Annotated in this window: 47 protein-coding genes and 1 pseudogene (2 of these 48 cut by a window edge); 7 read left to right on the forward strand and 41 right to left on the reverse strand. The window is 42.1% G+C overall.

The genetic code is table 11. From position 1 onward, the window contains the following. The 3 genes from CLHUN_RS10770 to CLHUN_RS10780 form a co-directional block, all read right to left on the reverse strand. On the reverse strand, nt 1-85 hold the start of the coding sequence (locus CLHUN_RS10770) for an MFS transporter (RefSeq protein WP_080064599.1). The gene continues 1,190 nt to the left of window position 1, outside the view; 85 of the gene's 1,275 nt are visible here — the first part of the coding sequence; it begins with the start codon at nt 83-85; the stop codon falls past the left edge of the window. Nucleotides 86-172: 87 nt separating this feature from the next. After that, complete coding sequence (locus CLHUN_RS10775) at nt 173-466, reverse strand: carboxymuconolactone decarboxylase family protein (protein WP_080064600.1); 294 nt, start codon at nt 464-466, stop codon at nt 173-175. A 106-nt stretch (nt 467-572) separates the two neighbouring features. Then, the gene (locus tag CLHUN_RS10780) at nt 573-1,808 is read right to left on the reverse strand and encodes an ATP-grasp domain-containing protein (protein WP_165755725.1); all 1,236 of its coding nucleotides are present in this window, start codon (nt 1,806-1,808) and stop codon (nt 573-575) included. A 496-nt stretch (nt 1,809-2,304) separates the two neighbouring features. Between CLHUN_RS10780 and CLHUN_RS10785 the strand changes: the two genes are divergently transcribed. Together CLHUN_RS10785 and CLHUN_RS10790 are read left to right on the forward strand one after the other, a co-directional pair. Continuing rightward, complete coding sequence (locus CLHUN_RS10785; protein WP_080064602.1) at nt 2,305-3,033, forward strand: SDR family NAD(P)-dependent oxidoreductase; 729 nt, start codon at nt 2,305-2,307, stop codon at nt 3,031-3,033. Beyond that, complete coding sequence (locus tag CLHUN_RS10790; RefSeq protein WP_080064603.1) at nt 3,008-3,436, forward strand: putative zinc-binding protein; 429 nt, start codon at nt 3,008-3,010, stop codon at nt 3,434-3,436. The genes CLHUN_RS10785 and CLHUN_RS10790 overlap by 26 nt, the downstream gene beginning before the upstream one ends. Nucleotides 3,437-3,912: 476 nt before the next feature. Here the strand turns inward: CLHUN_RS10790 and arsL are convergent, their stop codons facing one another. The 11 genes and pseudogenes from arsL to CLHUN_RS10845 all read right to left on the reverse strand — a co-directional run bounded on the left by arsL (nt 3,913) and on the right by CLHUN_RS10845 (nt 15,578). Beyond that, the gene (arsL, locus tag CLHUN_RS10800) at nt 3,913-5,190 is read right to left on the reverse strand and encodes an arsinothricin biosynthesis radical SAM protein ArsL (protein ID WP_080064605.1); all 1,278 of its coding nucleotides are present in this window, start codon (nt 5,188-5,190) and stop codon (nt 3,913-3,915) included. A 149-nt stretch (nt 5,191-5,339) separates the two neighbouring features. Beyond that, a complete protein-coding gene (locus CLHUN_RS10805) occupies nt 5,340-6,023 on the reverse strand; it encodes an amino acid ABC transporter permease (RefSeq protein ID WP_080064606.1) in 684 nt (227 codons plus the stop codon). Next, nucleotides 6,013-6,762, reverse strand: coding sequence for an amino acid ABC transporter permease (locus CLHUN_RS10810; RefSeq protein ID WP_165755726.1), 750 nt, complete (start codon nt 6,760-6,762; stop codon nt 6,013-6,015). Before CLHUN_RS10810 ends, CLHUN_RS10805 begins: the two co-directional genes overlap by 11 nt. Before the next feature lie 2 nt (nt 6,763-6,764). Then, complete coding sequence (locus CLHUN_RS22530; RefSeq protein ID WP_340148333.1) at nt 6,765-7,544, reverse strand: transporter substrate-binding domain-containing protein; 780 nt, start codon at nt 7,542-7,544, stop codon at nt 6,765-6,767. Continuing rightward, nucleotides 7,524-8,249: pseudogene (locus CLHUN_RS22535) on the reverse strand (amino acid ABC transporter ATP-binding protein); the annotation flags it as partial. The pseudogene CLHUN_RS22535 and the gene CLHUN_RS22530, both read right to left, overlap by 21 nt. Before the next feature lie 10 nt (nt 8,250-8,259). After that, a complete protein-coding gene (locus CLHUN_RS10820) occupies nt 8,260-11,406 on the reverse strand; it encodes a molybdopterin-dependent oxidoreductase (protein WP_165755727.1) in 3,147 nt (1,048 codons plus the stop codon). A gap of 283 nt (nt 11,407-11,689) precedes the next feature. Next, nucleotides 11,690-12,562 (reverse strand): ABC transporter substrate-binding protein, encoded by an 873-nt coding sequence (locus tag CLHUN_RS10825; RefSeq protein ID WP_080064610.1) that lies wholly within the window; start codon nt 12,560-12,562, stop codon nt 11,690-11,692. A gap of 177 nt (nt 12,563-12,739) precedes the next feature. Continuing rightward, nucleotides 12,740-13,270, reverse strand: coding sequence for an antiterminator LoaP (gene loaP / locus CLHUN_RS10830; protein ID WP_080064611.1), 531 nt, complete (start codon nt 13,268-13,270; stop codon nt 12,740-12,742). A gap of 880 nt (nt 13,271-14,150) precedes the next feature. Beyond that, on the reverse strand, nt 14,151-14,381 hold the full coding sequence (locus CLHUN_RS22895) for a Fic family protein (protein WP_422785056.1): 231 nt from the start codon (nt 14,379-14,381) through the stop codon (nt 14,151-14,153). Between the two features lie 157 nt (nt 14,382-14,538). Next, nucleotides 14,539-14,907, reverse strand: coding sequence for a VOC family protein (locus tag CLHUN_RS10840; RefSeq protein WP_080064613.1), 369 nt, complete (start codon nt 14,905-14,907; stop codon nt 14,539-14,541). Between the two features lie 266 nt (nt 14,908-15,173). After that, a complete protein-coding gene (locus CLHUN_RS10845; RefSeq protein ID WP_080064614.1) occupies nt 15,174-15,578 on the reverse strand; it encodes a GNAT family N-acetyltransferase in 405 nt (134 codons plus the stop codon). A gap of 313 nt (nt 15,579-15,891) precedes the next feature. On the opposite strand from CLHUN_RS10845, the gene CLHUN_RS10855 reads away from it, so the two are divergent. Further along, on the forward strand, nt 15,892-16,809 hold the full coding sequence (locus CLHUN_RS10855; RefSeq protein ID WP_080064616.1) for an AraC family transcriptional regulator: 918 nt from the start codon (nt 15,892-15,894) through the stop codon (nt 16,807-16,809). Nucleotides 16,810-16,974: 165 nt separating this feature from the next. Here the strand turns inward: CLHUN_RS10855 and CLHUN_RS10860 are convergent, their stop codons facing one another. Together CLHUN_RS10860 and CLHUN_RS10865 are read right to left on the reverse strand one after the other, a co-directional pair. Further along, nucleotides 16,975-18,069 (reverse strand): aldo/keto reductase, encoded by a 1,095-nt coding sequence (locus CLHUN_RS10860; protein WP_080064617.1) that lies wholly within the window; start codon nt 18,067-18,069, stop codon nt 16,975-16,977. Between the two features lie 184 nt (nt 18,070-18,253). After that, the gene (locus CLHUN_RS10865) at nt 18,254-19,003 is read right to left on the reverse strand and encodes a M48 family metallopeptidase (RefSeq protein ID WP_165755728.1); all 750 of its coding nucleotides are present in this window, start codon (nt 19,001-19,003) and stop codon (nt 18,254-18,256) included. Nucleotides 19,004-19,227: 224 nt separating this feature from the next. Here CLHUN_RS10865 and CLHUN_RS10870 point away from each other — a divergent pair, with 224 nt between their 5' ends. Further along, the gene (locus CLHUN_RS10870) at nt 19,228-19,848 is read left to right on the forward strand and encodes a putative ABC transporter permease (protein ID WP_080064619.1); all 621 of its coding nucleotides are present in this window, start codon (nt 19,228-19,230) and stop codon (nt 19,846-19,848) included. Here CLHUN_RS10870 and CLHUN_RS10875 read toward each other — a convergent pair. The 4 genes from CLHUN_RS10875 to CLHUN_RS10890 form a co-directional block, all read right to left on the reverse strand. Beyond that, on the reverse strand, nt 19,804-20,454 hold the full coding sequence (locus CLHUN_RS10875) for a GyrI-like domain-containing protein (RefSeq protein ID WP_080064620.1): 651 nt from the start codon (nt 20,452-20,454) through the stop codon (nt 19,804-19,806). The two genes, CLHUN_RS10870 and CLHUN_RS10875, sit on opposite strands and share 45 nt — an antisense overlap. 126 nt (nt 20,455-20,580) lie before the next feature. After that, on the reverse strand, nt 20,581-20,916 hold the full coding sequence (locus CLHUN_RS10880; RefSeq protein ID WP_080064621.1) for an arsenate reductase family protein: 336 nt from the start codon (nt 20,914-20,916) through the stop codon (nt 20,581-20,583). After that, nucleotides 20,913-21,422: a GNAT family N-acetyltransferase gene (locus CLHUN_RS10885; protein ID WP_080064622.1), complete on the reverse strand. Its 510-nt coding sequence runs from the start codon at nt 21,420-21,422 to the stop codon at nt 20,913-20,915. Before CLHUN_RS10885 ends, CLHUN_RS10880 begins: the two co-directional genes overlap by 4 nt. Nucleotides 21,423-21,686: 264 nt before the next feature. Then, on the reverse strand, nt 21,687-22,328 hold the full coding sequence (locus CLHUN_RS10890; RefSeq protein WP_080064623.1) for a PilZ domain-containing protein: 642 nt from the start codon (nt 22,326-22,328) through the stop codon (nt 21,687-21,689). Nucleotides 22,329-22,621: 293 nt separating this feature from the next. Between CLHUN_RS10890 and CLHUN_RS10895 the strand changes: the two genes are divergently transcribed. Then, complete coding sequence (locus CLHUN_RS10895; RefSeq protein WP_242656496.1) at nt 22,622-23,356, forward strand: DUF8091 domain-containing protein; 735 nt, start codon at nt 22,622-22,624, stop codon at nt 23,354-23,356. Between the two features lie 27 nt (nt 23,357-23,383). Here CLHUN_RS10895 and CLHUN_RS10900 read toward each other — a convergent pair whose 3' ends face one another. From CLHUN_RS10900 to CLHUN_RS10920, 5 genes are all read right to left on the reverse strand, one after another. Continuing rightward, on the reverse strand, nt 23,384-23,845 hold the full coding sequence (locus CLHUN_RS10900) for a hypothetical protein (protein WP_080064625.1): 462 nt from the start codon (nt 23,843-23,845) through the stop codon (nt 23,384-23,386). Nucleotides 23,846-23,946: 101 nt separating this feature from the next. Continuing rightward, on the reverse strand, nt 23,947-24,741 hold the full coding sequence (locus CLHUN_RS10905) for an ABC transporter permease subunit (RefSeq protein WP_080064626.1): 795 nt from the start codon (nt 24,739-24,741) through the stop codon (nt 23,947-23,949). A gap of 22 nt (nt 24,742-24,763) precedes the next feature. Then, complete coding sequence (locus CLHUN_RS10910; RefSeq protein ID WP_080064627.1) at nt 24,764-25,558, reverse strand: ABC transporter permease subunit; 795 nt, start codon at nt 25,556-25,558, stop codon at nt 24,764-24,766. A 4-nt stretch (nt 25,559-25,562) separates the two neighbouring features. Continuing rightward, the gene (locus tag CLHUN_RS10915) at nt 25,563-26,447 is read right to left on the reverse strand and encodes an ABC transporter ATP-binding protein (RefSeq protein ID WP_080064628.1); all 885 of its coding nucleotides are present in this window, start codon (nt 26,445-26,447) and stop codon (nt 25,563-25,565) included. 1 nt (nt 26,448) lies between these two features. Continuing rightward, the gene (locus CLHUN_RS10920) at nt 26,449-27,114 is read right to left on the reverse strand and encodes a TetR/AcrR family transcriptional regulator (protein ID WP_080064629.1); all 666 of its coding nucleotides are present in this window, start codon (nt 27,112-27,114) and stop codon (nt 26,449-26,451) included. Between the two features lie 179 nt (nt 27,115-27,293). Between CLHUN_RS10920 and CLHUN_RS10925 the strand changes: the two genes are divergently transcribed. Further along, entirely contained in the window at nt 27,294-27,560 is a 267-nt protein-coding gene (locus tag CLHUN_RS10925) for a hypothetical protein (RefSeq protein WP_242656497.1), read from the forward strand. 182 nt (nt 27,561-27,742) lie between these two features. Here the strand turns inward: CLHUN_RS10925 and CLHUN_RS10930 are convergent, their stop codons facing one another. The 8 genes from CLHUN_RS10930 to CLHUN_RS10965 all read right to left on the reverse strand — a co-directional run bounded on the left by CLHUN_RS10930 (nt 27,743) and on the right by CLHUN_RS10965 (nt 41,577). Beyond that, entirely contained in the window at nt 27,743-28,045 is a 303-nt protein-coding gene (locus CLHUN_RS10930) for a hypothetical protein (protein ID WP_165755729.1), read from the reverse strand. A 70-nt stretch (nt 28,046-28,115) separates the two neighbouring features. Further along, nucleotides 28,116-28,505: an iron chaperone gene (locus CLHUN_RS10935; RefSeq protein WP_080064630.1), complete on the reverse strand. Its 390-nt coding sequence runs from the start codon at nt 28,503-28,505 to the stop codon at nt 28,116-28,118. A 331-nt stretch (nt 28,506-28,836) separates the two neighbouring features. Beyond that, on the reverse strand, nt 28,837-32,562 hold the full coding sequence (locus CLHUN_RS10940) for a S8 family serine peptidase (RefSeq protein WP_080064631.1): 3,726 nt from the start codon (nt 32,560-32,562) through the stop codon (nt 28,837-28,839). A gap of 214 nt (nt 32,563-32,776) precedes the next feature. After that, the gene (locus tag CLHUN_RS10945) at nt 32,777-33,232 is read right to left on the reverse strand and encodes a hypothetical protein (protein ID WP_080064632.1); all 456 of its coding nucleotides are present in this window, start codon (nt 33,230-33,232) and stop codon (nt 32,777-32,779) included. A 12-nt stretch (nt 33,233-33,244) separates the two neighbouring features. Beyond that, nucleotides 33,245-35,284 carry an endonuclease toxin domain-containing protein gene (locus CLHUN_RS10950; protein WP_242656498.1) on the reverse strand — a complete coding sequence of 680 codons (2,040 nt, stop codon included), beginning with the start codon at nt 35,282-35,284 and terminating at the stop codon, nt 33,245-33,247. Nucleotides 35,285-35,369: 85 nt separating this feature from the next. Further along, nucleotides 35,370-37,490 (reverse strand): CHAT domain-containing protein, encoded by a 2,121-nt coding sequence (locus tag CLHUN_RS10955; RefSeq protein WP_080064633.1) that lies wholly within the window; start codon nt 37,488-37,490, stop codon nt 35,370-35,372. A 428-nt stretch (nt 37,491-37,918) separates the two neighbouring features. Next, complete coding sequence (locus CLHUN_RS10960) at nt 37,919-39,745, reverse strand: ABC transporter ATP-binding protein (RefSeq protein WP_080064634.1); 1,827 nt, start codon at nt 39,743-39,745, stop codon at nt 37,919-37,921. Further along, nucleotides 39,742-41,577, reverse strand: a complete 1,836-nt coding sequence (locus CLHUN_RS10965; RefSeq protein ID WP_080064635.1) for an ABC transporter ATP-binding protein — start codon at nt 41,575-41,577, stop codon at nt 39,742-39,744. Before CLHUN_RS10965 ends, CLHUN_RS10960 begins: the two co-directional genes overlap by 4 nt. Before the next feature lie 187 nt (nt 41,578-41,764). Here CLHUN_RS10965 and CLHUN_RS10970 point away from each other — a divergent pair, with 187 nt between their 5' ends. Further along, nucleotides 41,765-42,613: a SurA N-terminal domain-containing protein gene (locus tag CLHUN_RS10970; RefSeq protein WP_080064636.1), complete on the forward strand. Its 849-nt coding sequence runs from the start codon at nt 41,765-41,767 to the stop codon at nt 42,611-42,613. Between the two features lie 111 nt (nt 42,614-42,724). On the opposite strand, the gene CLHUN_RS10975 is transcribed toward CLHUN_RS10970, so the two are convergent. The 8 genes from CLHUN_RS10975 to CLHUN_RS11015 form a co-directional block, all read right to left on the reverse strand. Next, nucleotides 42,725-44,575: a WD40/YVTN/BNR-like repeat-containing protein gene (locus CLHUN_RS10975; RefSeq protein ID WP_080064637.1), complete on the reverse strand. Its 1,851-nt coding sequence runs from the start codon at nt 44,573-44,575 to the stop codon at nt 42,725-42,727. 136 nt (nt 44,576-44,711) lie between these two features. Next, entirely contained in the window at nt 44,712-45,338 is a 627-nt protein-coding gene (locus CLHUN_RS10980; RefSeq protein ID WP_080064638.1) for a polysaccharide deacetylase family protein, read from the reverse strand. Between the two features lie 205 nt (nt 45,339-45,543). Then, a complete protein-coding gene (locus CLHUN_RS10985; RefSeq protein ID WP_080064639.1) occupies nt 45,544-46,416 on the reverse strand; it encodes an AraC family transcriptional regulator in 873 nt (290 codons plus the stop codon). Nucleotides 46,417-46,736: 320 nt separating this feature from the next. Next, entirely contained in the window at nt 46,737-47,951 is a 1,215-nt protein-coding gene (locus CLHUN_RS10990) for a deoxyguanosinetriphosphate triphosphohydrolase family protein (protein ID WP_080064640.1), read from the reverse strand. A 357-nt stretch (nt 47,952-48,308) separates the two neighbouring features. After that, a complete protein-coding gene (locus tag CLHUN_RS10995) occupies nt 48,309-48,839 on the reverse strand; it encodes a hypothetical protein (RefSeq protein ID WP_080064641.1) in 531 nt (176 codons plus the stop codon). Between the two features lie 606 nt (nt 48,840-49,445). Next, nucleotides 49,446-50,411 (reverse strand): FAD:protein FMN transferase, encoded by a 966-nt coding sequence (locus tag CLHUN_RS11005; protein ID WP_080064643.1) that lies wholly within the window; start codon nt 50,409-50,411, stop codon nt 49,446-49,448. A gap of 115 nt (nt 50,412-50,526) precedes the next feature. Further along, nucleotides 50,527-50,970 carry an FMN-binding protein gene (locus CLHUN_RS11010; protein ID WP_080064644.1) on the reverse strand — a complete coding sequence of 148 codons (444 nt, stop codon included), beginning with the start codon at nt 50,968-50,970 and terminating at the stop codon, nt 50,527-50,529. Between the two features lie 171 nt (nt 50,971-51,141). Further along, nucleotides 51,142-57,671: the 3' portion of a type I polyketide synthase gene (locus CLHUN_RS11015; RefSeq protein ID WP_080064645.1), read on the reverse strand. It continues 2,797 nt past the right edge of the window; only the last 6,530 of its 9,327 coding nucleotides appear in the window; the start codon falls outside the window, past its right edge — the gene reads right to left on this strand; its stop codon occupies nt 51,142-51,144.

The raw sequence follows: 57,671 nt of genomic DNA on the forward strand, positions 1-57,671 counted from the left end.
CTATATTTGTCATTAAAATTGCAAGCATAAATAGCTTTAAGTTTTTAGGGAGTAATGAAATTTCTTTCATTAGCCTTATTTGCATAAATAGCCTCCTCAAATCAGATATAAGCACCTGGATATTAGCATTCGATTAATTCATCAGTCATTTTAGCGATTGCAGCAACTCCCATTATGTACAACAAGCCCCTTGCTTGTTACTTTTTGAATTATTTTCAATAAGACTTTCAATGTTTACACCAATGCTCGCAGCTGTAAATGTACATATAAACTCAATTTCATCATTTGAAATTTCATTCAGCTTAGCCTGAATAATACTTTTCTTGACTGCTTCACTATTATTAGTGGCAAAAGAAATAGCCAATCCGATCAGACACTTCTCCCTCTCACTAACAACAGTACTACATTGGATTTCAGAAAAAAAATCAGCAACTTTAGAATTTGAATTTTTTGAACAACAAGACATTTCTATATCCCCCTTAAATGTTATTAAATTTAGCTATAAATACCGTATGCCTCTTAAGATGATACCTTAACCAATTTTGGAGTATAAAAGACAGAAACACAATGAACTAATCTTGGATAACTGTTATATTAATTTTATTTAATATATCTTCTGCAATATCCTCCGAGTATTTTTCGTTGTTACCCTTTACGATAAAATATCCAAGTCTGTTATAGTTACTTGTCGTTTTAGAAACCCTATCTTCTTCCTCTACATTCATGTTAAAATATACAACATCAGGGTTACTTTGCAATACTTCTATGGTATTTCCTAGTTTTACAACCCCATCACTGTCAGCAATAAAAAATCTGATTGAAGCAGAGCCGGAAGTCTCAACTTCACTGCAAGCATCTTCAATATTTTTTCCTAAGGATATATCTAACGCTATTTTATGAAGATTATATCCCTTAGTCATATTTACAAGCACGGGAATTTTATCCCCTCCTGGTCTGGCATTTACTTCTATAATTTTAGGTCCACCAGGTGTAAGTTTGACTTCAGTGTGAGTTACAGTATAATCAATACCCAACGCAAGCATTGCCTTTTCTACTAAAGAAGTTATCATTTGACTTTCCTCATTTTTTATCCTGGAAGGTACAGTATGCCCCTCTTCTATGGGAAAAAAAGGAGACACAACCTTCTTTGCAGTTATTGCTAACACTTCCGTTTTACCACCAAATGTATATGCCTCCACACTAAACTCTGGTCCAGTCAAAAACTCTTCCAGGATAATATCTTTGTCTAACTTTTGTCCAACAGAATTATTTTCACAGTTTTTTATTGTCTCTATGGCATCTATTACTTCTTTTTTGGTTTGACAGCAATAAACCATATTACTGCCGGCATCATTAGATGGCTTTACAACTACCGGTAAAGGTATCTTGAGCAAAGTTTCTTCTACTTCATCAGATGAGTGTATTATCGAATATTTAACAGTATTAACTCCTTTGCAGGATAGTATCTCTCTTGTTCTTTTTTTATTTCTGCAGTTAGAGGCAGCCTCATAAGAAATACCAAAAGGTATTCCTAATTCTTCCCGAATTCGAGCACCCAATTGAACCCTGTATTCGTTCAAGGTAAACACTGCCACTATATTATATTTATTAGAAAGTTCATGAATTTTTGATATTACACAATCTTCATCGTTTAAATCAATTTTAATTGGTATATCAACCCTCATGACCTCACTTGTAGTAAATTCCGGACTTATTGCTATTACTTTGTAACCTGAATCCTTTACTAAGTCAAATTCTGTACCATCCATTAATTTTATTACCAGTACATACTTTTCGCTACATAACACTATGACCCCTCCATAGAATTTATTAGTGTAACTCATATAATGACTTGACCATACTTACTCTTTCAATGTACATGCTAACGTACAGTTTCATGGAAACAATTCATTCTGTCAATACAAAAGATATGAATCATATAGCACTTTACTATAATCCCGTTCTTCCATATATATAGCTTAATTTACAATTATAGCCTCTCCCTTTCTAAACTATTTTAATATACAATAGTTGCATAGTCAATATAATTTGCAAATATATAAGTTTGCAATATTAATAGTTGTTATTTCTAAATATTACATGATACAATTATTTCAGAAGGTAAACGCCAATGAAATATACAAATGATACAATGGCTCAATGCCATGCAGAAGATATGTAAATATTTCACTGACTGACAGCGGACATAGTTTCAAATACTCCTTGATGCAATTAATCGAAACGAGGGTTGTATATAAGGAAAATTTACTGGTATGAACGTACCCATGAGAGGAGAGTAGATTAATGAACCTTGATAATAAAGTTATTGTTGTTTCCGGCAGCAGCTCAGGCATTGGAAAAAGCACTGCAGAGTTGCTATTGGAGAATTATGCCAATGTTATTGGTTTAGATTCAACCGAAAGTTCTATAAATAATGAGAGATATCAACACTATTGTATAGATATAAGAAATGAACAGAACATATTGACTATCGTTGATGAGATTGAAAACACCTTCGAAAAGATTGATGGCCTGGCTAATTGCGCAGGAATATATTCAAGCTCAAAACCGTTCTTTGAAATAAGCTTTGAAGAGTGGGACAAGGTAATATCTACCAATTTAACAGGCACATTTTTATTATCTAAGTATATAGCAAGGAAAATGATAAAAAACAAAAATGGAAAAATCGTTAATATCAGTTGTATCAGATCCAGAATATTCAGATCAGAGATGGCTGATTATAGTGCATCAAAAGGTGGAGTGGTCGCTTTAACCTCCGCAATGGCTTTGGATTTAAAGGACTACAATATCCAAGTAAATTCTGTCGCTCCTGGTTTTACATATACAGGAATGACCAAAGAATCTTTCGACAATCCACAAGAAAAAGAGTTTTCTGAAAGCATTATTCCTGTTGGTAAAATTGCAAACCCAAAAGATATTGCAAACGTAGTCTTGTTCTTGTTCTCGGATTTGTCAAATTATATCAATGGAGAAACAATATTTGTAGATGGTGGATTCAAAATATCAAAATAATTCTAACGTATATGGAGGGATGGTTATGGGCTGCTGCAGTTTGAAAACAGAGGGAAAGAAAAGAATTGTCTATACTTGTTCCGGGTGTTGTGACTTAGGGAAAACAAGCGATTTATTAGGTCGAAAGTTACGAGAAGAGGGTATGGCATTATCCGGTTGTAGTTGCTTGGCTGGAATTGCAGCTGATATTCCAGATCTTATTGAAACTGCTAAGACTGCAGATGAGATCATTTGCATAGACGGATGTGAGCTTTCTTGCGCAACAAGAGTTATTGAAAAAATTAATATCCATCCTAAAACTTACATATTAACCGAATATGGATTAAAAGGCGGAAATTTTGATGTCTCTGAAAAAATTATTGATGAATTATATTCAAAGATTTTTATGGAATTAAAAGGATAACTTTTATATTTAACTCAGTAACATTGCATTAAAAATATAGGAAATATTTACGGTAGAAAAATAAACCTCCTATATCATGCAATGATACTGAGTTTTCACAAACATATCTAAGAAATTAATTTTACTGCTTACTGACAGCAACATCCAGAATCAGATGAAGAAGATTTGCTGCAACAGTTCCCTTTATCACCCTCCTCTTTTAGACCCTCTGATAATTTGGTACAATCTGAGCTATCTTCCTCTAATTTAGCCGGATTAAGTTCAGACCCATACTTTGCAATTACTCTTAGCACAGTATTTCTCAGTACAGAAGCATTTGTGACTCCCATAAATAACCCCCTCAATCTTATTTTCTATTTTATAGAAACTCTATTAATTTTAATCACTGTTGCCCCGCGACAACGTATTGAAAGTCCGTGTAACAAAATCCACTGCTTAACAATATCATTCAGTAATGAATTTTTCATTACTAATAATTAACACTTTAAGCAGCATCTTTTAAATACACCTTCTTCAGGTGGAGTAGCGAGTTGCGAAAACACTTCATCAACCCGGAAATCCGGATGCTTCCATTCATAATTAAATTCATTTTCTACTAATTCCAGAGCTTTAATCGAAGGGGTAGATAATAATGGAGATCCTTTATATAAATGAAGTCTGGTTTCATATTGAATAGGGTCGATAATGTCATCCAAATTATTATCTTCAACAAACTTACTAAATTCAACTAAATCCTCCAGGCTGGTCCATGGGTTAAACATAATAAAAGTCGGGCTTAATTTGATTCCAACCTTGTGTAAAAATTCTACCACCTCTTGAATGGCTTCTACGGTTAATTCCTTCGAAACAGCATCTAATACTTCCTGGGAATGAAATTCGAGAGATGAAACAATAAACTTTACACCAAGTTGAGCCATTTCCATAACAGTTTCTTTATTTTCAAGAATATGGTCTACTCTTGCTGTAAAGTCGTATGTTAATTGTGGAAATTCAGAATGCAACTTTCTAATAATATTAATTCCGTGATATTTCGTATTGAAAAAGTCTGCGTCCATAAAAGTCAGATGAGTCATTCCCGATACAACCATGTTACGAACGTCTTCTATAACAACTGCTTCTGGAATTACAAGAACTTTTCCATTATACGCCCCATAAACAGAACAATATTGACACTTATGGTGACAGCCCCGCGCAATCTCAGTTCCACCTACTACCTGTTCCTTACCGAGTAACTTATTTATCTGAGCCTGAGGATATTTACTCAGCGGTGGAAGTAGATGTCGAGATGGCACGTCAAAGTGATCATTACACATTAAAGGCTCAATTGAGTTTCCATTTGAAATTGAAGTAGAATTAACGATACCCTTTAAGTCCGATTTTTTACTCCCTGATAAATGGTATGCCAATTCAGTTAATGTTCTTTCCCATTCACCAACAATACAGGTATCTCCATATTTATCAACAAGTCTAGTCGCGTTTAGTGTAGCATATTGCCCGAAAAAGGTAATATGAGCCTTTGAATTTATCTTTCGCACTTTTTTTGCGACATCAACTCCAAGTCTAAGCGCATCAAATAAAGGAACAGATATTGCTATCAAATCTGGCTCTAAAAAAAGGGTTTCAATCATACCATCAATATAAGTGTCTATCACACTTACATCAAACTTAGCTCTTTCCAGAGCAGTAAGAGCAGTAGCGACTGTTAAAGGTTGAAAACCACCTTCAAAAGTTGAAACTAATAAAATTTTAAACATTTCTATGCCCCCTATCTCAATAAACTATTTATATGTTACCTGAAAATATTGTATATTGCAACAGTTTCATGGATACCTCAGCTCTGACGAGTAAAAATATCTGTACGCATACTTGCACAGTTCAAAAACGTTTTTTTATTCTCCCATTATCATTTAAACCATTTTAACTGCTTTGCTTCCCATCTCTTGGCAAAAAATGAAAGGATAAAACAGAAAATGAAATACAGGATAGCCACCAGGATATATGAAAATATAAGTTTATCCGGCTCCCGCTGACTGAGCATTATGCCTATCTGAGTCAGATCTATAATACCTATGATATATATAACCGAAGTGTCTTTAAAAAGAGATATTAAAAAACCGACAAAGGATGGCAGCATCATCCTCAGCACCTGGGGCAGGATAATATATATCATGCATTGATAATATGATAAGCCTGTGGAGGAAGCAACCTGCCATTGTCCTTTAGAGATGTTCATAAGTCCGCCCCGGAAAATTTCAGCTTGATTTGCAGCAGAATAAAAAGTGAGCGAAAGATAAGCACTCAAAAGGATTGGTAACGGTCTGCCTGCAAGAAGAGGGATAAAGAAATAAAACCAGAAGACTATCAGTAACAAAGGCAAGGCGCGGGTGATTTCAATCACACAGGTGACAATCCGGCTGATGACAATATTTTTAGATATCCGGCCTAAGGCTAAAAAAAGACCCAAAATAAACCCTGAGGCCATAGTGATGACAGCAAGGAAAATATTTATGGCAAGACCACCTAAAGGGCCCTTCGGAAAAGGACCTATCAAAAACATTTTTATAAGACTGGGAATATCAGGCAACATCTTTTACCTTCTCTGTTTTATTTATTAATTTTTTATCGGTTAAAAAACTTTTTTCTACTAACAATGCTAAACGGCTAAAGACATAATTGATACTTAAAAAGAAGAGCGTTGCTATGATTGTCGCTTCTATTCCGCGGAATGTGATAGATTCAATCTGCTGCGTAGCCCAGACAATTTCGTGTACCGATAAAGCCAATGCCAAAGAGCTGTTTTTCATATTATGGATAATCCGGGAAACAAGAGGCGGGAAGCAGATGCGTATAGCCTGCGGCCAAATAATATATTTCCATATCTCCCATTGTGAATGGCCCAGGGTATGCGCAGCAGAGACCTGTTCTCTGGAGACGCCTGATATTCCTCCCCGTATGATTTCACCAATATAACCACTGCTGCTGATAGATAAACCGGCAATCGAAGCCCAGTAATTCAGAGACGGATTTGTGTTGAGCATTGTTTTTACGGGTTCGGAAAAAAGTTCCGGAAACACATAGTAAAAGAACAACAACCATATCAGAGTCGGAATGTTCCGGCACAACTCTATATAAAGTGAAGAAATAAAGCGGATCACCCTATGTTTTGATAACTGTCCAAAGGTAAGCAAGACGCCGAGTACAACGGCAATCAAAGAGGAGAGGAGCATCAGACTTAATGAAATCTGAAATCCCTGCAATATCCATTCCAGATATTGCCCGCTTAAAATTTTCTGCCAATCAAATTCGTAATTGATAATTGACCCCATAATCAATTCGACCATCTTTCGAATGGTTTCAAAAATTTCTTGTTCTGTACCTTAAACCATTTGTAAAAAATGTTTTCATATTCTCCGGAATCGTAGATATCAAGCAGGATATTGTTTATTTCATTTAACCACTCGGAATCATTTTCCGAAACACCGACACAAAAATACGAGTAACAACAGACTTCCGGATGATATTGAAAATTGGCCTTCTCTGCTTCGTTATTTATAAAATGATTTATAATAATCTCATCACTTGCATATCCGGCAACAAGTCTTTGCTTCATCGCATTATACGCCTGCGCATCTGACGAATACGCAATAAAATTCGGTTTGGCCCAATTATGTTCTGCAAAGCAATTTTCTATTTCGATTGCCGTACTTGTGTCGATGGTGTAAGCAATATCTTTGCCTGCCAGTTCGCTTATTGGTCCTATATTCTCTTTATGCATGAGGATTTTTTTACAGTCCTGAAGATAAGAGACGCTGAAGTCAATCAGATTATCGCGAGATTTGGTATGGTTCAATTTGGCTATACAGGCATCGATTTTATTACTAAGGATATACTCAATCCGTTCCTTGTTTTTTACCGGCTGAAGATTTAGGGAGACATTCAAACGTTTCGCGATACTGTAAGCCAGGTCGACATCGAAGCCGATCATCTTTTGCCCATTCTCGCTGAAACACATAGGCGGAGCGTTATCTACTATACCTATATTGATAGTGTTAGACTTTTTGACAGAGTGTAAGCTCGATTTTTGGCTGAAGATTTTCTTCATAAACATTTTAGTGCGTTCCTTTTTAGGACGGATGATAATATCATGCGGTTTATCAATTTCAATAATCTCACCCTTATCGAGGAAAGCGACGCGGCTGGCTACGCGGCGGGCGAATCCCAATTCATGCGTAACGATAACCATAGTCATCCCATCCACAGAGAGCCGGACAATAGTATCAAGTACTTCATTAATTAATTCCGGGTCCAGCGCGGAGGTCGGTTCGTCAAACAGCATTACTTTCGGCTGCATAGCCAGGCTGCGGGCGATAGCTACACGCTGCTGTTCGCCTCCCGACAACTGGGCCGGATAAGAATGACTTTTATGATCGAGACCGACTTTGTGCAAGATTGGAATGGCTATCTCCAAGGCTTCCTCCCTGGTCTTTTTTTTCACCTTCCTTAAGGCAAGCGTCACATTTTCAAGGGCAGTCATATGCGGGTAAAGATTGAATTGCTGAAAGACCATGCCCACCTCTGCCCGCTTTTTTCTGCTGAGCGCTTTACAATTTCTGCAGTTATAAATTTCATTATTAATGGACACCTCGCCGGCCTGAACGCTCTCCAGCCCGTTGATTGTCTTTAACAAGGTGCTTTTGCCCGAACCACTTGGACCCAGGATAACCAATACTTCTCCGTTATGTATTTCCAGATTGATATCCTTCAAAACCTGGACATCGTTGTACCATTTGCTGACATTCATAATTTTTATAATCGGGTTATTTTTATCCATCATTCATTCTTCCTCTCTTCGCCTCTTTCTCAATTTTAACCATTATATCTCCAAAGGCCGGCATGCCGGTGACCTGGTTGATGGAATTTGAGTCATACAGCATATTGATATTGGGTGTAAATGAGACTGCCCTCGAAAAAAGACCGATCCCGGTTGCTTTCCTCCCACCTGAACCAAAGGTTGTTTTTATGACTCCGGATTTTATCCCTGAAGAAAGAAATGCTTTTCCCTTAAGGTATTTGCCATTTGCATTTTCAAGGCGAATCATCTCACCCGTATAAATTCCCAGCTTTTTTCCATCCATTTCATTGATTAAAAAAACCGGGATGGCGATTGTATTCACTTCAAATTCGTCCTTATCTGTGTTTTGTGTATGCGAGGGAAAAGCAAATGCATCATTCAGCTTTTTATTTGCTTCTGTTTCGAGGTCGGAGAGAGAGATGCAAACCTGCGACATGGTGCCGGTCTGATGTGTTCTTCCGGTGATAAGATGGAACGGATATTCTTGTTGCAGACTCTCTGCAAATTGACTGTTGTTTTCTTTCCATAAAAAGGCTGTCGGATAGCAGCAATCCATTTCTTTCTTTAGTCCGGCCATGTAATGAAAATCGAATTCAAATTTTCCCGAATCGGTCAAAGGCAAATATCCGGAGGGTTTTACCTCTTTGTTGCGGCGGTATCTGTAATAGCTGGCAGGCCAGGCCGCCAGGCCGCCGCTTTTCCTTAGCCACTCCACTGTCAGTGCTTCACCCTGCCGTATAAGTTCTCCGTTAAAATAAACATTCGGGTTGTCTGGTGTTCCTTCGATTAAGGCGCCTTCCGGATATTGGGGGTAAGGGAGCGGTCGTCCGATATTCCTTAACCCGGGACATCCGCGAAGCTGTGCGTTTAGTAAATCCTCTTCCGTCCGGTAACAGGTAAAACTGCTTTCATTTATATCTTTATCTCCGGCCGCGGCCAGTGCTCCGGCCAGCTTCTGCATAATCCAAAACGGTGTCTTGGACTCATGCTGCGGTGCAATTACACGCTCTCGCAATGCGATTTCCGGATTGATGGTATATTGATCACTTAATCCCATCTTCTCAAGATAACTGCACTCAGGCAAAATAAAGTCGGCATATTTACCTGTCTCGTTGATATGGGTATCGATGTGAACAATGATATCCAGCAGGTACTCCCCATCTTGGGCAGTCGTCAAAGCCTTTATCCACTCCTCGGTGTTTCCCCCGGTATACACAGGATTGCCTGTACGGTTGATAAACGCTTTTATTGGGTAAGTGTGACCGTTGAACGGCCCTCTTTTCAAGGCAACGCCGTCAAGAATATTGCGAGGAATAGTACTTAATACGCCTTTCCAGGCAAAGGGATAATCACCATATAAATCCTTATGCAACTGCTGATAAGTACCCTGTCGAACCTCCCCGGCTACGGCTCGAGTTATCTTGCGATCACCATTTATTTTCCGGCTTATCAGGTCGAGCGCAGGCTTAACCGACCCGGTAAAAACCAGCCCGCCGGGTACATCTATGTTTCCGGTAATCGCGCATAACACGTTCGCCAGGGTGGAGGTGAGGTCGCCTGCCAGATGATGAGCGCCCCCATGCATACCGATTTCTATAGCTGCCGGTTTGGTAATTCCCATTAAATGCGCGAGGCGTTTGATTTCATCCGGAGCTATCCCTGTTTTATCCGATCCCCACTCCGGCGAGAAATACAAGAGTCCGTTTGTTTCATCCCGCTGTCCGGCCTGAGTGAGAAAGTCCTGCTTAAAATTTTCCCAGCCTTCTGTATAGTTTTCTATAAAATGATGATCGATAAAAGATGCCTGTTTGTTCCCCGGCTCATCATGAGTGAGGATATAACAGAGCAGACAGGCTAATAATTCCGCATCTGTGCCCGGCACGATGGGTAGCCAGAGATTGGCTTTTGCTGCCGAATTGGTAAAGGCGGGATCTATGACCACATAATACATTTGATTGGTCAACTGTGCTGCCGGAATACCACGGGACATGTAATTGAAACGTGTAGCTACAAGTGGATTGGCTCCTACATTAATTAGAAGCTTTATGTCATGCTCTGTTTTAAAATATAATGTATTGTCATGGTTATTGATCAGAAGCGGGCGCTGAATGTCCGGTAAAGGTCTTTCATCTCCCATAAGTAACTTGGAGCCCCATCGGCGGTTCGTGTCGCAAATGGCACTATGAGTATATGTATGCGGAGTACCGAAGGCATGGAACAACATCATGTAGGGTTCGACATCCGTCAGATCTCCACAATCAAGGATGACAGCTTCTGCGCCATATTTCGTTTTTATGGCGAGAAGCTTCGCGGCAATTTGCTTTAATGCCGATTCCCAGGAAACCTCCTGCCATTTTTCGTTTCCCCGTTCCCCTATTCTTACAAGCGGCGTTTTTATACGTAACGGGGAATAAACGAGTTCGAGTCCGGCCGCTCCCTTTGCGCAGATTGTTCCCTGGTTATTGAGCGATTGTGGATTGCCGTATATTTTCCGGGCCACTCCCCCTTCGACAAATACGCTTATATTGCACTCCGCGGGACACATAAGATCAACTGTATTAATACATTTTTGCGTGAAAATCTGCTTGCCCTGCTTTAAATGCAAGCCGGCTGAATCAGTGAATTGAAAATCGTATAAAGAAAGATCCGCCTTGGTTAACGACGCATATCGGTTGCCGCCTCTTTGCAGAAAAAAAACTTTTGGTAAACTCGAAGCAAGTGTTTTCTGTACATACAAAGAATTTTGATAAGCTTGCAGGACCTGTATTATCCCGCTTTCTCCATGATTCAGTTCCCCGAAGTGCAATGCCTTCGCCATGCAGCCAAGAACACATGCGGGTTGTAACCCCTGTTGCAATCTTTCGAAACAAAAATCACACTTACATAATAAACCGGCTTCATTCTTATATCCGATGGATCCAGCGCATACTTCCAGGCAGGCAAGGCAATGATTACACGCTTCGGCATCATATCTGATAATCCCCTGTTCCGTAGAATAAAGCGCATTGCTGCCGCAATACTCCTCACAGGTTGGTTTTTCGCAATGGCTGCATAAGACCGGAAGGAAGAGTCGCGTTAAAGCCGGATAAGTGCCGGCATCCTGTATATGCACTTTCATTCGGTCTGCCCCACGCGGAAGATTGTGTTCCTTCCGGCAGCTCACCTGACATGCATAACAGCCTATACATTTATCGAGGTCTATGATCATTCCGTATTTAGCAGCAGAGTTTTTCATCCCAGTAATACCTCAAACCTGTCCATACTATATATTTTGTTTTACTATTTATGAAGAATGATTTTATCTGAAAACATGTAAAGCACATCCGCTTAAAAACTTGCGGATGTGCGTCCTTCAATTTCACGCGTCAAGGATGCGGATGGATATCTTGAATAAGTCCGGATTAATCAGGCCAGACATAAAGCTGATTTTCACCAAATGCTTCTTTCGGTAAAACAGGTTTGGCAGAAGGCTGTAAAGGGAACTTGCCATCCGGTCCGAACCATTTATCGTAAATCTTATCATAAGTACCGTCACGCATCAAATCCTGCAGGATAAAACTGATTTTGTCTCTCCATTTACTGTCATTCGGAGGGACACCGATGCTGTACAATCCAGGACTGTAGACGCCTCCGATTGGCTCATATTCAACACCTTCTTTGCCGGCTACACCTGCAATAATAACACTGTCCTGGGTAAAAGCATCGACCTTACCCTGTTTGAGTGCCAGAAAGCATTCGGCACTGGACTGGAAGGTCTGAATATCCGGTTTTGCGCCATTCACCTTTTCGATCTCCTGCTGGATAGCGATATAGGCATTTGAACCTTGATCTACGGCAATCTTTTTACCGGCTAAATCAGTGAGATTTTTGAACTTTCCCTTTTTCGCATAGGCGATCTTGCCGGTCCATAAATAAGCTGGTTCCACATAATCGATCTGTTCATCACGACTTCTGGTATGACTCAGATTAGAAGCAACCATATCAACAGTGCCGTTAGCCAGGTCTGAGATCCTTGTCTTGTTATTTACGACAACTCTTTTGAGTTTCACGCCCAGGCGTTCGGCAATCGCGTCCGAAAGCTCCAGGTCGAACCCGGTCCAGTTCCCGCTCTCATCTATATAGTTCATCGGCGGGGTATTGTTGCCGGAACCGATATTAACAACCCCTCTTTCAAGCACCTTATCAAGAATGCTCTCCTGTTTTACGGTTCCGCAACCAGTTAATAGAATGCTTGCGGTAATCAGACAAAAAATAAAGACTATTCCTTTTCTCATTTTGGTTCTAACTCTCCTTTTCAATATTCTTATTAGATTGGGTATTGTTATCCTACCTGTTTAAATTGTGTGCAAGAGCGATTTTACCACTTGTTTCTTATGCCCCCGTCACAAAGAAAATTTAAGCAGAATTCTTTAATTCATTGTTATGCCTGACTTTTAAATACCTGTTAGTTCCTACTTACTCTTGGATACAATCTCCAAGGCAACACTAACTCGCCTTAATTCGCCAAACCATATAAGTCCGATTTCGGCACGCCTTTTATGCCTGTTAATCTTTTTTATTACACTCTCCCTGCCCTGCAACGGTCCAGAAGTAACCACCACCTTATCCCCTACTATAAATCCCTTCGAATTTTCTACAATATATTCGTCATTACAAAAGCCCAATAAAAATTTCTTCTCATCTTCACTTAACTTCACATATTTTCTATTTCCATCTCCAAGTAAATAGAAAATACACTTAGAAAACCTTGCATACTTACATGCAAAGTCTATAAAAATTCTTTCTTCTAAAATTGAATCTGTGAAAACATAACCGGGAAACATTGGCCTTAGCTCTTTGCGAATAGATTGTGAATTCCTGATCACTATCTCAACTTGGGGAACAAATGCCACTGACTCTTCTTTATCAAACAACTTATTTAAAAATTCACAGGCTTTATGTTCTTCTCCTGTTTGCACATGAAATACAAACCAATTGCTCATCTCAAAAAATTCTCCTTCTTAAGATACAGCTTCGCCCTTTCATTTATTTCATACAATAAACTACAAAGCCTTTACTGTATTATCCTTAACGCCAGCTAACGAGCACCGCTACGATTATTGTACGATAAGTGCTTTTAAGAAGCTTAATCCATTACCCATAACGATACATCTGTTTGGTAATTATTTCTTTTTATAGAGTAGCAGAAAATGTTGTATAATGCAACAGTTGCTTGGATATTTTTATCTTTTTTTTAAATGTCTGTAACCCTTATGCGGCATAATTTTCAAGTACTTTTATTTTTGTTTTAGCATTTATTCATTCATTTTGTAATTATATGGCTTTATATGGAATAATATGGAAAACCCCGTCAAATATAGATTGTTACAAAGTATGCACACCCTTTCCATATAGCCCCAGTCTCGTGCTTAGGGTTTATCTTCAGACAACCCAGGACAAGATTGTCTCCCGTATAGAGATACTTGCCCTTGATGTCCTTGAAATTGACAAACTCATTAGCTTTCTGCCTGCCTTCCTACAGCAGCAGCCTCCTTTGTCTTTTGATTTGAAAATCGGATAAAAAGAAATGCGCCGCCTCCAGGGGCAGCGCAGATAATAAGCATGATAACAGATAAAATCAAGTGTCTCTTACCTCCTCCGACTTTTTCCGGATTTCATCAATCTCCTTAATAATAAAATCAATCCGATAACAACCGCTCCAATTGCCAGCGTTGGAACTACTATATAAACGAACAAAATAAAAAATCCGGTCTCTCTATTCCATTCCAAACTTCTTCACTCTCCCGTCTGAATTTTCATGGATTAATGCGGAAACATCTGCAGGAATTTCTCTATACCTATCTGCTGCATTTGCAACAGCACTTATACCAATTCCCTTATGAATTCACGCTGACTGCGTCCATTACCTTTACGAAAAGGATGTAATGCATTTATTTCCGAAAAGTAGTACGCCAGCTTCTTGGAAAACTTTCCTGCTTCAAGATTTCTTAAATAATTATCTTTCTTCAATTTTGCAAATATATCTTCTGCCTGTTCTGCAATAAATTGAACTTTGCAAAACATATTTTCTTTTGCAATATCAACGGTGCGAATTTTTCCCGCTCAATCGTAAATATCTTGAAATATATACTTATAAATGCTCTGTAAATGCATCAAATCAAACATTCCTTTTATTGGCTTATCTATCAAGTCTGATATGCGCAGCATAGTCAGCTATACTTATAGCAATACATAATTCTTAAAAAATTCATCACTTATCCAAATCCCAAGTTATTCCGTTCTTGTCAATTACTACTGCATGCAATGTCCCCCAAAAGGATTCACCCAGTTCTATTTCCACATCACCATCATTCTTCAAGGCATCATATATTTTCTGTATCTCATCTTCCGTTGCAAGCTTCAAAAATATATGGATATTCGGATTGGGTGGTGCTTCTTCCAATTTATCACCAAAATACAATACACAATTTTCATTGATACGCAGTTCGGCATGCATTATCTTTTCTGCTTCATCGAACCTCGGAACTATGTTTTTTATCTCACCGCCGAAAATCTTTCTATAGTATTCAAGATTCTCTTTGCAGTTGTCAATAAATAGGTTTGGTATAATAGTTTTCATACTTTTCTCCCTTCTGTGACACAGCCGGATTGGAATTGACTCAATCATACAACCTGTCCAATCTGGTTTTATGTCAGGCACTCAGCAGCAAAGCTGCCTCCAAAACTTTAATATACTGAATTTCCGCAGTTTATATCAAAAGGCATAATCAACAACCTCTGTATCTCTTTTTCATAAACCCGGAAAAACCATTCTATAGCTTTTCCATAATTCTCTTTATTATCAAATTCCCCATAAGAAAAGTATTGTATATTTTGCCCTTTATGCTATCCATCCTGCGCCTTACTCCTGTCCGGAACTTCAAAGACAGAGCCCGCCCGCTGGTATCCCTGTTTCTTATAGTACTCATCCACATCAGACATAACATATACGATCTGCTCCGGATAATCGGCATATATGCACTCCATTAATTTCCTCCCTATGTCCCTGCCTCTATATTCGGGCCTGACCAGCAAATCACAGACATATACATAAAAACCGGAATCCTCCAAGGAACGCGAATACCCGCACATGACACCGTTCTCATATGCAACGTAGGTAATGGAGTTTTCCAGAGCCCTCCTGTATCTTTCGGACATATGAGCCTCCGAATAGGTCCAGCCTTCCTCATTTTCTATCATTTCCATTAATTCAGCTTCATCTTCGGCTTTATTATACAACCTTATTTCCATCAGGCCACCTCCGTACGAATAATTCTATATGCCGGAATGCCTGCGTGTCAAGCTCCCATGAAACACCGGCCATTACGGCTTTCAAAGATTTTCCTGCTTAAGTATGCCTCAAGCTTTTCTATACTTGAAGCAGATTTGATGATAAAATATTTACTGTTATTGACAGCCTTAAGTAAGGTTTCGCAAGTCAGAACCTGCCCAAGGTTCACATTGGCCATTGGCTTGCCTGGGTCTGCCTGTGCAGAAACAGTACGCACAATGTAAAGCAATATGCGCTTCAATCTTATAATATTTATTACAGGAGATGTTAATTATGAACAGCAGCAAGGCTTTTGACGATGTAATACTTTATCTGGAAAAAATCATATCAGACGGCAGTGAAATTGATTATGGCGAAATATCCAAAATTACCATGAGCCCGTCAGCCTTGTTTCAACGCATTTTCATTTTTGTATCGGGAATAAGCATTTACGATTATGTGAGAAAACGCAGGCTCACCTTAGCAGGACATGAGCTTAAAAACAACGGTATTTCTGTTATAGACGCAGCCGTTAAATTCGGATTCCAGTCCCATTCTGCGTTTACGCGGGCCTTTAAGGAACAGCATGGAATTACTCCGTCAGAAGCAAAACTTGAAGCTGCAAGACTAAATGACTATCTCCCTATCAACTTCTCGGAAATGAGATTTATAGGAGGGAAACGTATAATGGCAGAAATGAAAAGGATTATTTACAAAAAAGCGGACGAACGCTTAATGGTGGGCATGCACCGTGAGACCTCTTTTTCAGAGGCAGGCGGTGTGTGGCGGGATTTTTTTCAAAGCGGTGTAATTGAAAAACTCAACCTGCTGTCAAATGTCAAATGCTGCGGTGACATTGATGAAAATGATGGTATCGGCTTTATGCACAATTTTGTTGATAATCAGAACTTCCACATAATCATAGGCGATTTCGTACAGCCCGGCACGGAAATACCTGAAGGGCTGTTTGCCCGGCATGTCCCCCAGGGCTTGACAGCACAGGTTCAGATTGAAGGAAATAATGTTGCGGATATACTTGCATCGGCATATTTACTGATTACCGAAGCTGTTGAAAAAACCGGAGGAGAGATTGACTATGAAAATTTCTATTGGTGCGAAGTGTATACCCATGAACGTTTTAGCGAGCCGCTAAACAGAGGCGAAAAGGTAACCATCGATTATGTAATGCCTGTTAAGGCCAGGAATGAGTGAGACAAATACCTCAAGGTCTAAGCATATCCTATGTGCACATTGAATTTTAAACAAAACATCAAGTGAAAAGGCGGGAGGAACTTTTTAATTCCTCCCGCCATACTATTTCTTCTTTACGGGTTCCAGCAGATGTCATCTATGAAATGCCCCGCCCCTATAACTTGATTATAAGGTGTCCTCCCAGACTCCGATTTCCTTGAGCCTGCTGATTATGGGAAGGTGCTGGGTGCATTTCCCTTCGCAAATGCCGCACTCTATGCATTCCTTTACTCCACTTGGAGGTATGCCCCAGTGCCCATTAAGGTTATTGAGCACCTCCTGCTCATTTTTAAGTATCTTGTTATTATAGGACAGCATATATTTTGATACGGGTATCTTCTTAGGACAGTGCTCGCAATAACGGCAGCCGGTGCACAGCTTATCCATTGAATTGAACAGCATTCCTTCAATTTCCTTAAGCTTCTTCTCTTCAAGCTTTTTGAGATTGTCGCCTATTTTGCAGTTCTGAACCACCTCTTCAACGCTGCTCATGCCCGCCAGGACAGTGGTTATCTCATCATGGGAGGCGTTAAATCTCAGGGCGGCGTCCACAACTGTCCTGTCACCGCTGCTTCTGATGAAATCAAAGTAATCGGCCTTTTGAGGTATCAGACCGCCTCCCAGAGGATTCATCGTGGCAACTCCCAGCCCCTTTTTGTATGCGGCCTGCAAGCCCTTCTGCCTGAATGGAAAGTTCAGGATATTATAGCCCACTGTCATACCTTCAAAGTCAGCTTCGTTTACTATGGTTTCAATCTCATCTCCATTGCAGTGGGTGGAAAAGACTATATGCTCTATAAGACCTTCTTCCTTTGCCCTGAGCGCAGTCTCATATGCGCCGCCCTTCACCATTCTGCTTCTGTAGTCATCCATGCTCAGGATACACCATATATGAAAAAAATTGACCTTTTCAAGATTCATTCTCTTAAGTGATAGTTCAAGCTGTGCTCTGAGCTTCGAGCCGTCCTTCTGGCTGCTCTTGGTTGAGACATAAAAACCCTTTTCCATGCTTTTAAAGGCATGTCCCATTATCAATTCACTGTTGTCCTCGCAATAATTGGGTGCAGTGTCAAAGTAATTGACTCCAAGCTGTCTGGCTTTGATAACTATCTCGGCACACTTGTCATAATCATAGCCGTCACCCTGCTTGGAAAACCTCATCCCGCCAAACCCGATAACCGATATGTCCTTACCGGTTTTACCATACTTTTTGTATTGCATGTTGACCTCCACAAATACTTTAATAATACAATAACTATTGAACAGTAAGCTGCAACAAATACGAAGTTCTCTATATGCAATCTAAAGTATACTGCTTATTCTGTTTTATAACAATGTACATTTTTATCTATTTTTATGACTATTTTAACCACTTTTACAAATCAAGCACCAGCAATCGGAAAAACTACTCCAGTGAAAGTGTATGTCCATTTTCCCTGAGCCATTTCCGCAGGTTTTTATAATTGGGACACAGCTTTTGCACCTGGGCCCAGAAGTCCGCCGAATGGTTTAATTCCTTCATATGGCAAAGCTCATGAATCACCACATAATCCAGTATTTCAAGGGGTGCCATAATAAGCTTCCAGTTAAAATTAAGGTTTCCCCTTGAACTGCAGCTTCCCCAGCGGGTTTTCTGCTCACGGACGGTTATCCTTCCGGGCGACACTCCTGCCTGCGGTGCATATAGCCCGATTCTTTGCTGAAGGACTGTACAAAACTGTTCCACATACCACTTTTTCAAAGCCGCCCGCAAATCCCGCGGGCCGGCGGAGGTGGAGGAATAAACCTCAAGACAGCCTTCTCCCAGCCTTACTGCAGGCTTCGTCAGATGTGGGTCCCCAATCCTTCTCATGCTGTAATTCCTGCCCAGATAAGGGAAGCTCTCTCCTTCCGCATACAGCCGGGGACTATGCAAGGCTGTATTTGCCGCTTTGAGCTTTTCCAATCTGTCCAGTATCCAGGAGCCTTTTTTCAGGAGCACTTCCTCTATATATGCCTCAGATGTCCGCTGTGGCGCAGCCACAGTTATATTTCCTGCCTTGTCCACAGATATTCCGATACTTTTTCTGCCGCTCCGCTTAAGTACATAGCTTAATTCGGTGCCTCCCAGCATGATGCTGCGTGTTTTGCAATTCTGACCGCCTTGTGTTTTCACTGATTCACCCTCATGATAAATAACCCTTAAACTCCAGGTCCGGCTGTCCATGTGCTGCCAGACCAATATTTTGATATTAGCAGAGCAAAAAAACAAAGTCAACCTCCGGCAGTGTCAAGCCTGGGAGTATGGCACTCCGACAGTCAGGCTGAAAATTTTTTAGCATTTTGAATAAATTCTGAATATAAATATAAAAGGTAGTATTTCCGGGGGTAATTTGATAAATGAATCGGGTTGCAAAGCTTAAAAGCCAATTGTCAAATAAATTATTGCCTGTTGAAAAACTTGTTAACCTGTTTATATGCTTCCTGGCCTATTCCTTTTCAGGCTGGCTGGCTGAAACCATATATATGTCCGTTTATCACGGCCATATTGTAAAAAGGGGCTTCCTGATAGGTCCGGTCTGCGCGGTATATGGCATAGGCTCACTTCTGGTTGTCTTGATACTGGGGCACTTTAAAACCCACCCTTTTTTGCTGTTTTTATGCGCTGCTCTGTTAACCTCAATGGTGGAATTATTGGCAGGAATATTTTTAAGCAGGTTTGATATCCGTCTTTGGGATTACAGCGGGGATTTTGGAAATATCATGGGTTTCGTCTGTTTCAGGAACACCATCCTATGGGGTATAATGTCCCTCTTTTTGATATACATGATCCATCCCGTCTTAGGGAGAGTCATCTCCGCAATGCCTGCAAGGCTGAAGGAGGTAGTCTGTTATTCCGCAATGGCCTGCCTGGCCCTGGATATTTGTGTTTCCGTATATTCCAGCCTTCACGGTGTGAACAATCTGGTGCTCCTGTCACAGGTCCTTGCCAGGGGAATTTCTTTTCGCTGGATGCCTTAGTACTGTTCTGAGCTTATCAGGTGCTGTCCTTCTGGGATCTGACAGATATATCTCATGATGCTTCCTTACCAGGCCGGTTTCATCACTTAAGCCGTTCTGCTCCAGGAACCTTTTCATTTCCGCTACAGTCTGAGGCTCAGTGGCATAAGGCCCTTTATGAAGCATCTGAACACAAAGCCCCTCTGTGAAGGTCATCAGCTTTGCCCTGGAAGTATCCAGCTCAGGCTTTTTCTTTTTTAAGGCGGACACCGCCCTTTCAAAAACCTCCGGACTGACAAAATCCGGCTGCCTTATCATGGAGGTCCACAGCCAGTTTTCCCGCCTGTAAAAATCAAACTCTCCGTCTTCATACCACCAAAGCCCTTCCAGAGGAGGCACCACATAATCAAAATACCCCTCCGGCATTTCACCTGTCATTTTGGACATCTTGATGGTAAACGACACCCCGTACAGTATTCCCACCGCCTTCTCATAATCGGGACCGTCGGGGTCACCTGTGCCATTGACACATACAAAATTCATGGAAGGCACCTCCAGAAGCCGGGGAGTCTCCTTTGGCATGTAAAGGTCCTTGTACTCCTTCTTGAAATCAAATTTTTCAGCCATATAATATCATCTCCTTGTCAGACTTTAAACCGGAATTTCATAAAACTGTTTATGCTAATATTATATAGAGCTAAATATGACACATATCTGTCATATTTTAAACAAATTTTCATCCGCAGGAGTTTGCTATTCCCAGTCCTTCCAAATATCCGGCTGGTAACCTACCGTCGCCTTTTTTCCATTTCTCACTATGGGTGCACTGAACAGTCCGGGGTTTTTAAAGAGCACTTCCTCAGCAGCCTTGCCCACCCCCAGATTTTTCATATTCAGCCGCTGGTATTCCTTGCTTTTCTCGTTTATCATGGCTCTTAAGCCCACTGAATTCTTTACGCTTTCAAACTCACCCTTGCTCAGCCCGTATTTATGCAAGTCAACGTACTGGTAGCTGATTTTGCGTTCCTTGAAATACCGTTCCGCCTTTTGAGTATCAAAGCCTTTTACGCCAAAAATCTGAATATTCATCTGAACTTCTCTCCCAAGGCTTTCAAATTATTTCCCGTAACCCTGTAAACCGTCCACTCGTCCATTGGAACAGCCCCCATGCTTTTGTAAAAATTGATTGACGGCTCATTCCAATCCAGAACCCACCATTCCAGCCGTCCGCAGTTTCTTTCCAAGGCCAGCCTTGCCAGGAATGACAGCATGAGTTTTCCCATACCCCTGCCCCTCATCTCGGGTTTTACAAACAAGTCCTCAAGGTAGATTCCGGCCTGCCCCAGAAAGGTTGAAAAATTATGGAAGAATAAAGCAAAACCCACCGGTTCACCATTGTATTCACCAATAATTACTTCCGCCGCCTTCTTTTCGAAAAGAGAATCCTTCAGCAGCTCTTCGGTGGCAACCACCATATCCAGCATTTTCTCATATCTGGCCAGTTCCTTGATAAATTCCAGTATGAGAGCAGTATCACCCTCCTGGGCAAAACGAAGTTTAAACCCATCCAGTTCCGTATCAATAAGCCCGTTCATTTTAAGCTCCATTTCTGCTTCGTGCAAAATGAATTTGCCCAAAACAGAAACAAAAATTTCAATGAAATCTTTTATGGGCTTAAATTCAATTTATCGCACGTGCCATTTATTTTTTAGTGCCTAAAAAATAGGCACTTGTGCATTAGTTTTCCAGAAACCTTCAGTTTCTTTCAAACTAATCACCCTTTCCCGCCTGCGGTTGCTGTGCCCGCCGTAATAAAAAAATATAGCCTGAAAGACTATATTTATATTTTATAACAATATTTAAAATTTGTAATTGGCATTTAACAAATGCCTGTAAATCAATTCCTTCTCCGACTGCACCCAGCCGGCCAGTTGGGCCTCTGTGGAGTACATGGCATTTTTGTCCCTATGCACGATTTGTATTCCGTACTCATTTCTTCCAAAGTTTTTTGATTTTCTCATTACGGTGCCATCATATTTTGAAACATTATTGGCCAGGAAAACACTTATTTCAACTGCGTCATTCACTTCAAAATCTCCGGTGGAATATATGCACATTCCGGAATAGCTAAAGTCCTTTATGCACGCAGGTTCCCTCCTGCTGGAGTCTGCAAGCTTGATCTCCCCCAGAAGGGAAGTGGGGTATCTTTCATATTGCCTCTTTTCCAGTTCTCTTGCTATATTAACCACATTGTTAGAGCATATTATGTACTTGTCCTCTTTCGGGTTGGCACCTACAACACTTCCTCCGTTTACCAGAAGTATTTCACTTTCATCAAGCATTCCGATGAGCACAGGATCTCCCTTAAGCATTTCTGCAACACCATTCTCATTTTCATTGAGCTTCACCGTAAAAATTTTGCTGGTGTCTCCGCTTATGTAAGTACAATTAATCGGCTTGAACTTGTTGTAATGCCGTAATACAAGATGTGTCTTATGCATGTTACCACCTGAATCGTTTATTTTAAATAACGTATCTTGTAAAGCAAAATTTAAAAAGAAAATTTTAAGTAAAGCAGGAAAAAGTATTACCTGAATATAGGTATAAATATAAAATAGTCCTACAATAAAGAATAACATAATATATATGGTGCAACAACCCTGAATAGCATAATTTTGCATGGAAATTTAGTATATTATGCATTTTATGTAAAGATTCTTAAACTTATGTAATGTTGAAAGCAAGATAACATTCATGTAAAATTAACATTAATTCATACTCGATGGGGGCAGCAATGAATATACATAATTTTGAAAAAGCCTGTGAAAAGGTGATGAACTCCCAGCACCGCCGGGAGGGTATCGGAACACTGGGGGAGAAAACCCTCCACGCTGTTTTAAAACATTATTTCGAACCGGATGAGACCTGTCATGAAAAAAGGGTGGGCTCTTTTTATGCGGATATTCTCAACAGTAACGGAATTACAGAAATACAAACCCGGCAGTGGAACAAGCTGCGCCAAAAGCTTAAAGCCTTTCTTCCAGACAATGAAGTAACACTGGTATACCCGGTGGCATATACCAAATATCTGCTGTGGATCAGTGAAGAAACCGGCGAAATCAGCAAAAGAAGGCTGTCTCCCAAAAAAGGCTCTGCCTATGATATTTTCCCCGAATTATACCGGATAAAAAATTTTCTGGAGGATGAAAACCTCCATTTGTGTATAGTTTATGTGGACATTGAAGAATACCGGCTTCTCAACGGCTGGAGCACCGACAAGAAAAAAGGGTCCTGGAGGCACGACAGGATACCGAAGGGCTTGCAAAACATTATTTATATCCGCAATAAAAAAGACTACTCCCTGCTGATACCCGGAACACTTCCCGCACAGTTTACAAGCAGGGATTATTCCAAGGCTGCAGGGCTTAGTCTGTCAAATGCCCAAACTGCTCTGAATGTTCTGAATTACGTGAATGCCGTGGGCCGTGTGGGAAAAAAAGGCAAGCTGTTTATCTATGAAAGAACATAGGAACAGGCGTATCCGCAGCTTTGCTATTTAAATGTGAATATTCTGGGCGCCCAGTTTTTCCAGACTGTCCCTGACAAACGCCTTGTCCCGGGAGTCACATTCAACCATTACTACCGAGCTGCCGGCTTCAACCACCGACTTTATTTCCTGTTCAATGCCTCTGGGTACTCCCCAGTTTATCATAATTGACTTGAAATCATCCCCGATTCCTCCGTTAACAAGGCTGACTATGGGTCTGGCCGGCACCAGAGGACCGGTTCCTGCCATCATATAGCCGTTGATGCCGGAAGAAATACCCATATTTCCTCCTGTAAAACCATAATACGGCACATCCAGGTTTTCCTCAAATTCACTTACCACCTGTCTGTCCCGGAAATCCTCCTGATTCGAGTGTCCCAGCACCTCTATGGCAAAGCCGTGTCTGCCCAGATATCTTGCTGCCTCAATGGCAGGTGCCCTGCTGATAAAATACCCTGTGGCTATTTCCATCTTTATCACTCCTCTTGAAATTGCAGTATGCGCTTTGGAAATAGTATTGGTTTAATGTCTTTTGTATATTCAGCTTTTTAAAAATTCTTACTTGGCGGCGGTTATACCTTTAGATCCCTCTTCCCGTAAAACCTGTAGGTCACCCCTGCCATGACGGCGATGACAGCCAGTGACAAAGCCACTGATAAAGGCTTCAGGCCTCCTTCATATGTCTGACGGACGTCAAAATACTTAAAGGGAGTGATATATTTAAGGAATGCCAGCTTATTGTTCATATCAACCATTACAGAAATTATATAAGTCAAAAGGAGTATGGCAGTGGCAATGGAAGCCGAGCTCCTGGGATTTTTGCCCATAGCTGCTATTCCGCTCCCCGTGAAGAGGAATAAAAGCTGCACAATGAACATTGCCGCCATGAGAACAGCTATGTCTCCATTGATCTGCTCTCCCTTTGCATATTGATTTACTATGGCTATGGACAAGACCAGTGTCACTCCATTGAGAACCAGTACATTTACAAGCGCTGCAGCCAATTTTGCAGTGACAACCGAAAATCTGGATACAGGCTTTACCATGAGAAATTCCGCTGTCCTGTCACGCTCCTCCTTTGCAAGGATATTTGCTCCAAGCATTGCAGCATGTATTGCAGCCATAATGAGCAGATATACAAAAAGCAATCCGTAAAAACCGGTGGCTGTTGTGACATCCAGGTCTCCGAAGCCCAAAACCGCCTTCAAGGACTTGGGCATCTTTCCCAGGATATCATTCATGGACTGCTCCGAGCCCGTATAGGATGTAAACTTGCCCATGCCCGATGCAATCATGAATAGCATGCCCATGCTCCACAGGATAATCGACTTTGCATGGGCCCTCATTTCCCTTTTAAAAATGTTCATAATAAACCTCCTCAAAATATAGCTACACTGCATGTATGTCCTTTTTGACATAGACAAGGTAGCTGACCGCCACGGCCAGAACTACAAAACCTGCTCCCACTGCAAGATAGGGCGCCTCATAGGCACTGTTTCTTATAATGTACCCGTAATCAAAAAACTTAAAGGGCGTAATATATCTTATAGCCTTTTCTCCTATTACCGAGCCGAACATGTTCAAAATAAAAAACCCGAAAACCGTACCCAGTGAAACAGCTATGACCGATCTGAGCTTGCCTGCCATAGCCGCCACCACAACCCCCAACACCATAAAAATCGCCTGGATGAGCAGCAGTGTCAAGGATATCATAAAAATTGCCTTCATGCTGAATTGCCCTTTTACAGAAAGTGCTGCCGTAAAGGTCACACACATATATATGATGTTGGTAATAACAATTGCCGCAAAGGCTGCAGCCAACTTCCAGGTCAGTATGGTCCTCCGGCTGACAGGCTTGGTCAGCAGAAAGTCGGCGGTCTTTTCCCGCAGCTCCTTTGAAATTATGGACAGACCGAGATTCATAGCCTGAATAGCCCCGCACAACACAACATACACAAATACAAAGGAGTAAAAACCCTCAAGTGTGGAAAGGCTTTCCGCATATACACTGAGAAGCTTTTTTGCCATCTCCGGCAGGCTGTTCATCAAATCCTGAAATTCTGCAATATCACTGCCCAGACCTGTAAAGATGAAAATATACATGACAGCAAGGGCGGCCATGGACAAGGACCATATGATTATGGACTTTGCGGAGGACTTCAATTCGTGCAGAAAAATATTCATATGCTCAGGCCTCCTTTTCATAATAGTGCATGAATATTTCTTCAAGGCTTGGTTCTTCAATCCATATATTCTTCAATTCCGCCTGGCTTATTTTTCTGAGTATGGTATTTACATTCCCCTTGAACAGGAAGCTTATGAACTTCTCCTTCAATTCAAGATTACTTACACCGTTTATTTGGAAATGCTCCTTTTGGATATCAGAATCAAACTCCAGCCGGAATTTCTTATAATTGTTTTCAGTGAGATTGCTCATGGTTTCAAGCTTTATTATCCGACCCTCCTTGATTATTGCCACTCTGGTGCACATTCTCTGAACCTCGCTGAGCACATGTGAAGACATGAAAATAGTGGCACCCTTCTTGTTTTCCTCTTCCAGCAGGTCAAAAAACTTTTGCTGCATAAGAGGGTCCAGGCCGCTGGTGGGTTCATCCAGTATTATGAGCCTGGGCTGGTGCAGCAGAGTCTGAACAATGCCTACCTTTTTTTTATTTCCAAAGGACAGGTCATCGACCCTTTTTTTCAAGTCCAGATCCATTATTCCGGCCAGCTCTTTTATTCTTTTGCTGCAGTCCTTTTTGTAAAAGCTTGCAGAGTAATTAAGCACGTCTATTACCTTCATCTTGTCATAATAGAAGACTTCCGACGGAAGATATCCTATTTCCCTCGCTATCTCAGGAGCGTTTTTTATGCAGTCCATTCCAAATATTTCCGCACTCCCGGCCGTAGGATATATCAACGATAACAAAGTCCGTATGGTAGTGGATTTCCCGGCGCCGTTGGGACCGATAAAGCCGAAGACTTCCCCCTCTTCCACATTAAAGCTCACATCGCATATGCCTCTTGCCTTTCCATAGGTTTTTGTCAGATTATTTATTTCAATAACATTCATTTCACTGTCCCCCATCCTTATAAAACGCAGTTTTTAAAAGCTTCATATAATTGTCCAGTTCCGCCAGCATTTCATCATAGTCCCATTTGTCCATGGGCACATGCCTTAACTGCCAGGTAAGCTTTTTAGTAAGACCCTCGTCCGCCCAGTTTATTATCTCCAGTATCCTGCCTGCTTCCAGTCCGTCCTTGAACCTTGACGTATCAATTCCCTCATACATTATGCTCTTGCCCAACTCCATCAGTTTTTCATTTTTTCCCTGGATATCATTTTTTATCTCAGGGGATTCATCTATAAACGCAGTTGCCACAAACTCGTAAATCGGGGGGTGTAGCTTGGAAATTTCTATCTTCTGCAGTATGGCCTGCCTTCTTCTCTTGAAGACATCCTTTTCTTCAAAATCTATCTTGTGCAGTATCTCTTCCTTCAGAACGCCCAGCGCATAGTCATACAGAAAAAGAAACAGGCTCTTTTTATTCTTAAAATAGTGAAAAAGCGCACCTTTGGATATGGCTGCCTCCTTTACCATATTGTCTGTGGAAGCATTTTTGTAACCCTGAAGTGCAAACTCCTTCATTGCCCCATTAAGAATCCTTTGTTTTTTTTCCTCTTCCAGCTTTAAAAATTTTGAATATATTATACTTCCCTCCTTTGAATCAGCTTTCACACTTATTGACCAGCTCGGTCAATAAACATATTATATTCCCATTGACTCATGTGGTCAATACATCTTTGTTCCAGAGCACAATTTGTTGCTGTGTTGTTCCTTGGGGGAATATCATATGATACAATGGTTTAAACTATCAAAAAATGTAAACAGAGGTGATTGTCATAGCTGGAATAGATGTGAAGGTAAGACTTAAGGAAAATGTAACTCCGGAAGAATTCTGGAGAGCCACCTACAACAGTGATACTAATCTTGGTTTAAGACTCATACCTAACTTTGAGAACATGAAAAAAGTCCAACTCAATGCAAAGCTGTATAAATTGGGCTCTTTAGAGGTAGCAATACCTGTAGCCTATTTTAACAGTGAAAAAGAGACAGTGGATGACGATATCATTGAATACAGTTATATAAAGGATAGCAAGGAAATCTGGGCCATTGTGGAGTAAGTCAATCACTGCCGGCTGAAAAGCATGACTCAGAGCCCACTTGTTGGCTTTTGAAAGGCGAAGGCTTGAACCCGCTAATTGGCTTCGGTAAGCGGGCAAAAAATACGGATTTTTCAATAAAAAAGGGCGCCAGGACAAATACATGTAAATCAGTATTATATCTGCTGCGCCCACTTGTTTTTCTATTTGTCCTTCCTGCCGGAGGATTTTCTCCTGAACAGTGACAAACCTCCAAAACCTCCGATTATGGAAATATAGAAACCAAAATCATACCACCAGCCGGCATTCGCCACCTCGTATACCCTTATATTCCTGTCGAACAGTCCTATTACAAGGGACACGGGTGAAATCCAGCCATGCCATATTCCCCAGAAAAAGCCGGCAGGCTTTGCAGCGGTATACGTGCCGTCCCCGGGAACACAGCCTGTTAACGCAGCCAGCATCAACGCTGCAATTGCTGTTAAAATCAATAATTTTTTTCTCACAAAAGACCTCCAATATACACATGCTTAACATGTGCAGCATCCTATTCTAATTTATGACCGGGCTTTGATTTTATTTCTTCCTTTTTGGTATGTTTTTTGACTTCACCTCATTTTCTTCAGCCCTGAACCTGACTATTTCACTTATCAGGTCAAAGGGCATGGGCTTATGAATGGGAAACTGTACGGAGCCCTTGGCCCACTTGTATTCGGACAGCCTGTCCTTAAAAGCCTCAATTCCGCTGGGTGCCGGATAAAAGCCTATATGTCCGGAATACGCTGCAAAGTGTACCAGATTTCCATTGAGAACAAAAGTAGGCATCTGATAGCTGATTTTCTCCTCTGCTCCGGGTGCTGCCTCCCTTATGCATTGCCTTATATCCTGCAGCAGCTTTTGAGTATTTTCGTCAAAGCGGGAAATATATTCATCTATGGTTGTTACAGTTTTTGAGCTTAAATCCATTAATGTTCCACCTTTCTCATATCTGCCTGAAATTTTTCATGGTTCTCTGATTTCCCGTGGAAAAATATATTATAGCCCAATTATAACATTTTTATGGAATACCTCAAACTTTTAGAAAATAGCTGCCCCAAACATTCATTAAAACGAAAACGGCTCATCAAAGGGTAATTTACCACAGCCGTCAATCGGCATTCCTGCCACTGCCGCGCCAAAGCCTGCTTTATAGCCGGTTTTATGATAAATTATCTCTGATGAGCCATTAGTTGTAAGTTCTAGAAGTGACAGACCACTAGTGGTCTGTCACCTGCAAACAGCACCCAGGGCAATTAAATCACTTTATCAAAGGCCCCACAAACCTGCTGTCCAAAGGATTCACCAGGTAGGAAACATCCATGAGCTTTTCATAGGAGAAGCCCAGGGCAGTTACTTTAGCCAGGTACATCTTGTCGTTTGTAAAAGGAATGAGATGGCGTACTATCTGACCACTGGAATTCACATACAGATTTTCGGTATATTTTCCGCCTTCCCTGTGTGGATCAAGTGATATGACCACATCGTAAAGCGTTAAAATATCTCCCTCTTCCCCAGTCACATATTCATACAGCTTTTCGGCATTATTAGTAAAGAAATAAGTTGTTCCGCCGGCAGCCTTAATCAACTGGTACAGGGATATATCCTTTCCGGTACCCATGCTCTCAACTTTATCTTTATAGGTTGAACTGCCTACTCTTATACTCGCTCCGTAGTCGGTGCCATCAGTGGCTTCCGAAATAATTATGGAATAGTATGAGGTCTCAAGACTGTCGGCCAACTGGCGAAGCACATCAGTAAAGAGGACAAAGCCTCCCGATACATAGGCACCTGCCTCATGGAAATCATTATAGTCGTCGGTGAGTGAGAAGCCTCCGATAAACGAAGTCCAACTGAAATGGGTCTTGTCCTTGTTTATCTCGGCAATCACTGTCCTTGCCTTATCTATGGTAGGTATTCCGGTGAAAGCCTGATCAACACTTATGGGATACCTTACCCCGTTAAAGTTCACATAGCCGTATGGGGACTGTGAGTCGGCAGGCAGCAGGTCATAGGTGTAGTTCTGTTCAGAAACCTTGTTGACCAGTCTGGTATGGACCTTCTGACACACTTTGCACTTTCCGGTCTCAATTCCGTTACGGGTTGCCGTTGGTGCAACCGTCAGTACATACACATAGTCATGTCCCTTTTCTGCCGTACTTCCCGAGGGTATAACTTCTGTTGAAAGAACCTTTTCGCAGATTGCACACCGTGCCTCCTGCACGCCTGTTTCCGTACAGGTGGCATCCTTTGTAACAATATAGTTCCCGTTGAAGGTGTGGTCAGCCTCAGGCAATATTTTTGACTCGGGTACCAGACAGCCCTCCCGGGTACATCTTCTTTCCTGGATGCCCAGCGTCATACAGGTTGCCGCCCTGGTGGTCTCCCATGGCCCGAAAAAGTGTCCCAGCTTGTCAAGAGTAACGGTTGATACTGTTTCTCCGCATCTGGTGCACTTGCCCACCTTCGTTCCCGTCTGCGTGCAGGTTGGCTCCTTGGTGGTAATATATGAGCCATTAAAGGTATGAGCCGTGGCAAGGGGAGCAATACTGACGGTGGACACCACGGCGTTACAGGTGGTGCATCTGCCCACTTTTGTCCCCTCCTCGGTGCAGGTTGGCTCCTTTGTCGTAGTATAAGAACCATTGAAGGTATGCCCTGTTGCAGCTATGCTGCCGGTTTCGGTCGAAGTACAGCCGCTTCTGGTACAGCTTCTCTTTTGTGAGCCCTCAGTTGTGCAGGCGGCTGCCCTGGTTGTGGTCCATGGGCCATAGGCATGTCCCAGCACCGGAATGGTTACGGTTGATACGGTTGTTCCGCAATTTATACATTTACCCACCTTGGTGCCTGTGGTGGTACAGGTGGCTTCCCTGGTGGTGGTGTAGGAGCCGTTAAAGCTGTGGGCCGTGGCCAGGGGAGGAATACTCACAGTGGACACCACAGCGTTACAGGTGGTGCATCTGCCCACCTTCGTACCCGCCTCGGCGCAGGTTGGTTCCTTTATTGTGGTATAAGAGCCGTTGAAGGTATGTCCTGTTGCTGAAACACTTGTTGATTCACTGGAATAGCAGCCGCTTCTGGTGCAGCTTCTCCTTTGAGTCCCCGCACTGGTACAGGTGGGTGAAACAGTGGTTGACCAGGAGCCATAGGAATGTCCCAATGCATCCAGTGTTACTGTGGAAACAGTGCCGCCGCATTTGGTGCATTTGCCTGCCTTCGTACCGGTTGCCGTACAGGTGGGCTCCTTTGTTGTGGTGTACGACCCGTTGAAGGTATGTCCTGTTGCAGCTATTGATTTAGATTCACTGACAGTACAGCCGCTTCTGGTGCAGGTTCTCTTCTGGGTTCCGTCTGTGGTGCAGGTGGCGGCAACCGTTGTAGTCCACGAACCTAGCGAATGTCCCAATGCATCCAGTGTTACTGTGGAAACAGTGCCGCCGCATTTGCTGCATTTGCCTGCCTTCGTACCGGTTGCTGTACAGGTTGGCTCCTTTGTTGTGGTGTAGGAACCGTTAAAGGTATGTCCTGTTGCCGCTATTGATTTAGATTCACTGGCAGTACAGCCGCTTCTGGAACAGGTTCTCTTCTGGGTTCCATTTGTGGTGCAAGTGGCGGCAACCGTTGTAGTCCATGAACCGAAGGAATGTCCCAATGCATCCAGTGTTACTGTGGAAACAGTGCCTCCGCATTTGGTGCATTTGCCGACCTTCGTGCCGGTTGCTGTACAGGTGGGTTCCTTGGTGGTGGTGTAGGAACCGCTGAAGGTGTGTCCTGTTGCTGAAATAGTCTGTGTTTCAGTTCCGGAACATCTGGAGCAGGTTCTCTTTTTACTTCCGTCACTGGTACAGGTGGCCGACTTGGTTGTGGTCCATGACCCGTAGGAATGCCCTAATGCCGGAATGCTGACTGTGGAGACAGTTGCTCCACACTTTGTGCATTTACCTACCTTTGTTCCTGCTGCTGTGCAGGTAGCATCTTTTGTAGTTGTATATGAGCCATTAAAGGTGTGCGCGCAGGTGGCTGCAGCATGCAATATGCCATTTCCGGCACGGTCCGAGACAATGCTCTTTTTTTCTTTTCCGTCAGTCATTAAGCTTCTAAGTTCCCTGGAGGATATGAAAGGATTTATTTCCAGGTATTTGGCTGCAGCCGCCGTCACTTGTCCGGTGGAATATGAAGTTCCTTCCTGTGAGGCAAATGCATAGATATCTACCAACTCTCCATAATTTGAATAATCGGCTATTTCGGATTTCTCATCCAGAGCACCTACCGAAATAACGGTGGGATAAGCGGCAGGAAACGCCGGTTCATTACTTGCTCCGTTGCCTGCGGCTGCAATCACCAGGATATTGTTTTCTTCCGCTTTTTTCAAGGCAGCTTCCAGGATAGCTGAGGCCTCAAAGCCAACACAGCTAAGTGAGATAATGTCTATATTCTCTTTTACCGCCCAGTCCACACCCTGTGCAAAACTGCTGTATGTACCCTCATTGTTGTTGTTGAGTATTCTTACATCATACAGTTTGGCAGCAGGTACGATTTCCTTTATAACTGCAGCAACAGTGTTTCCGTGACTGCTTGTGATTTCCCTGTCTTGTGCGAAGGACACACCTCCTGATGTATCCACATCACTGATGCCGGAGTCGAAAATGGCGATTTTCACTCCATGTCCGGAAGTACTTTCAACTTCACATTCAGTACCGAGATTGTGTTCATGTTCATACTCACGTTCATGTTCGCGCGGAAGGCCAGGTTCATGGGCACAATCAGGCAGGTGTCCATTTGTGCACTCATTCTCCTGCCGGTGCATCTCCTCACCTTCGTGCGGTTGTGTGCACACTCCTTCATGTTCCGGGTGTGAAGTTGCTGTTACTGCCCTTGACTGCCCGGTGGGATTCTGAGCACCTGCAATGCTTTGTGCTCCCGGGGAAAATCCCAACACCATTGAACCAACTAAAATGGCCGCAATAATGCTTCTGATTTTTCTCATTAAAAAATCCTCCTGTGAAATTATTTACAGGAGATATTATACAGTATATTGTAAATATTGGCAAATTAACCTTAATATTTTATTTTTTCGATTTTTTTCTACATTATTTTACAAGTAGAACTGTTTAATTCAATAAAACCAGCTCTTGAGTTTCATTAATCAGTATTAACTCCATATTATCCATATTATCAGATGGGCTACGCATTTAATCATTTTACGGCAATCCTGCACCAAGCTTTTCAAATGCATTTTGCACCGCTTCCCCGATTTGCAGGCTGCCGGCATTGATTTCAAGGCTCATCCTGGGATATTTTTCGCTGTTGGGGCGGTAGGACCCGTCGGGATACCGCTGCAAAGGCATAATATTATAGCCTTTTTCGGTATCCAGGAATATCATGGCCGATAATCTGTTCTTTGAAAACTGTGAAAAGCTCTTTATACCGGTTACAATTTCATAGACCTTGACAAAATCCTTGGAAGCTTGAAAAGGCTCACTGGCACAAACCTCAAAGCACTCCTTGATTTTCTGGCCGATTTCCAAGGCTCCATAGGGTTGATTTAAAATCACAGGCTTATTGATCTGGACCGAAACACCAGTCTCATCCTTTGCATTTGGAAGGATCAGCATCTGACCCCGGCTGTCCTTATATAATGTAACTCCATAGATCATCTTAACACTCTCCTATTGTCCTATGATAATTTTAAAACCTATTTCCAGTGAATTGGCATATTCCTTTGCCTTTATTATAGCCTGAATTTGTTCCATGGACAATTGCACATCGGGAATAACCAGTTCAAGTGCCTTTGAACTGAAATCTACCCCCTGGAAGGCACTTTTTCCCCCATAAGTGGCGCCATCGAATCTGCTGAGCTGGTATACAAAGCTATTCAGCTTGCTCAGAAGTGCAGAGCTATTCTGATAGGTTGCTGCAGCAGTATCCAGGCTTTTTATACTGACCGCCACTTTGTTTTCCAGTTTGTCTATGACAGGAAAGTTATGCCCCAAACCGTTGCCTCTGAGCTTATCAATAATATTCCCCCGTTCCAGCCAGCCTTTAAGCCAGGTGTCCTTCGGCAGTGTCACAACCTCGTCGGCCATCTGGGCCGCGTTGGTCATACTGCTCTGCTGGGCGAGCGTTCTTGCCAATGTCCCTGAGGCAAACATTCTAAGGGTGTTCCCAAGTCCGAAATATGCAATGCCCTGGGCCACAAGTCCAATTTCATAAAGTCCAATAAATACAAGTCCCGTCAGCACCATAGGCAGTACGAAGCTAATCAGGTCATGGGGCATACCGTCATTCCGGGTAAGCAGTACACGGGCGTCGGATATTACCTCCGAGAATATGTCCTTCCAGGTTCCGGGCCTGCGGTCTGTCACCTTCCAACCGGTTACTGTTTTTGCATAGTATACCGGTTCCTTTCCTGTCAGTCTTTTATATACGTCATTTATCAAAGCCTCACTCTTGCCGTACAGGTAGTCCTTAACCCCCTCCGGATCAAAAAGGAACAGCAGTTGCAGCTTGTCGGCGGACAATTTCAGCTTCCTGTTATGCTGTAACTTTTCAAGGAAGGGCCTATGTGCGCTTTCAATGACTTCCGCGGCCTCCCTGCTCCTCATTGCAGAGGCAGTGGTCTGCATGCTTTTCAACATCTTCATTACATCCGTACCGATATAATACCACTTTATCTCATCATCCTTGAAGGTAATACTGTCGCTTTGTTTTCCAACACCCAGGTTCATTCTTCCAGTTCTCACTGTTTTGTCGAAATCTTCCCTGGAATTGTTCATTTGACTATTCGGCCTGCGCTGGATGGTGTTTCCGGGTGACTGTCCCAAGCTCTGCCCGGCACCTGCCTGTATGCCTACGCCCAAAGTGCTCTGTGTCTCACTCCGGCTTACCGGCCCGTTTCCCGGACTGATGCTTTTAACACCTTCCTGCAACGCCCTGCTGCCCATTATGTCGGCTTCTCTTTCCAGGCCGGCATCCTCATTTACAGAGACACCGGTTTTCATCTGAAGAGTGGGCTTAACCCGTCCCTGCTTTTGCTGTACCGCGTGCCAGCCCTCATGCGGAAGGTGCTGCTCCTGTCCCGGTTCAACATAAATGTCACTGCCCTGAGTATATGCAAGAGCACCTACCTGCTGTGGCTTGTGGGAATCCCTGTGTACGGTGACATCTGACAGATCGGTTCCCGAAAGCCTTTCAAGTCCCGCTCTCAAGTGGTCAGGCATATCTGTTTCCGACTGTCCGTTTGCGGGAGCGCTGCTTTCGCCCTGCTTCATCTGTATGGCCTTTTGATCATTTTGCCCACTTTGTACACTTTGCTCATTTTGCTGCTTTTTCCCCGGTATCGCCCCCCGCCTGAGTTCTCCGTATGTCCCGGGCTTTGCTTCAGTTCGGCTTTGACCATATCTGCCTCCGGTCAGGGTGCCTGGAGTATTTTCAGGCAGTGCACCCTTTTTCATTCTTTTACGCTGCCTCATATCTTCCATTAAAGCCAAAGCCTCACGGTAGCCTATGGCTTTTTGCAGTATAATGAAGTCCTCATATGTAATCGCATCGGGATTAATGAGCAGCATTTGCATTATTTCCCGGTAATCCCTGGCCTTTGCGGCAGGGTTTTTGGGCTCGGAAGTTATGGCAGAAGACTTGTTTTCTCCCTGCTTTACCCCTTCACCTACAGACCTGTCGGTTTTCTTTTGCAACACCTTTGTCTGCATATCTCCACTCCCTTAAAAATTTGCTCATAAATAAAGTAAATTTAAAAGGACTTTTAACATCCGGATTTATAATTTTATCGAAAGTCTAGAGAAATATTTTCTTTTGGCTGTATTCTTTAATCACATCATTTCTTATAAAGATATTTTCAGGACAACCGGTGAACTGGTAAAATACCGACTCGGGAAAATAGCCTCCGGACTTCATAACCGAATCAAAATATTCACCCATTCCGTCTCTGTCAGCCAGCTCCCTCAGTATTTTTTCGCTGTCCTCATATATATGTGCGGCTCTTAATCCGCCCGCGGAAACTTTTTGCTTGAACTCTGCAAGGGGAAAACTTCCGCTTGCATTTTTGGTGTTGGCCCAGATTTCCAGCCGGGAGGGACGTGTCGATTGGGAAGCTGTTATTTCATGGACTGCATTTGTGGACACCACATGGCTCCATATGTCATCCAAGGTGCGCATATTGCTCCACCCCTTTCTCACCTCTATTATTTCCGCAAACAGTCTTGCAATAAGCACGGCATTCCTTCTTACATCCACGGGTACAAAGGTTCCAAGTACGGCCCTTGCCCCCGCCCGGATGAACAAATCCCCGGCAGAGACCACACCCCTTCCCCTTGGCGTCACATGGCATGCACTTAAAAGCACCACCGGAGGAACCCGGATATCATCCTCCACCATCCATCTTTCGCCGCCAATATTCAGTCCCGCCATATTGCTTCCAATATCGTAAAAGCCATGGGAGGAAACCAGCAAAATGTCGGCATCCGGGTGCATAGCCAGCATTTCCTTGAAGCCCTTCACTGAAGATATCTCCATAAAATGCAGCTCCATATCCCCGGCTTTGCCTATCATGTCTCTCAGTGCCGCTGTCAGCCCGTCACAGTACGGCCTGATACCGTCTGTACTCTCCACGCACTCTGCAACCAGCACCTTGCACCTGCTCCCCAGATATATCTGGCTGTCCTTGTGCATTTCATACTGAAAAGCTTTTGTAAGAGGGGTAAGTGGCCTTAAAGTAATTGGCTTCACGCAGCACAAGGGGGCGGAACAGCCCGGCAGAACAGCCACTCCAATAGGAAAATCCGAGAATACCGTTATCTGCGAAACATGATTTAAGATATTTATGTCAAAGGGTTTCAGGCTATTGTTGAGAAGCTTTCCCAGCCTGCGAAGAGTACGCCATATAAACCTGTTATCTATCCTTCTGATATTCTGGTGCTCCGCAGCATGCTTGCAGTGTTCCTCCAGCTTGGCCAGTTCCAGGTACATTTCCCGGGGAAAAAAATCCAGATGTATGTACATTGCATTTTTGGCAAGAGCCCTGTGATACCCCAGTATTTTTACAACTTCCTCCTCATTCTCAGGAAGTTCCCTGCTTCTGCCCATAACCTTTATCTGATGGGACATAGTGCCCGGCATGGTTATAACCAGGGGCATACCATAAAAATTGCTGTTTTCTCTTATGAGCTTTTCAAGCAGCCTGCCATACTCCTCTTCTTTATTCCCTATAGCTTTGGCCAGGTCAAGAATACGCTTATGCATGAATATGCTGAAGTTATTGCATTTTTTAGCATCCTGAAATTCCTGTATTTTGCCGAATACCCTCTCGAGAAATCCAAATTGGTTGGCCAGGGGAATAAGCGGCAGGATTCCCCGCTCCACCCTTTCGGTGAGACGGATTTCCTTTTCGGCGGAGCAGGGTTCAAACTCCTTTACATATGTGGTAATGTGTTTGCATATCCTGTTCCAATGTTCTTTTAAAAGTTCACTTGTAAGCTGGGATACTTTTACAAGGCCCAAAAGGCTTTCCGGGATGCCCGGGTCCTTTTTCAAAGTATCATACAGCCTGTCCTCACATATAATCAGGGTGGCATCCTGGATAAGTCCGTTATATATGCTTTGCTTTTCCCCTGCGTTTCTGCAATAGGGGAAGGGGATTATATTATGGGGCTCGTCGTGGCCGCTCAATACAAGGTCAATATCCATGGAAACAACATCAAAACCCATCCTGGGCAGGTGGAGTATGTACCAAAGGGCAGGTATTATGCCGTTCAGCTCAGTGTCCCACAGATGCGCGGTGTCAGAGTTGAGCCTGCTTTCCGCCTGCACTATGGGCCGGTAGTCCTCTTGGAATTCTTCCGCCTCGAATATGACATAGTAGTTAAGTATAATAAGTCTGTACTGTTCCTCATAATCCATATGCAGCCTCTTTCCGGAGCCTTCAGTCTCCCTGTTTTACACATTTATCCAATCATATTGATTTTATCATAAAAAATAAATCTTCAATTAAACTATTTTATTGTAAATTTATAGTTGTTTTAGTATAATCTATAAAAACAAGACAGTTATGTATACTTGCTACAGTTAGTTACCAGGAGGGTCCTTAACAGATTAATCACATAAATTAAAGCTAAAAGAGAACAGGTTATGGGCTATGAGCATCTTAAATAACCAAGGTGTTCACAGCCCATAATACGTATTAATTTCATCATTTAAATTGCCAGCATTGGTAATGACAGTGTAAAAGGATTGACTTACCTCCCGGGGTGCCGTTGTCCTTTTCCACCTCCGCCCTCTTCCTTCATTTGGAGACTTCTCTGTTCTTCCGATGTTACTTTTTTTGTTCTTTATTCCAGGTGCTGCTCAGCAATATACTGCCCTGCCTGTACACGCCACATCCCGGCATATTTACCGTCCAGCTTCAGCAGTTCCTCATGGCTTCCGGACTCTATAATCCTTCCGTCCTCCAGCATGAATATCTTATCTGCCAGACGGGTGGTGGACAGCCTGTGGGAGATGAAAACCACTGTTTTATTTGCAGCCGCCTCCAGCATGGACTGATTCAACTGGTATTCAGCTATGGGATCAAGGGCTGAGGAGGGCTCATCCAGGATAATAAGGCTTGAATTTTTGTAGAAGGCTCTTGAAATTGCAAGCTTCTGGGCCTCTCCGCCGGACAGGTTTACCCCGTTCTCCTCAAATTCTGCTGTCAGAGGAGTGGCCAGTCCGTATTTAAGTTCACTGAGTCTCTGAACAAAGCCGCTCTGTTCAAGTGCCTCCATTACCGGTTCCTCCGGCACGGCCTCCCCTATGTCCAGCAGCACGTTTTCCTTTACTGTGGCGGCATACAGCATGTAGTCCTGGAAAACCGTCCCCACATGCTCACGGTACTGGGCCACATCATAGTCCCTGATGTCAACACCATTTAGGGATATGGTTCCCTCCTTCACATCATAGAGCCTCATGAGCAGCTTTATCAGTGTGGTTTTTCCCGCCCCGTTGTAGCCCACAAGCGCAACCTTTTCATAGGGCTTGATTGTCATATTTATGTTATTTATAACACTTTTGGCCCCCTCATTATACGCAAAGGCTATATTGTCCAGCTTGAATATTCCCGGCTTTCCCGGCACCGCCAGCCGCTTTTTGCTGTCAATCCTGGGCTCGTAATCCAGAAAGCTGCGTATCTTGTCCACATACAGGCTGGTTTCACTTGCATATGGGTATATCTCGGTTATAGTCCTCAGACTCCTCTTAAACCTGCCGAAAGAATTGAACAGAATCACAACACTGCTGTAGGATATGAGACTGAGCACCGTAGCCTTATACACCAGATAAATGATATACAGCACATCGCTTATAAAGTCGTTGAAAACATAATCCCGCAGAAAGCTTAAAATAAACTTCCTTTTTGCATTCTCCCTGTCAATCTCATATATCTTTTTATTTGCAGCCTTGAACTTGTCCAGGAGTTTATGGGGTATATCCGGATTAAGTCTGAGCTCCTTGGCATAGTCATTCAGGTAGAATACCCTGTTGACATAGGCCCTTTTCCTCTCCTGGGGGTTTTTTTGAAGCCTTATTTTATAATTCAGCCTGTTAAATACCTGCATGAGCAGAGAGGACAGTAGGAAGGAGACTGCTACAAAGCACACCGAAAACCAATCCTTAATCAGAAAGTAGGTTCCTGTGGTAATGAAAACCGTCAGCCCGGTAAAGAGCTTGTTCAGAAATTCCAGCAGCCTTTCCACCTGCTTGTCCGCCTCTGAAACCGCAAGCACAAATTCATTATAATATTCCGGATTGTCATAGCATTCCAAATCCAGCTTACGGGCTTTTTCATACAGCATGAACTTCAGCTTCTGCTTCATTTTTGGCAGGGCCTTAAGGGATATGAGCTGGTTTACAAAGGCTCCGTATATCATTCCAAGGCCTATGAGGATAAAAAGGGCAATTATAAATACCGCCACATTCTGGAAAGGCCGCCCGTATTCAACGGACTCCAGTACATAACCTATTCCGTAAGTATGCTCAAAAAATATGAGCAGTTGGTTTCTCAGAATATCCAGTATAAATGCAAGGATGTACAGAGGGGACGCTGAAAAGCAGATTTTCAGGATAAACATATTATTGTCCAACACCTGTCTGAAGGGCTGCTTTGGCTGCTTGGGCTTCATAGCACCACCCCCTCTTCAATATTTTTCACCGCAAGATAATTCATGGCCTGCTTGGTATACATATCTGCATAGGGGCCCTTCAGCTTCATCAATTCCTGGTGGGTTCCCTGTTCCACAAGCTCACCCTTCTCAAACATGAATACCTTGTGGGCATTGCGTACCGAAGAAAGGCGGTGGGAGATAAATATCATGGTTTTATCCCGGCTTTCCTTCATAATGCTTTTATACAGCTCGTATTCCGCAATGGGGTCAAGGGCTGAGGAAGGCTCGTCAAACACTTTGACGGGGGTATTCTGCACAAAAGCCCTTGAGACCACTATTTTCTGATACTGCCCTCCTGAGAGCACCGCGCCCGCTTCATCAAACTCCCTTGTAAGAATTGTATTTATTCCATTTTCCAGAGTCTGTACCTTTTCGTACACTCCTGCCTTCTTAAGAGCCTCCGCCACCGCCTCATCCTCATTTTCAATATTACGTCCCATCAGCACATTATCCTTTACGGAAAGTGCAAGAACCCTGTAATCCTGAAAGGCTGCCGCAAATAGCCTGCGGTATTCCCTAAGATTATATTCCTTTATATTCCTTCCGTTCAGGAGGATTTCGCCTTCCGTAGGGTCGTACAAGCGGAACAGCAGCTTGATGATTGTGGACTTTCCCGCCCCGTTGTGGCCTACCATGGCCACGACACTGTTACCCGGTATGGTGAAGCTGAGATTTTTTACGGCATATTTGCCGTCTTTATAGGAAAAGCTTACATTGCGGAATTCAATGGAGGAAATCTCCCTGTCCGGCGTGCTGCCGTCCCAGTCCTCCGGAATCGCTTCCTTGTACTCCATGAAGGTACGCAGGTTGTTTACAAACATACCGTTTTTTATGGTCTCCATTATATTGTTGAAAAGGCCTATGAGAATCCAGGTTGCGGAAACCATGGTGCTTGACAGCACGGCCAGTTCCGCCAGGGATATACTTTTTACCACCATGGCCTTGTATGCTCCGTACAGCAGCACTCCCTCAAAGATTACGGAAAAGGTAAATACAACCTTCAGCACTTCTACAGGAATTATTTTGGGAGCATATTTGCCTGCAATGGCAACAGTTCTCTTTATTGCCTCGTCATATTTCTCCCTTATGAGGCGGTAGACATTTGAAAGCCTCATTTCCTTTGCGTATTCCGCCAGATACATTACCCTGTTTACGTACTGGAATACCCTTTCATTGGGAATGCCCTCCTTGTACCTCTTCAAGGACAGTTTATTCATAATGCCGCCAAAGACGAAGTTTCCTATAATGGGGAAAACAACGAACAATACCGCCACCCTGTCAATGTCATACATTGAAAAGAATACTGCCACTGTGGCAACAGAGCCGGTCAGTATTCCCCACACGTTGGTCACCACGCTTGTGATCCTGTCGCCTGCACCGTCTATGGCCATGGTATATCTATTGTAAAACTCCGAATCCTCAAAGCAGCCCAGTTCCACATTCCTGGCCTTATTATACAGCTTCAGCGACAGCCCCTCATAGGTTCTGGTATCGTTCAGCGGGAAGCAGACATTATTCACATAGCTCCTGTACAGCCCAACCAGTGCAAATGTTGCACCGCACAGCAAAATAAAAACCAGAATACTTTGAAAACTCATTTTCCTTTCAAAGGCATTTATTATGTACCTCATAAAAATAGTGCTGTAGAACACCCATTCAAAATATTCCAGAATGGATAAGGCAAGCCTGTGGGCCACATTGCTCCTGCTGATACCCCAGGCCAGCTTCATTGCAAAGATGTTGTTTTTAATTGAAGTTATATTTGATATTTCTTTTTGTTTTTTATCCATGAAAGCCTCCTGACATTCATATGATTCACACCCATCCATATCCAGCTTTTCATATTTTAACATATTTTATCGAATTATGTAACATAAGTGCCGGAATCAAAAATATATTGAAAAAAATATGCAATTACTGTAATATTATGAATTAAGTGGCATGTGCCAGAAAATTGAAAAGAAGGTGTGATACTTTATGCAAAGTGTTGTTAAGCCGCCTGTGAAACGGAAAAGGTTGATTATCATTATTGTGATTGTATTGGCTGCCCTGGCCATTCTGGCTGCAGCCCTGGTCATTACGAAAACCACGGGCAAGGCCTCCGACTATGTTCTGGGCCAGGATGCGCTCAAGGTAAACGGGCAGCTTGTTTCTGCCGATTTGTTCCGGGATGAACAGAATGTTTTATTCCTGAGATACAGGGGAGACGCTTCCATGCAGCAGAAGACGGAAGAGGAATTGAATGATATGGTGCTGGAGGCAGTTCTTGAAAAAGTCCTGACCGACGACTTTTTTTACAGTTCCGGGCAAAAGGCTACCCAAAAGGAAATTGACGATTATTACGACAAGTATGTAAAACCAAGCCGTGATGCACGTGCTGCTGAGGAATCCGACTTAAACGACGGACTTGACTATAAGACGGAAGCAGATACGAAAAAGGACATTGAAGTATACCTGCTGAAGCTCAAAAGTATACCCACACTGGCGCAATCTTACGGTATCACTCTTACGGATGAGGAATTTGATGAAAGCTATAAGGAATATACCCGCCAGTATAGTGATACTCCTCAATTTATCCATCCCAGGGACGAATATAAAAACATGCTGCTGCTTCAGAAGTTCTCCCAGTCGGATAAATTGGACCCATGGCTTGATAAGCTGAAGGGCAGTGCAAAAATAGAGATTTTGGACCCTGCCATGAATGCGTACACGCTTTACAAAAACGGAGAATACGCAAAAGCCGCACAGGAATATAAAAATGCTTATAAAAAATATAAAGTGAGTTTCTATCGTGACAGGCAGAAGGAATGTGAATCGTTAAATTAAACCGGGAAATACAGTCGGAAAATAAAGTCGGGAAATGATAATGATTAAGTCTGAGGCCGGGGAGCTTCCCGGCCTCTTTTATGCTTTTAAAACCCTTGATTTCCTGCTTGCTCAACGGACCGGGTGCAATTGCCGTTTCCACGCGCCGCCCCCGCTGGTGCCGGCATAAATGCTTTCACCATATATTCCGAAGGCATATACATCCATATTTTCAAGTCCGTAACCAGCCTCTTTCCAGCTTTCCCCACTGTCCCGGGATAAAAATATCCCTCCCCCGTCAGTTGCCGCAAAAATGGTTTCAGCTCTCACAGCCAGAGCATTGATATTTTTATTTGTGAGACCGGAATTCACAGTCTGCCAGCTTTTGCCGCCCCCTGACAGGACAAAGACTCCGTCGCCGGGAGTTGCCGCAAATATATGGTTTCCGCTGACGGCAAGGGAAAATATCTGGGTATTTGTCAGTCCGGAGTTAACCGACCTCCAGCTTTCTCCTCCGTTCTCCGAAAGAAAGACTCCTCCTCCGAAGGTTCCCGCATATATGTTTTTGCCCAGCACTGCAAGAGAACCCGCATTTAAGTTTGTCATGCCTGAATTGACAGGGCTCCAGCTTGTGCCACCGTCTCTTGATACAAATACGCCTCCCCCCAGGGTTCCTGCGTAAATATCCGAACCGCTGACCGCAAGAGAATATACATATTTGTTTGTGAGCCCTGTACTGGCTTCTTTCCAGCTAATACCGCCGTTCTCCGAAATAAAAACTCCGCTTCCGCTGGTACCGGCGAAAACCCGGGTGTCGCTCACGGCAATGGAAAAAACATACGGATTATCCAGGCCGGAGTTGACTGCCTTCCAGCTTTCTCCTCCATTCCCTGAAAAGAAAATACCTGCGCCGTTGGTGCCGGCATAAATACCTTCGGTCCCCAGGCCGGCAAAAGCACCCACGTGAGTATTTGCCAGGCCGGAATTTGCCGTCCGCCAGCTCTTTCCGTCATTGTCCGAGATATATACACCGCCTCCATTGGTACCTGCGAAAACATTTGTGCCGTTCACCTCCAGAGAATATACAAATCTGCTTGTCAGACCGGAATTAACCGCCTCCCAGCTTTCTCCCCCATTTGAAGAAATATAGATACCCTCTTCGGTTCCCGCAAAAATATTTTTGCCGCCTTCACAAAGGGCATGCACATTTTTGCTTGCAAGGCCGGTATTTGCCGCCTTCCAGCTTTCTCCACCGTTTGTGGAAATAAAAATACCCTCTCCGTAGGTCCCGGCATATATGGTTGTTCCGCTTGCCTCCAGTGAAATCACCTGGGTGCTTTTAATGCCTGAATTAGCCGTCTTCCAGCTCCTGCCGTCATCTGCCGACACAAGTACCCCGCTGTCCTCAGTCCCCGCAAGGATTTTATTTCCGCTGCATACTATGTCGTTCACGCTGACAGCCGTAAGTCCGGTAGGAGCCGCACTCCAAGCCTGGCCATGGCCGGACAGGAGAAAAACTCCGTAGCTGGTTCCCGCAAAAATATTATCCCCCGCCGCTGCAAGGGAGTACACAAAAATATTTGAAAGTGCCGTATCAAGCAATTTCCAGCTTTCACCGCCATCACCGGATATAAATACTCCGCTGGCTGTTCCGGCAAGAATTTTTGAACCGCTGACCGCAAGAGAATATACATTTTTTACTGTAAGTCCGGAATTGACTTCACTCCAGCTTTCACCGCCGTCTTCTGAACGAAAAATGCCCCTGCCTTCGGTTCCTGCAAAAATATTTTTTCCGTCAGCAGCAAAGCAATGTATGTAACCGCCATAGGGCCCGCTTGTCTGAACCCACTGTGCGGATTGAGACATATGGGGTAATATTAAAAAAACAAAAACAAGCAGCAGAATAAGCACAAATGACAGGATTGCTCCCGGCACAAGCGGCCCTTTAAGCTTCCTTGTGTTCTTCTCCAGGCTTTTCTCCATGATCTCCTCCACGTATAAATCATCCTTGTATTTCTATCATTACATATATCATATTTAACCATAATTCACTGAAAATCAGACCTGCTTCAATCGAAAAAGCCGCCCGTTTAAACAGGCGGCTGTAATTTTTTTGATATTAATACTGCGCGAAACCAAGACCGCGGTTCTTAAGATTTTTGATGACTGTAGGTAAAGCTGAAATTGTGTTTGCAGGCCAATCATGGAACAATGGGTTGCCTCCGGCCTGAAGGTTGTTTACGTTTGTTATGATCTGCTGTGCGGTTGCTCCGTTCCAGTCATTTGAGTAAACGGTAGGAGTGACGATTGAAAGTCCTAACGCAGAACATGCAGACTGGATTGTGGAATTACTCTCCAGATATGGAAGCCTTATCTTGGTTGGCTTGGCTTTACCTGCGCTCTGAATGGTCTGATTGCACTTGTTCAGATCATTGTATACCTGCTGGTAGCTCCAACTGGTCATGTGCTGGTGAGTGTAGCTGTGGTTCTGGATGCTGAAGCCTGATGACTTGTAAGCATTCCAGCCTGTTTGGTTGCTGGCGATATTCTGTCCTATTACAAAGAAGGTAGCCTGATATACTCCATTGTTTTTCAGAGTATTTACCATGTTCTGGGAGGTGCCGTTATTCGGTCCATCGTCAAACGTAAGGTAGACACTGCCCGCTGCCTGTACGCCTACTGTGGACAGGAAAAACGTAAACACCATAAAAACTGACAAAAATACCGCAATTCTTTTTTGTTTCATTTGAAAAAACCTCCTCAAATTTTTTCTGCTGAAATTTGAAAGTAGTACCGAAGTTATACTTTCATAGTAATATTTTACTATTTAGTATATTTTATGTCAATTGATTTTCCACATTTCGGCAGTGCCTCTTAGCAGGGTATTTTCAGACATTTTATGATATTTTGCGACAATTTCCCACTCTTTATATTGACTCTCAAATACAAGGTTAGCTTTTTATAACCGGTATCCATAGCTCACTTCGAAATACCGGCGATGTAACCTCCTTATGCTCATTCCACAGTATCTCCGGCCCTTCTGCCTGCTCATAGCCCGAGGACGGAAACCATTCGGAATATATGCGTCCCCACACCTTCTGCAAGGTGTCCGGGAACGGCCCCACCGCTTCAAAAACAGCCCACTTTGAGGCGGACACCTCAAGCATTTCCATGCCGGACGGACATTTCTCCGTTGTGGCTGCGCCGATGTAATGGTCAAGCTCTCCCTTCTCTTCCATTCTGCCTTCCGAAAAGTTTGCAGATGCACTTATGAGTCCACGGGGCTCAACATTCGACAGCTCTTTCAGCACTGCTATCCTCTCCCCTGTCAGGCTCGCCCACATGGCTGCGATGTCCGGATTAACCCCATTGAAAACTATTGGAACCCTTTTCTTGATGCCTATAATGCTAAATGCTTCTTTCTCCACTATACGGTAATTCATATTATTTCCCCCTTTTATTGATAATTGGAAGGTCATGGGAGGATAGGCCTTCAGGGACTGACCATTTTTCCGGGCTTCGGACGGCGTTATCCCATGTAGCCCCTGAAAGGCTCTTGTAAAAGAATCAGGTGAACCGTATCCGTATTTTACCGCCAGATCAATTATTCTGACACTGCTGTCATTCAGTTCAAGAGCTGCAAGGGTGAGCCGCCTGCGGCGGATGTACTCAGACAGCGTGATGCCTGACAGAAAGGAAAACATCCTCTGAAAATGGTATTCAGAGCAGGCAGCCAGTCTTGCAACTGCCTTCATATCGATTTCATTTTCAAGGTTTTCTTCTATATAGCGCAATGCATGGTTCAGTCTTTCCAGTGAATCCATATTCCAACCTCCCTTCATCAATATAGTAGCAGGATATGCTTGCGTCCTTCCGACATTTCCTGTACGGGATTTGCAGGAGCAGGCGGCGGGATGGATATTGCAGAAAAAGCCGCCGTATGTAAATGGTGGTTATAGCTCAATACAGGAATTATCTCCAGCCCGGACGGATTAAATCTTCTCGTTCCCCCCAGGTAGGGTGAAGTATGGAAGACTGACTTGATTTCAGAATCGTCACAATAATTACTGGGTGTTCAAATCATAATCAACACTTAATGTCATAGGTTCAATGGCATATATTTTTTACGTTCCACTCAGCCAAACTAATCAAAATATTTTATGTACCGAATTTCGCTATTCAAACGGTCTTCCTGAAAAATATGTTTAAATAAATCCAGAAAATAATCATCCGTCATACTGGCAATAAAATCCGTTACAATATCATGCTCGTCAGCGATAATTTTTCTACTGTCATCCTCACGGTAACAGCTTCCCTGTATAGGATGATTTAAATAATGCTTGAAAATAATTGAATTGAAATCTCGTTTTAAAATGTCATCTATAAACTTTTTATATATTTTCTCCATCATTGGCTTAACTATATTATCATAAGGTTCAACCACCTTTGGACTATTATATATTTTACTTGTATTATCATCGTATATGGTTTTAATATCAAGAAATACTTCCTGATCCATTGAAATAAACGGTTTGCCCAAACTATTCTTTACAATGTCAGTTATCACATCATTAATAATACCTGCATTTTTACCATCAAGATATTTGCCTGGTTTGAAATCTTTTACTTCAAAACTTGCCTTTTTTGCATCTTGCCGGTCTTTTCCTACATATGCGAGCATATCACTTATTCTGACAACACAGCCTTCCAGTGTTGCAGGATGCAATTTTTTAATATATTCGCTATCTTTATAGCAGTTCTCCAATATATCAATATATTCTTCAAAAGTTTTAAGTCCACTTGGGTGATATTCTTTAAACGCTTTTTCTCCATTGTGACATAGGATACCATCCAATGTTTGTAACGTCAGATTTGTTCTCAAGATTGTCCTGAAAACCCTCACACTGTGGACATTATGATTAAACAGCCTGCCTGTATTTTGAAAGTATAGGTTGTTTAAATAAGCTTCTCCCCTGTGACCAAAAGGCGTATGGCCCATATCATGTCCTAATGCTATTGCCTCAATAAGGTCAAGGTTTAGCTTTAATGCATGGCCTATAGTCCGTCCGATACGTGAAACCAGTTGGACATGCAGGGCACGCCTGGTGATATCATCATTTTTGTAAAATGAAAAAACTTGTGTTTTATCTGTATATCTATTATACTGCAAACTGTTGATAATTTTGTCACAGTCGACTGCGTAAGGCGATCTTATGGAATCATTATCAGTCTTTGAGGAAAACTCACGAACACTTTGTGCAGACCTGCACGCATATGGCGATAGAAAATCATCATAACTATCCATTATGTCTTTTAGCTGTTTCTTTTGCTCTATGTTGAATTCGAAATAATCATCCATAGTATGTTTTTACCTCCGCATATAACCCCTGTGCCTCTTAGAAATTCTTATTCAAATTGAAAAAAGCATTATATAACAGGCAATATTCTTCAAATAAAGTGAATTACCGGCCTTTTGACCTTTCAGCAGCAACAGGATTATTTTTTATACAGACATTCTATTTGAAAATTCAGGTTAAATCAATCATAAATTACCATTATATAGAATTTATTTGAGCAAATTTACATTATACATAACTAGATACCTTTAAAACTGTCCTCTCATAAAAATAGCACTCCTCCATAATTTTTGTGATTATGAAGGAATGCTATATGATATTATATGAAGCTTTCAAGCATTATAGGCAAAGTAGTTATTTCAACCAATGCTGTCACTATACTCTTTGGAAAAAGCCATATTGGCATGGTAGGAGAGATTACTTTTTGTTTCATTGACATGACAATACACATCCTCAATATTTTGCAGTCCAAACGCATTTTGTAATTCATTTACTGCCGCCTCAACCCTTTTATTATAATCCCAGTCATCAAGTTGCTGCTTCCTAATCTCATCAATGAATTCTTCAAATTTGTCTTTGGGCGCATAGCTTATATATTCTAAAGCAGATGCATCTTTACAGGAAATAACAAGACTCAAAAAGTCTATCAGATTCCTTCCAACCAACTCCACATAATGTCCAGGCATCATAGGACTTACCACATAAACCGGTGAGTTTTCAAGCTCCTTTTCACCTTTGATAATGCAATAATGAATTCCGTCGGTGCCAAGCTGAGCAAAGATAACCGCATTTAGCGGGGTACAAAAGTAATGCGGAAAATCCTTTGCAAGCAAAAGTCCTAAAGCATTTAATTCTTTTTCTGCCTGGTATAATCTATCTAAAGTCTCCATATCACAACCTCTTTCAAGCTTTAGTCAGCGTCCACCCATAAGCGGTATTTACCACAATTCAGGCATCTGAATAAATACCCTTACTTCTTTCTCTAGCTCTTCTTGGCATATCATTATCCTCTTTGACCCTTTTGGCTTATTGTACCATAGTCAAAGAAACAAGGGAACCGTCCCCTTGTTTCTCTCAGAAAAAACAAAAAGCATCAACAATGTTGATGCTTTGACCTGTTAAAAACTCTAAAATAGCAGTTTGCTATAAATATGCAATAATATAACGACTAAAGTTAAAATGCTTACTACTATATGTATATTTCTTTTTGTCAGACTGGATTTTGAATATTTCGTTAATATACCAAAGACAGTTATTATAAGTAGTAATAGTAATGACAAATATCCAAATGTAAATTTAATACTTAAGCTTGATAATAGTGAATGAAATATACCAATTGCAACGGCAAAAAAACCAATAAAGCAATGTGATTTTTTGGCAATACGCTTTATGCTATATAGTTTCGACGCTTTCAGTATACTAAAAGTTATACCTGCCATAAAAAAAAGCAATGAGAGAAATCCCGTAATTAATGACATTCTGCCTCCAGAAAGTATTCAATCTGCAGCATAACAACTAAAACCCCAATTCTGTTCGGTTAAGTAAAAGGATGGTTGTATGCCTTTTGTCAAATATATTTCGTTATCTTTTGTTACCAATATTGCTTCAGCAGCACTGGATTTTTTAATCAATTGAATCCCATCCTCCAAGCCCATTACAAAGGCGGCCGTCGATAATGCATCTGCTTGCATGGAGTTCTCACAAATCACAGTAGCACTTACCATATCAGATTGTGATGGCCACCCTGTTCTATTATCCAATATATGATGATATCTCTTACTGTCAACTTCAAAATACCTTTCGTAGGGGCCGGAGGTAACTACAGACTTATCTGAAGCTAAAACTACTCCGAAATGAACACCTCTTTGCTTATAGGGGTGTTGGATACCTATAGCCCAGTCATCCCCCTCGGGCTTCTTTCCCAATGTTTTAACATTACCTCCAAAGTTTATAAAGGCTGACTCTACACCCATTAACTTGTATAGTTCAACACATATATCAGCCGCAAAGCCTTTACCTATGCCTCCAAGATCAACCGCAGAGCCTTGCTTCTCAAGATAAGCCGTATTAGTTGCATTATCAATGTGCATGCTTTTGTAGCCGACATGTTCCATTAGCTCTTTTATTTCACTTTCACAAGGCACCCGGTCAAGCCTCCCACAATGTCTCCAGTAATCAATTACCGGTGCTAATGTTATATCAAAAGCTCCGTTTGAGAGCTCAGAAAATTTATATGCCTCACTTAGAACATGAATAACCTCTGAGCTCAGATTTACCTTTTCTTTTCCAGCCACTTCGTTTAATTTAGAAATATCACTGTCTTCTTTGAAAAAACTCATCAAATTTTCTAAACGGTTTATTTCATTAACTACCTTTTTGTATACATCAATGGGATTTTTACAGTATATTTTCTGTTCCACAATTGTATTCATAAAATAGTCTTGAGTTTCAAAGCAATCCATGTTTTATTTAACCTTCCTTTTATTAATTCACTTAAAAATAAACTGCTCTGAAAATCATTCAGCTTTATGTAGGTTCAGTTATAAAGCAACGGTTGAACTTATCCATCTGATAAGTTTATTTAGCGTCTGATTGTTTCACAGTTTCGTCCGACTGGCTTACATTATCAGTTGCTTCGCTTAAAGCATTGTCAATGGCCTTAAGTATCACCTTGCTGCTATTTGTAGCTCCTGAGATAGTATCAACCTTAAGTGATTGTGCAGCAATAACCTTATCAGTAATAGCTTCGCCTTTCAGACCCCTTTCATTTTTATGCTTGTCAAGCTTGATTTCCTTAATCTTATTTCCTTCTACTGTTACACTTACGTCAGCAGCGACCAATATTGCATCATAGGAACCTTTATAAATACCATCCGGAAGCTTAGAAATATTTGGGCTTGAAATGACTATCTCCGAGATAAGCTTTTTATACTTCCAAGTTTGATATAAGTACCTTCCACCTAAAATTCCGACTGAAATCACTGCAATGCAGACTACTCCAAGGATAACTTTCTTATACATTTTACTCCTCTTTTCCTAAATATATTTTAATAGAATTAGTAAATCCATACTTAACTTATTCGATTATATGAAAAATTAATACATTTTGTCCATTATTTTCATATATAATTTCTAATTACAAGTGTGAGAATTTCAAATTTATTTTTACACTTGTAATTTAACCAACCTGCTCTATATTTTGCTTAAATCTCTCCTTAAACCTTCAATGCTGCACGCCTTTGCCTCCCCACTTATAGCCTCCTGAGTATTTAACTTTTTCAGAGCCAGTCTTGCAGAAGCTTCTTTAAAATCAACCAATTCATTTGTGCTGGCAAAATTGTTTGTTTTTTCCTCTGAGTACTCATTATTATCAGCTTCTAGTGATTCATCTTTAAAAGATACCTTGTATTCTGAATTCTCAAAAGGATATGTGGGTAATGGTACCCTTCTGGCTTTATGCCAGCTCAGCTTCGAGGGATTATAACTCACACCTGTTGTGTAAAGCTTGGCCATAACCGCCAGTATTGCTGCTGCACAATTTTGACTCATACTCATTTCAATCCATTGCAAGTTATTAAATTTCATTTTTTCAAACTCATTACCTTTAGTCTTGCTACTTCCAAGGTAAACAATCGCTTCATCTTTATTTATGATTTCCTTGCATGAATCTAAGGACAATTTTCCTCTTGCCTCTCCTCTTATACTGGATACCAGATCAAATATATTAGTCTTGTCAGCAATACCAAGAGGGGTCACAACCGGACAATTTAATTCATAACCGGTACTTTCATCCAACTCATTATTTTTATAACCAGCCTTGTTTATAAGGAATCTTGCTGCCTGCTTAATAGTAATAATTCCTGCTAAAGCACCTCCTGCTAAAATTGCATTATCTTCACAAATAATACTTTTCAGCTTAATTCCAAAATCACATAGCAACGCGCCAAACGCATATTGCAATGCGAAGCTTTCAACAGTTTTTGCCAGCTGGCTGTCTGGACCGCCTGAGCCTTCTTTTTCAAATATTTGCATACATTTATTATAGGCTTCGGCAAACCCTGAAAAACGTTTAGCTATTTTATCACAATCTTTTTTATCCAGTTCAAAGCTGCAATCCATTACAAGACTTACCGGTGTTACTCTATTTGGATTGGAACGCCCTTTTATCAACTCTGAGCTTTCCTCACCCTTTTCAAGCTTAAGAAGCATATCCAGCAGGTGCTCTTTTGAATCAGTAACAATCGCAGTTTTAAACGTTAATTCCTTCTGGGAATTATTCATGGTAAAACAAATAGAAGATAAATCAAGCTCAGGCTTCTTTTTCATGTGTGCTATGAGGTTTCCGGCAATTGCTTGAACTATCTTTTCATTCCTGCCCGTCAAGAAAATCACATTGTGCTGCCTTTCCTCTTCAGACTCAGTGCCAGTATTTGTTATCAGTGGCGCCTCTTCAAGTATTACATGGGCATTTGTTCCACCAAATCCAAAGGCATTTACTCCTGCTCTCAGCGGCGAACCCTCTGCTTTCCATTCTCGCGGCTCCTTGCCAACTACATAAAACGGTGAATTGCTAAAGTCAATATTGGTATTTGGCTCTTCAAAGTTTATTGTATGCGGGATGGTCTTATTATTTAATGCCAAAACAACTTTTATAAGGCTTATAAGACCTGCCGCCGACAACATATGACCAAGTGAGGATTTTACTGATCCTACCCCGCAGAAATTCTTTTTTGATGTAAATGAACGCATTGCTTGCGTCATACCTTCAATTTCTATGGGGTCCCCCAAAGGTGTACCTGTACCATGCGTCTCAATATATGATACTGTTTCCGGATTTATACCTGATGTGATATATGCATTTCTTATTGCCTCAGCCTGCCCCTGTGGCCTGGGTGCTGTTATTCCCTGAGAGTGTCCGTCATTGTTTATGGCTGATCCCTTTATAACTGCAAAAATATTATCATTGTCCTCTAATGCATACTTTAATGGTTTCAGAAGTACTGCACTTGCCCCTTCAGACAAAACCATACCATCAGCCCTTTTATCAAAGGGATAACAATTTCCGCTAGGAGACAGGGCAGTAACTCTGCTGAGGCTCACAAAAGGAGTTGCACTCATATTTAAGTTTACTCCCCCTGCTAAAGCCATTTCTGCCTGCCCTGTTCTCAAACTTTCGCATGCCATATGAAGAGCTACAAGTGAAGAAGAACACGCCGAGTTAACAATGAGGCTTGGACCTGAAAGGTTAAGGCAATGGCTTACCCGTGCAGCGATTTCGTTTAAACCGCTTCCGGCCACTGCATCAGCTACCAGCTGTCCAGGATTCAGAACCTGTAAAATGTTTGTCATTAGCTCCCTGCGTTCTTTTGGCTTCATGCCTTTATAAGCTTCACTTTGTTCAAGCTTGTTTTTGAGCAGCATATATGTACGGTAGCCTGTAAAGTGCTCCATATATGAGTTTTGTTCACATCCAACAAACACTCCTATTTTATTTGACTTGTATTTTCCTCCGTATCCCGCCTGTTGAAGAGCTTCCCACGCAATTTGAAGAAATATCCTCTGTTGAGGGTCTGTGGCTTCTGCTTCATTTGGAGACATTCCGAATAACAGCGGATCAAAATCATAGGGTTTATCTATAAATCCTCCCTTATTGGTGTACGTGGTATGTAACAGTTTTTTGTCGTCGCTGTAGTTTTCCTCTGCTGACCATCTGTCTTTTGGAACCTCTTTTATAATGCATTTTCCATTTTTTAATATATCCCAGTATTCCTCCAGTGTGTCAGCGCCAGGTATTCTTAGCCCTATACCAATGATTGCAATGTCCTGAATATCCTCCTTATTTTTATCAGCAGCATACAAAAGGTTTTCTTCAGCCACCGCCGCTATTTCTCCTTCAGAAACAGCATATGTTTTTTCAATATAATTTGTAAAAGCTTCCGGTGTCTGGTATTCAAATATTAAAGTGGGGTACAATTCGGCACCAAGTGCTTTACTGATTCTGGCTACAATCTTTGTTACATCCAAGGAACTCAAGCCCATTTCAAGGAAATTCATGCCTTCATCAATATTATCAGCATCTGCATTAAGTTCTTCGGCAATAGTTCCATATACAATACTTCTTATTTCGTTTGCTGTTTTACCGGATACTTTCATTCTGCTTTCTTCATAAGCCGCCTTTGTTTCTTTTCTTAACGGCTTGATTTCTTCCTTCGCTTCCATTAAGTCCATTATATGTATAACATTCTGATTCTTATAATTGAGAGCCTGCATGAAGGCTTCTACCGCTCCCTCGGCAGGTAAAGGTCTTAACCCTTGAGCTTTTACAGCCAGTTCAGATGCCTCCCCCGATATAATGCCTTTCCCTTTGGCCTCCCATAATGAATAATTGATGGCAAGGGATTTACCGGGCGAGTTACTTTTTGACCTGTAGCTGCTGTAACAGTCCAGAAAATAGTTTGCAGCTGCATAATCAGTAATTCCGGCACTCCACTTTTTCTTGGAAGCAGATACCGAAGACATTAATACAAAGAATTTTAAGGGCTCCTTATTTGTCACGCAATCGGTCACTATAGTTCCGTTAACCTTCGCAGCAAGTACATTTTTAAAGGTTTCCAGATCTTTATCCAGAAGCTTGTATGCCGAGCTATCCATTATTCCTGCAGCATGTACCACCCCATGAATCGGACCAAATTCTTCATTTACCTGCTTAACCATTTCAGACATCTGTGTACTGTCTGATACATCCACTGCGAAATACGCAACTTTTGCACCTTTACTCTCCAGAGATCGAATCAAAGAAATCTTTGCTGCTGCAGCTTCTGCTGAATTCTCATTCCATTCTTCTCCAGGCGGTAATTCTCCTCTTCCCGTCAGTACTAGATTCACCTGGGCACGCTTAGCGAAGGCCTCGGCAATAGAGCCTCCTATCAGCCCTGTTCCTCCGGTTATCAGGTAGGTTTCATTGTCGTTTAAATAAATCTTATCTTCTATTAGCTTTGATATTGGAGCCTTTTCAAGTTCACGAACAAAGCGTTCCTTTTTTCGCACAGCAACAATAGCTTCTGCATTTGGTTTTTTCCCAAGCTCATCAACAATAGTAGCTGCTGCTTCAGTTCCCGAAATATAATCTTCATTATCTATGTCCAGTACACTTGTAAATAACCCCTTAACCTCTGTATCTAACGCTTGCCCAAGTACAATTGCTATAGACTGATGAGGATTTTGTATTTCATATTCTCCGGATATGCAGAATGCTTTATTGGTAACTAAAAGCAAGCGAAGATTTTCAAGCTTACGGTTTGAAAGGGCTTTTGCCAGCAGCAAGATACTATAGGCACTCTTATATAAAACCTCCTCCTGTTCTACTAGCCTGGACGCTTCAAGACTTTTCTCAAAGTAATTCCACATATGGATTATTGAAGATATTTCTCCCTGTATGCTATCAAGCAATGAAAAATAATCTTCCTGCCTTAAAGGATTAATCAAAAAGCTCTGTTTTCCGTCATAGCTGAATGACTTGCCATATGTAACATGATAAAGCTTATTCTTATCAGATTCTAAACTCAGCTCAAAATCCTTTATTGTATTTTCGTCCTCGGCAAACAAAATAACGGCACCATCATTTAATTTGCTAATCTGCACCAGTTTTTCAGATTTCCAGCTCCATTCATGAAACCAGTTATCAAATCTTCTTGAAAGATTTCCCGAAGCCCCGCTTCCGAAATCCGGCATATAGGTTTTTCTTTCAAATGGGTATGACGGAAGCAGTACTTTTTTATGTGAGAAATCTTTTTCGAAATCCTCCCAGTGTATTTTTACTCCAAGTGTAAATAACTTTCCAAGAGTATTCAAAAGAATATCCCAGTTGTCTTTTTTTCGATCCATAGACGCCAGAATCTGATTGCTTTCACTTGCCAGACTGCTTGCCATACCTGTCAGAATTTTGTCAGGACCGGCCTCTACAAGAATATTTATTCCCTTATCAAACATATATTTGACACTCTGCTCAAATCTCACAGCTCCGAGTATGTGATCAAGCCAATATTGTGGTGTATACAGCTTCGTATAAATCTCGGCGGTTATGTTTGATACTATGGGAATCTTAGGCGTATTAAAGGTAGTAACTTCAAGCTCCTTCTTAAAGGCTTCCAACATGGGTTTCATCAACGGAGTGTGGAAGGCCTGTGAAACATTAAGTCTTTTTGAACCCACACCCTTCTTTTGAAGCTCCTTCAGAAACTCATCCATAGTATCAGCTTTCCCGGATACTACCTGGTGGGTAACATTGTATCCGGCTGCCCACAAGGAGCCTTCATATGGTTTCAGAAGAGCTTCTATGCCGGAAGCCGAAGTGAATACTGCCGCCATCGCTCCTTCAACCTTAAGCTGACTCATCAATCTTCCTCTGGCAGCCACAAGTCTTGCAGCATCCTCAAGATTTACCGCACCGGCAATACACGCTGCAGCCCATTCACCTACACTATGTCCCAACACATATAAAGGCTTTACCCCAAGTTCAAGCAGCAAGCTGCCTATGGAGTAATCCATGGTAAATACCACCGGCTGTGTTATATTGGTCTGAGCGAGGAATTTTTCATCAGCATTTCCACCATAAAGCAAGTCGGTTATTTTAACATCTAAATATGGATAGAAAGCATCAGAACACATATCCACATATTTTCTGAAAGCGGGAAGCTTCTCATATAATGCCCTCCCCATTCCTACGTATTGTGAACCCTGACCTGTAAACATTAAAGCTACCTTTGGAAGAGCTATTGATTTATTAATATCCAAGCTTGCTTTTTTAAGCTTTTCAACAAGGTCTGCAGTACTGTCTGCTATAGCACAGTAACGATTTTTAAAGGTAGTTCGCAGAACATTTTCAGTGAAGCAGACATCAGCAATTGAATAGTCTTTTCTCTCTTCAAGGAAATTGGAAAGATTGTTTATTTTTTGTTCTAAAGCTGCTTCTGTATTTGCAGATAAGCACAATATATGCCTTGGCTTTTCGTCGCATACTTCTGATAACAAATCAGCCTCAACCGGATTTTCTTCAAGGACAATATGGCAGTTTGTACCTCCGAAGCCAAAGGAATTAATGGCAGCACGCCTTGCTACACCTTCTTCCACCTTCCAGTTTTTTTCTTCCTTCAAAATATAAAAGGGTGTCTCCGGGAATTTTATCATAGGGTTTGGAGTTGCAACATTTGGCTGAGGTGGCATCTTTTTATCTCTAAGCGCCATTACCACCTTCATAAAGCTTGCTATTCCTGCTGCGCTTAGCAGATGTCCGATATTTGCCTTAACTGATCCGACTGCAATCATGTTTTTGCCTAAATTCCAATTTCTATAAGCATTATCAAGAGCCCTTATCTCACTTGGGTCACCAATTTTAGTTCCTGTCCCATGTGTTTCAACATATTGAATACCGGCCGGACTGAAATCGTTTTGGCAGTAGAGTGATTCTATAACGTCTCTCTGTCCGTCAGGGTTAGGGGCCATAACTCCAATTGAATGCCCGTCGTTATTCATTGAGCTCGCTTTTATTACAGCAAGAATATCATTCCTATCTTCGATAGCCTTTTTAAGAGGCTTGAGCATAATCAGACCGGCTCCCTCACCAGGAACAAAGCCATCTGCATCCGCATCAAAGATTTTTGATGAACTGCTCACCGATAGGGCACCTGCATTGCTGAAATATATGTAAGGTGTAGGTGTAAGTA

The organism is Ruminiclostridium hungatei (assembly GCF_002051585.1).
Taxonomy (GTDB): domain Bacteria; phylum Bacillota; class Clostridia; order Acetivibrionales; family DSM-1351; genus Ruminiclostridium; species Ruminiclostridium hungatei.

Excerpts from the sequence above, each read along its gene's own strand:
- CLHUN_RS10775 (WP_080064600.1), bottom strand. The coding sequence starts at position 466 with ATGTCTTGTTGTTCAAAAAATTCAAATTCTAAAGTTGCTGATTTTTTT.
- CLHUN_RS10785 (WP_080064602.1), top strand. The coding sequence starts at position 2,305 with ATGAACCTTGATAATAAAGTTATTGTTGTTTCCGGCAGCAGCTCAGGC.
- CLHUN_RS10790 (WP_080064603.1), top strand. The coding sequence starts at position 3,008 with ATGGTGGATTCAAAATATCAAAATAATTCTAACGTATATGGAGGGATG.
- arsL (WP_080064605.1), bottom strand. The coding sequence starts at position 5,190 with ATGTTTAAAATTTTATTAGTTTCAACTTTTGAAGGTGGTTTTCAACCT.
- CLHUN_RS10805 (WP_080064606.1), bottom strand. The coding sequence starts at position 6,023 with ATGTTGCCTGATATTCCCAGTCTTATAAAAATGTTTTTGATAGGTCCT.
- CLHUN_RS10810 (WP_165755726.1), bottom strand. The coding sequence starts at position 6,762 with ATGGGGTCAATTATCAATTACGAATTTGATTGGCAGAAAATTTTAAGC.
- CLHUN_RS22530 (WP_340148333.1), bottom strand. The coding sequence starts at position 7,544 with ATGTTTATGAAGAAAATCTTCAGCCAAAAATCGAGCTTACACTCTGTC.
- CLHUN_RS10820 (WP_165755727.1), bottom strand. The coding sequence starts at position 11,406 with ATGAAAGTGCATATACAGGATGCCGGCACTTATCCGGCTTTAACGCGA.
- CLHUN_RS10825 (WP_080064610.1), bottom strand. The coding sequence starts at position 12,562 with ATGAGAAAAGGAATAGTCTTTATTTTTTGTCTGATTACCGCAAGCATT.
- loaP (WP_080064611.1), bottom strand. The coding sequence starts at position 13,270 with ATGAGCAATTGGTTTGTATTTCATGTGCAAACAGGAGAAGAACATAAA.
- CLHUN_RS10840 (WP_080064613.1), bottom strand. The coding sequence starts at position 14,907 with ATGAAAACTATTATACCAAACCTATTTATTGACAACTGCAAAGAGAAT.
- CLHUN_RS10845 (WP_080064614.1), bottom strand. The coding sequence starts at position 15,578 with ATGGAAATAAGGTTGTATAATAAAGCCGAAGATGAAGCTGAATTAATG.
- CLHUN_RS10855 (WP_080064616.1), top strand. The coding sequence starts at position 15,892 with ATGAACAGCAGCAAGGCTTTTGACGATGTAATACTTTATCTGGAAAAA.
- CLHUN_RS10860 (WP_080064617.1), bottom strand. The coding sequence starts at position 18,069 with ATGCAATACAAAAAGTATGGTAAAACCGGTAAGGACATATCGGTTATC.
- CLHUN_RS10870 (WP_080064619.1), top strand. The coding sequence starts at position 19,228 with ATGAATCGGGTTGCAAAGCTTAAAAGCCAATTGTCAAATAAATTATTG.
- CLHUN_RS10875 (WP_080064620.1), bottom strand. The coding sequence starts at position 20,454 with ATGGCTGAAAAATTTGATTTCAAGAAGGAGTACAAGGACCTTTACATG.
- CLHUN_RS10880 (WP_080064621.1), bottom strand. The coding sequence starts at position 20,916 with ATGAATATTCAGATTTTTGGCGTAAAAGGCTTTGATACTCAAAAGGCG.
- CLHUN_RS10885 (WP_080064622.1), bottom strand. The coding sequence starts at position 21,422 with ATGAACGGGCTTATTGATACGGAACTGGATGGGTTTAAACTTCGTTTT.
- CLHUN_RS10890 (WP_080064623.1), bottom strand. The coding sequence starts at position 22,328 with ATGCATAAGACACATCTTGTATTACGGCATTACAACAAGTTCAAGCCG.
- CLHUN_RS10895 (WP_242656496.1), top strand. The coding sequence starts at position 22,622 with ATGAATATACATAATTTTGAAAAAGCCTGTGAAAAGGTGATGAACTCC.
- CLHUN_RS10900 (WP_080064625.1), bottom strand. The coding sequence starts at position 23,845 with ATGGAAATAGCCACAGGGTATTTTATCAGCAGGGCACCTGCCATTGAG.
- CLHUN_RS10905 (WP_080064626.1), bottom strand. The coding sequence starts at position 24,741 with ATGAACATTTTTAAAAGGGAAATGAGGGCCCATGCAAAGTCGATTATC.
- CLHUN_RS10910 (WP_080064627.1), bottom strand. The coding sequence starts at position 25,558 with ATGAATATTTTTCTGCACGAATTGAAGTCCTCCGCAAAGTCCATAATC.
- CLHUN_RS10915 (WP_080064628.1), bottom strand. The coding sequence starts at position 26,447 with ATGAATGTTATTGAAATAAATAATCTGACAAAAACCTATGGAAAGGCA.
- CLHUN_RS10935 (WP_080064630.1), bottom strand. The coding sequence starts at position 28,505 with ATGGATTTAAGCTCAAAAACTGTAACAACCATAGATGAATATATTTCC.
- CLHUN_RS10940 (WP_080064631.1), bottom strand. The coding sequence starts at position 32,562 with ATGAGAAAAATCAGAAGCATTATTGCGGCCATTTTAGTTGGTTCAATG.
- CLHUN_RS10945 (WP_080064632.1), bottom strand. The coding sequence starts at position 33,232 with ATGATCTATGGAGTTACATTATATAAGGACAGCCGGGGTCAGATGCTG.
- CLHUN_RS10950 (WP_242656498.1), bottom strand. The coding sequence starts at position 35,284 with ATGCAGACAAAGGTGTTGCAAAAGAAAACCGACAGGTCTGTAGGTGAA.
- CLHUN_RS10955 (WP_080064633.1), bottom strand. The coding sequence starts at position 37,490 with ATGGATTATGAGGAACAGTACAGACTTATTATACTTAACTACTATGTC.
- CLHUN_RS10960 (WP_080064634.1), bottom strand. The coding sequence starts at position 39,745 with ATGAAGCCCAAGCAGCCAAAGCAGCCCTTCAGACAGGTGTTGGACAAT.
- CLHUN_RS10965 (WP_080064635.1), bottom strand. The coding sequence starts at position 41,577 with ATGGATAAAAAACAAAAAGAAATATCAAATATAACTTCAATTAAAAAC.
- CLHUN_RS10970 (WP_080064636.1), top strand. The coding sequence starts at position 41,765 with ATGCAAAGTGTTGTTAAGCCGCCTGTGAAACGGAAAAGGTTGATTATC.
- CLHUN_RS10975 (WP_080064637.1), bottom strand. The coding sequence starts at position 44,575 with ATGGAGAAAAGCCTGGAGAAGAACACAAGGAAGCTTAAAGGGCCGCTT.
- CLHUN_RS10980 (WP_080064638.1), bottom strand. The coding sequence starts at position 45,338 with ATGAAACAAAAAAGAATTGCGGTATTTTTGTCAGTTTTTATGGTGTTT.
- CLHUN_RS10985 (WP_080064639.1), bottom strand. The coding sequence starts at position 46,416 with ATGGATTCACTGGAAAGACTGAACCATGCATTGCGCTATATAGAAGAA.
- CLHUN_RS10990 (WP_080064640.1), bottom strand. The coding sequence starts at position 47,951 with ATGGATGATTATTTCGAATTCAACATAGAGCAAAAGAAACAGCTAAAA.
- CLHUN_RS10995 (WP_080064641.1), bottom strand. The coding sequence starts at position 48,839 with ATGGAGACTTTAGATAGATTATACCAGGCAGAAAAAGAATTAAATGCT.
- CLHUN_RS11005 (WP_080064643.1), bottom strand. The coding sequence starts at position 50,411 with ATGGATTGCTTTGAAACTCAAGACTATTTTATGAATACAATTGTGGAA.
- CLHUN_RS11010 (WP_080064644.1), bottom strand. The coding sequence starts at position 50,970 with ATGTATAAGAAAGTTATCCTTGGAGTAGTCTGCATTGCAGTGATTTCA.